We start from the raw sequence: 55,602 nt of genomic DNA, 5'->3' as shown, positions 1-55,602 counted from the left end.
GCGTGCCTGCGGTGGTGGGCGCCGCGGTCGGGGTCGCCATCGGGCTCCTTTCGCTCGTTCTCGTCATCGGCTGCCTGATCGCCGTGCCGTTCATGACGATCCGGCCGAAACCGGTGACGGCCAGCGCGCCGGCGCCACAGATCGTGGCCAGCCGCAACGACATCGATCGGCTCTTTGCTGCGCTTGCCGCTTTCCTGCTGCCCGTGGCCGTGGTGTTCCAGCTCAGGGTGCCGATGCCGAGCCACTGGCTGAACGTGAACCTCGCCGATCTCCTTGCCGTGTCGGCCTCTGCGGTGCTGGCGCTGACCTGGGGCTGGACGCGCCCGCTGATAAGCCCGGCCCGCTGGGTCGTGCCACCGCTCGCGCTTCTCTCCGCCGCCATCGGCCTGTCGCTCACGATCGGCTATGTCAACCACGGCTTCCTGTCGTGGGCCTTCGTCAATCGCACCATGGGCTGGTTCGTCATCCTGTCCTATTTCGGCGTCGGCTTCCTGCTGTGGGCGCACAGCGGCCGGGCGCGTCTCTTGCGCGCCGTCCATCTGGCCGTGAGCGCGGTCAGCATCGTCGCCGCACTTCAGATCGTGCTCTATCTCGCCGGCAGCTATACGGCACTCGTGCCGGCCGGCATCAATCTGGTGCGGCTCGAAGGCTATCTGGCGGACAGCAATGCCTTCGCCTTCCAGTGCGTCATCGCCTTCATCGCCTTCTTCTGCCTCAGGGCTATGGCCGCCGTCAGCGGGCACAGGATGGGCATTCACCTCGCACCCGCCGTTCTCGTTGCGGCCGTCGTGCTTGCCCAGTCGCGCACCGGCTGGGTCCTGATGGGCACCGCGGTCGTTCTCACCGCCTTCTGGATGCCGGCGGTGCGCCGGGAACTGGCCCTGTCGATCGTGACGGGGCTCGCTTTCATCGCGGCCATCCCTCTCGTCGAGATGATCGTCACGGCGGCCATGTCGCTGCTTGCGTCGACGGGCGGCGTAAGCGGTGCGGGCGGCGGGGGCGGCGACGCGGGAGGCGCGCTCGTGCAGACCTTCGCACAGGGCATGCAGCGCGGCTACGCCGACAGCGAGCGCTGGGAGACCGTCTGGCGCGGGCTCGAGCTGTGGCGGGAGGCGCCGGTCTTCGGCCATGGGCTCGGCGGCTTCATCCACGACCGTCTCGTGCAGGGCAAGTCGAGCCAGGTCATCCACAACGTTCCCGTCTGGGTGCTGGCGGAGATGGGGCTCGTCGGCTTCGTGATGTTCGCCGCGGCCCTGCTGCTCTTCGTCCGCGGCCTCGTCCTCCAGCGCACGGCGCCCGGCGCGGCGCTGCCCGTCAATGCGGCGCTCATCTGCCTCGCCGCCTTCTGCCTCGGCGGCCTGACGCAGGATTTTTTCTACCAGCGCCTGTTCTGGTTCGTGCTCGGGCTGATGGTGCCGCTGGCCTGCAGCGCTCCCCGCCAGCCGGCGGTCGGCGTTCCTGCTCCGAGGCCGACCTGACCGACCCTTTGCGGGATCAGGCCGGCCTGCGCGCTTGGCACAGGCTGCCCCTCTATGTAGTCTGATTGCGAATGGATCGCGCAGGCGGCCGCATGGCATGCAGCGCTTGACCGGGAAATTCCGACCGTGACGGTCATCGACGACCTCGGCGCCTTTGAAGGCGCATCGCCGGTTCCGCCCTTCGAGACGCGCCAGACGCGAGGGGCGGAGGCGCTGCGCGAAGGCACCGACTCGCATGGGCGGCCGCATCGGCGCGGGCCGCGCCGCCGTTTGCGCAACCGGGACGGCCGCGGGCCGGCCTATGCGGCGCTCGATCTCGGCACCAACAACTGCCGCCTCCTCGTGGCGGAACCGACGCGCGGCGGCTTTCGCGTGATCGATGCCTTCTCGCGCATCGTGCGCCTGGGGGAGGGGCTCGGCACGGCCAATGTCCTCGGCGAGCCGGCCATCGGCCGCGCCATCGAGGCGCTGAAGATCTGCCGGGCCAAGATGGAGGCGCGTGGCGTCACCCGCGCACGTCTCATCGCGACGGAAGCCTGCCGCTCAGCCAGCAACGGGCCTGCCTTCGTCACCCGTGTCGCCCGCGAAACAGGGCTGACCCTCGAGGTCGTCGACCGGCGGACCGAGGCCTTCCTCGCCGTGCGCGGCTGCGCCAGCCTGCTCGATCCGCAGGCGGACGGTGCCATCGTCTTCGACATTGGCGGCGGCTCGACTGAGATTGTCTGGGTATCGGGCTTTGCCGGCGGCCTCGACGAGGATCCCGGCAGCCACGTGCAAGCGTGGGAATCATTGCCGACCGGCGTCGTCACCCTGGCGGAGCGGCACGGCGGCATCGACGTGACGCGCGACATCTTCGAGGCCATGGTGGACGAGGTCTCCGGGTTGCTCGCCGGTTTCGCGGAGCGGGCGCACGGGGCGAGCCGCGGGCGCCACTTCCATCTGCTCGGCACCTCCGGCACGGTCACAACGATCGCCGGCGTCCACCTCGACCTGCCGCGTTACGACCGGCGCCGCGTCGACGGCCTGTGGATGGCCAATGTCGATGCTACCCGTGTCATCGAGCGGCTCATCGCCGCCGAATACGGCGAGCGCGCCGCCAATCCCTGCATCGGCCGCGAACGGGCCGACCTCGTGCTCGCCGGCTGCGCCATTCTCGAGGCCATCCGCCGCGCCTTCCCTTGCGAGCGGCTGCGAATCGCCGACAGAGGTTTGCGGGAAGGCATCCTCATGGGCCTGATGGGCGAGGATGGCGTCTGGCAGAAGGGTGCGGCACGGTGAGTGATGCGGGTTCCGGCGGCAAGTCCGGGCGCAAGGCAGGGGGCGCAAAGGCGGGCGGCGCGAAGGCCGGCGGCGGGCGCGAGGGCCCGCATGGCCTGAAGGTGCGCGTCAAGACGGCCGGCAAGCGCTCCGTCGCCTCCACACGCTGGCTGGAGCGCCAGCTCAACGACCCTTACGTCGCCCGCGCCAAGCGCGAGGGCTACCGCTCGCGCGCCGCCTACAAGCTCATCGAGATCGACGACAAGTACAAGCTCTTCAAGCCCGGCCAGCGCGTGGTCGACCTCGGGGCGGCTCCCGGCGGCTGGTCGCAGGTTGCGGCGCGCAAGGTGGGCGTCGAGGCCGGGCGCGGGCGCGTCGTCGGCATCGATCTGCTCGACATCGAGCCCATCCCGGGCGTCGTCTTCGAACAGCTCGACTTCCTGAGCCCCGAAGCGCCGGAACGGCTCGTCGCCATGCTCGGCGGGCCGGCCGATGTCGTCATGTCCGACATGGCGGCCAACGCCACCGGCCACAAGAAGACCGATCACCTCAAGATCATGGGCCTCGCCGAGACGGCGATCGACTTCGCCCGCCAGGTGCTGGCGCCGGGCGGGATCTTCCTCGCCAAGGTGCTGCAGGGTGGCACGGAGAGTTCCCTCCTTGCGGATCTGAAGCGCGACTTCGCCACCGTCCGCCATGTGAAGCCCGCTGCGAGCCGCGCCGATTCTGCCGAGCTCTACGTGCTAGCGACCGGCTTCAGGCGACGCGCGAAGGATGAACCGCAAGATTCTGAAGAGACTCGCTGATCGGCGCTGGTTGAATCAGTTTCTGAACAGCCTGAATCGATTGCTCAGGAAGTTGAATCGGTTTTTAAGGTGCGGCCCGATCTGCAATCGCGCGCGCGGCAAGCCGGCGCGAAGGGCCACATGGCCGGATCCTTTGTCGCGGGCGATAATCCGCGCTCCTCGACCGCTACGCCATCCTGGAACGTGACCGGCCTTGATGACCGTGACGTTCCGGCCGAGCTTATCGGGCGAATGGCGTTGCGGACGGCTGCACCCGCGGTTGCCGGTCGCGCGGTGATCGCGAGAACTTGTGCGCTGCCGTGGCCATCACAGACCCGTCGACGATTGCGTCCGGCACCGCATTGGTGTCTGACGGAGACGGCACGCAGGGGAGTGATGAATTGTGACAGGCGAAGTCGCGATCAGGCTCGGCGCCTTTGTCGCCGTCTTTGCGGCCATGGCGCTGTGGGAGGTGCTGGCGCCGCGCCGGCACGATCTCGCCGACCGGCCGGTGCGCTGGACGAACAACCTCGGCATCCTGCTCGTTGACGCGCTCGTCGTGCGCCTCGTCGCGCCAGCCTCAGCGGTCGGCATCGCGCTCGCCGTGGAGGCGAAGGGCTGGGGGCTGCTGCCGCTTCTCGGCGCGCCCTATTGGCTCGCCGTCCTCCTGAGCGTCGTGATTCTCGATCTCGTCATCTACGCGCAACATGTTGTCTTTCATCATGTTCCGCTGCTCTGGCGCCTGCACCGCATGCACCATGCCGATACGGTGATCGACGTGTCGTCGGGCGGGCGCTTCCATCCCGGCGAGATCCTCCTTTCGCTCGCCATCAAGGGTGTGGCCATCCTCGTCCTTGGCGCGCCGGCGGCGGCCGTGCTCGTCTTCGAGGTGCTACTCAATGCCACCTCCATGTTCAACCACGCCAACATCCGCATCCCGCCGAGGCTCGAGCCGATGCTGCGCTGGCTCGTGGTGACGCCGGACATGCACCGGGTGCACCATTCCATCCTGCGCCGCGAGACGGATAGCAACTTCGGCTTCAATCTGCCGTGGTGGGATAGGCTGTTCGGCACCTATCGCGCCGAGCCGGAAAAGGGGCACGAGGCCATGACACTCGGGCTCGATGAGTTCCGCGACCCGCGCGAGCGCTGGCTCGATCGCCTCGTCACCCAGCCCCTGCGCAACGGGGACCAGGGTTGAGCGCAGCGTCCTTGCTCCTGCCGGTTCCAGCCCTTATCCGGGCTGCAGCTTCGACGGGAGGGCGCTCATGAACCTGCTTTTCGACCTCGACGGCACCATCACCGACCCCAAGCCCGGTATCACCGGCGCCGTACGCTATGCGCTCGCGGCGCTCGGCAAGCCCGCGCCGGCCGAGGACGATCTCGCCTGGGTCATCGGCCCGCCGCTGCGCGACACGTTCCGGACCTTGCTCGGCGAGGCGCTGGTCGAGCCGGCGATCGGCCTCTACCGCGAGCAATACGGCGCGACCGGCTACAAGGACGCACTCGTCATCCCCGGCATGCCGGAGACGCTCGACAGGCTCGCCACGGACGGCTACCGCCTCTTCGTCGCCACCTCCAAACCGCACTTCTACGCGCGGCGCGTGCTCGCCCACTTCGGCCTCGACAGCCGCTTCATCACCATCCACGGCGCGGAGCTCGACGGTACGCACGATAACAAGGGCGAACTCATCAGCTACATTCTCGCGACCGAAGGGCTCACCGCGGCCGAGACGCTGATGATCGGCGACCGCGAGCACGACGTGCTCGGCGCCGCCCGCAATGGCGTGCCCTGCATCGGTGTCGCCTGGGGCTACGGCAGCCATGCCGAGCTGACCGAGGCGGGCGCGCGCCACATCTGCGCGGCGCCCGGCGATCTGCCGGACGCCATCGCCGGTCTCTTCGCGCCGGCCTGAGGCCTCAGCGGCCCGGCATGTTGTCCTGCACCGCCTCGGCCGTGATCTGCCGCGAGGTGCGCGCGTGCCCGGAAACCTCGGCCCCCGCATCGGGCGCGAGGCGCAGCCAGTAGGCGAGCGAGGTGAGGGAGACGAGCGTGACAATGAGGAAGGCCGGCGCGAAATCGCCGGCCGTCAGGCCGTCGGTGCCGCGCACGTAGCCGGTCGCCTCCAGCGCCAGCGCCCCGATGGCGACGCCCATGGAGAGCGAGATCTGCTGCGACACGCTGGCGAAGCTCGTGGCGAGGCTCATGTCGCGGCTCGTCACGTCCGCATAGCCGACGGCATTGATGCTGGTGAACTGCAGCGAGCGGAAGAACCCGCCGATGAGCAGCACCGTGATGATGACGACGTGCGGCGTCTCGGGCGTGAAGAGGCCCGTTGCCGCGAGGAAGGCGCAGGCGATCACGCAATTGACGACGAGCGTGCGGCGGAAGCCGAACATGCGCAGGATGCGGGCGGCGAGCGTCTTCATGAACATGGCGCCGGCCGCCGCGGCGAAGGTCAGGAGGCCCGACTGCAAGGCGTTGAGCCCGAACCCGAGCTGCAGCATCAGCGGCAGCAGAAAGGGCACGGCGCCAACGCCGATGCGGAACAGCGACCCGCCGACGACACCGGCCCGGAAGGTCGGAATGCGCAGGAGCGCGAGATCGAGCACCGGATGCGCCGCGCGCCTGGCGTGACGCCAGTAGAAGAAGAGCATGACCGCGCCGGCGATGACGAGCAGCACCGACACCTCCTCCGAGACGAGATGCCGCCCGCCGGTGGCGAAGCCCATCATGAGCGCCGAGAGCCCGATGGCGGTCATGGCGAAGCCGGCGAGATCGAGCGGCGGCACGTCCTCCTCGCGCACGTTCTCGATGAAGACGCTGGCGAGGACGATGCCGACGAGGCCGATGGGGATGTTAATGAAGAAGATCCAGCGCCAGTCGAAGAAGGTGGAGATGAAGCCGCCGAGCGGCGGGCCGACGACCGGGCCGATCATCGCCGGAATGGTGAGATAGGCGAGGGCCTGCACCATCTCGGCCTTCGGCACCGTACGCAGGATGACGAGGCGGCCGACCGGCACCATCATCGCCCCGCCCATGCCCTGGACGAAGCGGGCGAAGACGAACCATGCGAGCGAATTGGCGAGCGCGCAGAGCAGCGAGCCAGCCATGAAGATGAGGATGGCGGCGCGGAAGATGGTGCGCGCGCCGAAGCGGTCGGCCATCCAGCCGCTGACGGGAATGAAGACGGCGAGGCTGACGAGATAGGAGGTGAGGGCCAGCTTGAGCGCGATGGGATCGACGGCGAGGTCGCGGGCGATCACGGGCAGGCTCGTCGCCAGCACCGTCGAGTCCATGTTCTCCATGAACAGGGCGCAGGCGACGATCAGCGGGACGAGGACGTTGCGTGACACGGCAGGACCCATCGGGCGGGAGCAGCAGACCAACGGCCCGTTGCGGTGGGTGGTTCCTCTTAGCACAGCCCCCCAGCGCCGGTACCGCGACCACCGGGCAGGTCGCCGGCGACCTATGCAACCGCTGCAGGCAAGCGATCGCTCGCCGCGGTGCGGGCAAGCGGTAGAGCAGACGGCACACTTTTCACGCGGCACCGCAACATGCCACTCGACGCGCCGGCCACAGGCGTGTTACAGGCCGCTGCCAACTCAACGACGCAGCCCGAGCCCGATGAGTCCCGCAGCGGGCTGCCGAAACGGCCATGAAAGGGTTGGCGATGCCGGTCATCCGCGACGGTTCCTTCCGCGAAGCGCTCACCTTCGACGACGTCCTGCTGCAGCCGGGTCATTCGGATGTCCTGCCCAGCCAGGTCGCTGTCGGCACGCGGCTGACGCGCTCCATTTCCCTCAACCTGCCGATCCTCGCCTCGGCGATGGACACGGTGACCGAGGCGCGCATGGCTATCGCCATGGCGCAGAACGGCGGCATGGGCGTCATCCACCGCAACCTCACGCCCGAGCAGCAGGCGGACGAGGTGCGCCTCGTCAAGAAGTTCGAATCCGGCATGGTGGTGAACCCGGTCACCATCCACCCCGAGGCGACGCTCGCCGAGGCGCTGGCGCTGATGAAGAACCACGGCATCTCCGGCATTCCGGTGGTCGAGCGCGGGCCGGGCGGCCACAACGGCAAGCTCGTCGGCATCCTCACCAACCGCGACGTGCGCTTTGCCGACAATCCGAACCAGAAGGTCTCGGAGCTGATGACCAAGGACCGTCTCATCACGGTCCGCGAGGGCGTGAGCCAGGACGAGGCGCGGCGCCTGCTGCACCAGTTCCGCATCGAGAAGCTGCTCGTCGTCGACGATCACTACCGCTGCATCGGCCTCATCACCGTCAAGGATATGGAGAAGCAGGTCACCTATCCGAATGCCGCCAAGGACGACCAGGGCCGCCTGCGTGTCGCCGCCGCCACGACGACCGGCGAGGAAGGCTTCCTGCGCGCCGAGATGCTCATCGACGCCGGCGTCGATGTCGTCGTCGTCGACACCGCGCACGGCCATTCGCAGAAGGTGCTGGACGCCGTCACCCGCGTGAAGAAGCTCTCCAACGCCGTGCAGGTGGTAGCCGGCAATGTCGCGACCGCGGACGGCACCCGGGCACTGATCGACGCCGGCGCCGACGCCATCAAGGTCGGCATCGGCCCGGGGTCCATCTGCACCACACGCATCGTGGCCGGCGTCGGCGTGCCCCAGCTCACCGCCATCATGGACGCGGCGAGCGTCGCCGCGGCGCAGGACGTTCCGATCATCGCCGACGGCGGCATCAAGGCCTCGGGCGACCTCGCCAAGGCGCTCGCCGCCGGGGCCGAATGCGTCATGGTGGGCTCGCTCCTCGCCGGCACGGACGAGACGCCGGGCGAGGTCTTCCTCTGGCAGGGCCGCTCCTACAAGGCCTACCGCGGCATGGGCTCGGTCGGCGCCATGGCGCGCGGCTCGGCCGACCGCTACTTCCAGCAGGACATCAAGGACACGCTGAAGCTGGTGCCCGAGGGCGTCGAGGGGCAGGTGGCCTACAAGGGCCCGGTCTCGAGCGTGCTGCACCAGCTCTCCGGCGGCCTTCGGGCGGCGATGGGCTATGTCGGCGCGAAGGACCTTGCCGAGTTCCGCGAGAAGGCGACCTTCGTGCGCATCACCGGCGCGGGCCTGCGCGAGAGCCACGTGCACGACGTCACCATTACGCGCGAGAGCCCCAACTACTCGACGCGCGGCTGAGCGGCGGGGGCAGGGCCGTGCAGGACGATCCGCGTCGCCATATCGCCGCCGTCGGCGGGCTCGAGGTGCTCTTCGTCATGGCGACGGAGCAGGAATATGGCGTGCACCTCAGGGAGAAGATCGACCCGCTCGTCACCGGCGTCGGCCCGGTCGAGGCCGGCGTCGCCGTGGCGGCGGCGCTCGCCTCGCTCGCGCACCACGGGCTGCTGCCCGACCTCGTCTTCACTCTCGGCTCGGCCGGTTCGCGCACGCTCGACCATGCCGGCGTCTACCAGGTGGCGAGCGTCTCCTATCGCGACATGGACGTGTCCCCCCTCGGCTTCGAGAAGGGGCGCACGCCCTTCGTGGACGAGCCGGCGGTCATCCCCATCCCCCACCGCATCCCCGGCATTCCCGCGGCCAGCGTTTCCACCGGCGGCAACATCGTCTCGGGCGCCGGCTATGACGCCATCGCGGCCGATATGGTCGAGATGGAGACCTTCGCCGTACTGCGCGCCGCGCGGCGCTTCGGCCTGCCCATCGTTGGCCTGCGCGGCATCAGCGATGGCCGCTCCGAACTGACGAAATTCGAGGACTGGACGGAGTACCTCCATATCATCGACGAGCGCCTCGCCGCCGCGCTCGACATTTTCGCCGAGGCCGTGCGGGCCGGCACCTTCACGCTCGACAAGAAAGCGTCATGACGCCTGCCGCCCGTATCGCCGCCGCCATCGAGGTGCTCGCCGACATCGAGGCGCGCCGCCGCCCGGCCCCCGACGCGCTGAAGGACTGGGGCCTCGCCCGCCGCTTCGCCGGCTCGAAGGACAGGGCGGCCGTGGCGAGTCTCGTCTACGATGCCCTGCGCTGCCGCGCCTCCGCCGCCTTCCTCATGGGCGCCGACACGCCCCGTGCTGTCGTCATCGGCATGCTTGCCCGCCTGCGCAATCTCGATGCCGCGGCCATCGCCGGCCTGTTCTCCGGCGAGCGTCACGCGCCCGCGCCGCTGACGCAGGGGGAGGCGGCACGCCTTGTGGCCCCGCCCTCGCTCGCCGATGCGCCGGCGCATGTCGCCGGCGATTTCCCCGAATGGCTCGCGCCCTCTTTCGCCGCTGCCTTCGGCGAGGTTGCCGTCGATGAGATGCAGGCCATGGTGGCGCGTGCGCCGCTCGACATCCGCGTCAACACGCTCAAGGTGACGCGAGAAGCCCTCGCCGGCGAACTCGAACACTTCAGTCCGCTGCGAACGCCCCATTCCATCGACGGCCTGCGCTTCACAGTGGGCGAGGACGGCCGTGGTCCTTCGCTGCAGAGCGAGCCGAGCTTTCTCGACGGCCAGTTCGAGATCCAGGACGAGGGCTCGCAGCTCGCCGCGCGCCTCACCCTGGCGCAGCCCGGCGAGCGCGTCGTCGACCTCTGCGCCGGTGCCGGCGGCAAGACGCTGGCCCTTGCGGCCCTGATGCGGAACGGCGGCGCGCTGTTCGCGACCGATGTCGACACCCGCCGCCTCGTGCCGCTGCACGGGCGCGTCGCCCGCAGCGGCGCGAGCCATGTGGAGGTGCGCTCGCCCAAGGGACGTTACGACCCGGCGCGGCCTGACCCGCTTGCCGACCTTGCCGGCAGCATCGACTGCGTCGTCGTCGACGCTCCCTGCACCGGCACGGGCACGTGGCGGCGCAACCCGGACGCCAAGTGGCGCCTCAGGCCCGGCGCGCTCGCCGAGCGCGTGAAGGACCAGGCTGTCGTCCTCGATCGCGCCGCCCGGCTCGTCCGCCCGGGCGGGCGCATTGCCTACATCACCTGTTCGCTGCTGCCGGAGGAGAACGACGGCGCCGTCACCGCCTTCATGGGCCGGCACGCAGGCTTCGCCGTCGCCCCGGTTGCCGACGTGCTCGCCGCCGCCGGCCTTCCGTTGCTGCCGCATCGCGAAACGGCTACCGGCGGCATCCTGCTGACGCCGCGCGTGACCGGGACGGACGGCTTCTTCGTTACCGTGCTGCGGCGGTCGTGACCCTCCTGCGGGACTGCCCCGCCGCACGCGCATGTGTTATTCCCGGCCGCGCCCGTTGCGCCCGGCCCCCTGATCCATTAACGCCATGTCCATGACGGCTCCTCACGACACCTCCTCCGCCCCGACCGCCGATCACGACAAGATCCTGATCATCGATTTCGGCAGTCAGGTCACGCAGCTCATCGCGCGCCGCGTGCGCGAAATCGGCGTCTATTGCGAGATCGCGCCTTTCCAGTCCGCAGCGGAGGCCTTCGCTCGCATGCGGCCGAAGGGCGTCATCTTCTCCGGCGGGCCGGCTTCCGTGCCGGACGAAGGCTCGCCCCGGGCGCCTCAGGAGGTTTTCTCGGCCGGCATTCCGCTGCTCGGCATCTGCTACGGCCAGCAGACAATGGCGCACCAGCTCGGCGGGCGCGTCGAGGGCGGCCATGCCGCCGAGTTCGGCCGTGCCGATGTGGAGATCGTCGCTCCCTCGGCGCTGTTCGAGGGCATCTGGGACAAGGGCGGCCGCTATCCTGTGTGGATGAGCCACGGCGACCGGGTCACAGAGCTGCCGGCCGGCTTTTCCGTCAAGGCGACGTCCGAGAACGCGCCCTTCGCGGTCGCCTCGGACGAGGCGCGGCGCTTCTATTCGACGATGTTCCACCCCGAGGTGGTGCACACACCCGATGGCGGCAGGCTGCTGCGCAACTTCGTCGTCGACATCTGCGGCTGCACGCCCGACTGGACGATGGCCGCCTATCGGGCCGAGGCGATCGGGAAGATCCGCGCCCAGGTGGGCTCCGGCCGAGTCATCTGCGGTCTCTCGGGCGGCGTCGATTCCGCCGTCGCGGCGGTGCTGATCCACGAGGCGATCGGCGACCAGTTGACCTGCGTCTTCGTCGACCACGGCCTCCTGCGCCTCGGCGAGGCCGAGCGTGTGGTGACCCTCTTTCGCGACAGCTACAACATCCCGCTCGTGCATGTGGAGGCGGAGGAGCTCTTCCTGAAAGAGCTCGAGGGCGTCACCGACCCGGAGGTCAAGCGCAAGACCATCGGCCGCCTGTTCATCGACGTCTTCGAGGCTGAGGCCAAGAAGATCGGCGGGGCCGATTTCCTCGCCCAGGGCACACTCTATCCCGATGTGATCGAGAGCGTTTCCTTCACCGGCGGCCCGTCGGTGACCATCAAGAGCCATCACAATGTCGGCGGCCTGCCCGAGCGCATGAACATGAAGCTCGTGGAGCCGCTGCGCGAATTGTTCAAGGACGAGGTGAGGGCGCTCGGCCGCGAGCTCGGCCTGCCCGAAGGCTTCGTCGGCCGCCACCCCTTCCCGGGGCCGGGCCTCGCCATCCGCTGCCCCGGCGAGATCACGCGGGAGAAGCTCGCGATCCTGCGACAGGCCGACGCCATCTACCTCGAGGAGATCCGCCGCGCCGGCCTCTACGACGCCATCTGGCAGGCCTTCGCCGTGCTCCTGCCGGTGCGCACCGTGGGCGTGATGGGCGACTACCGCACCTACGACTACGTCTGCGCGCTGCGCGCCGTCACCTCCGTCGACGGCATGACGGCCGACTTCTACCCCTTCGATATGGCCTTCCTCGGCCGCGTCGCCACCCGCATCATCAACGAGGTGCGCGGCATCAACCGCGTCACCTACGACGTGACCTCGAAGCCGCCGGGAACAATCGAGTGGGAATGATTCAGGGCCCGCCCAGGGTATCCCGCAGTATCCGGCGATTTCGTCATGATATAATTAAATAGTATATAAACAGAACGGATTAACATCCGGCGTCTACCTTCGTGCTCCTGATCGACAGTGTTCTCGACGTGGCCGAGAAGCGCTTGATCAAGTGGCGGCCGAACGTGGTAGAAAGGCCGGCGTGACGGGGAGGGGCCTCTCCGAAAGATGGCCAATCTCGTCGACAGACAGCTAGCCGGTGACCTGACGGAAAACCAGATCACGGCCGGCTGTCAGCAAGGCGATATTCGTTGGAGCCTGCTCGATTGGTTGATTGATTTTACCCGCCCGTGCGGCGAGGAGTGCCGAGCAGCGTATTGTCACCGGAACAAGCGGCATTCGCCAACTGTCGTGGCGCTGAACGCAAAGCGCTCCGAGCACTGCTCCACATGATCAAAGACAGTTCGCTTGGCGGCAGGGCGGTCGGAAAACGACGGGCTGGTCCCGTTCAACACCGTCGAGACTGCGTGGTGTGATTGCCGACGGCGTGGCCGTCCTCCGCGCGACGGCAGGAGCGGGTTGTGCATCGGAGCCGGTCGAGAAAACGTCGCCCGAAACGCCCGCAACGATGATCGCGCGGGGCGCGGGCCACTGAACCGTCCGCCGCGGCGCGGAGAAACATGCGCGCCCTGTCGGTCCCCGCCACGAGCGGCCGGGACCGCTTCTGCCTTGCGTCAGCCTGCGAGCAAACCCTCGCGCGGCCCTTCGCGGTCCGGCGCTTTTTGCAGGGCTTCCTGCCTCAGGTCGATGCCCCGCTGCGCATGGGCGATGTAGGCGGCGTCTTCGCCGTAGCGGTTGAGCGCGATGCCGGCCCGGGCGCGCGCCAGGAAAGCAGCCTCCTCCACGGAGGCGGCCGGCGCGGCCGCTGCAACCTCCGGCGTTGCGGGGCGCGGTGGGGGTAAAGAGGACCGCTCGGGCTGCGCCGGCGCCGGCGTTCGGGATGCGACTTCCGGCACGAGGGCGGCGGCGAGCTGCGCCCCACGGGCGACGGCGACGATGTCTTGGGCAACCCTGTCGCGCGCCAGCTTGCCGTCCTTCTTCTCCTGCTTGCTGAGGACCTTCAGGCTGCTGCGCAGATAATGATCCTCGGCGCGTGGATCGGCGGCCCTGAGCGCGGCGAGGTGTTCCGGCTTCATGAGATGCGGGCCACGGCCAGCGAGGTTGAGATGGCCTGCGATGTCAATTGCCCCGTCCTTGATGACGCGGTGCATCGTTTTCTCGAAGATGGCCTTTTGAACCGGGCCGGAGGCGGCGAGGAGCCGCGTCCGCGGATCGTTGTCCATCCTCTCCTTCAGGCGAGTGCGCACATCGCCGGCCGTGCCCGCAAAGGACTGCGGGGGATAATCCTTGTGGAAGAGTTCCGTCAGTCGCATCACATCCGCAGGGAGAAGCCCCGTGCGGTGGCCCGACGTGAGGTCCGCCACACGTTTCGCGACCTTCTCCCGTCGGCTCAGCGCGTCGGCGGGGGCGGCCGGGTCTTCCTCCGCGAGCACCTGATCGATCAGGCCGTGCAGCTTGGCTACGACGGTGCGTCGCTGGGCATCTGCATAATGGCCGGCGAGGACGGCGAGCGCGCCGTCGGAGCCGGCGGTCCGCACCAGTTCATCCGGCGCGGACGCCTCGGCGGCGGCATGCGCCAATTCCGATGCGCCCTCTCCGCGGAAGCGCGCCTCCTTCTTCTCGTAGACGATCTTCTCCACCGCGGCGCCGACCGTCAGCGGCGCGCCGACGGCCGCGAGCAGGACGCCGACGAGGCCGGCGACGCCGGTGAGCGAGGCGATGCTGCCGGCCGCCATCAGGCTCTGCCCGGCCGCCATGCCCGCGCCATGGACGATGGAATGGTGCCTGTTGTAATAGCCGAGCCGCTTGAGCCCCTGGTCGACCGCCCGGAAGACTGCGGGGTCGAGGAGGTCGCGGACGCCCCGCAGTGCCAGCCTGTCTCCCTTCAACTGCCGGTGGCGCATCACGCCCGTCACGCATTTCGACGCGCCGACCGCGGCCATGGCGAGCTGCGAGGGCAGGAACGCGGCCGTCGCGGCCGTGCCGAGCACGGCCGCAGCGGTCGTGGCTCCTTGGCTTGCCGCCGAGCCGGCCGGTGCAGCGCCCTCGACGATGCCGGCTATCGAATCTGCCATCGACAGCACCATGCCGGCCGTCATGCCCGTCATCGCCGCCGCCGTTGGGATGCTGAAGTTGCGGTCGATCTTCTCGGAGGTGGCCGTCGATCTGTCCCGTGCATAGCGGGCGGCCTGATAGGCGAGGGTCGCGTTCGGCTGTTCGCCGTTTCCGCCGGCTTCCGGTCGCGCTGCCGCGGTCTTCCGCGCGAGGTCCATCACCGCTTCCGCAATGTCCTGGGGCGCCACGGTCCTGCCGGCGCAGGCGGAGAGAAGGCCCTGCGATTCCCTGAACATTCCCTTGATTCGCTCGACATCGGCCGGTGACGTGCCGGATCGCTCCAGCAGGTCGATGATCGCCTCCTCGCGCTCGTGCAGCTTCTGCAGCAGCAGGGGGAAATCCTGCCTGAAGCGCTCGAGGCACTCGTCGATGGTGCCCTTGGCGCCCACGGCGACGAAGGGCGTCGCGACGCCAAGGATGGCAAGCGTGGCGATGGCCTGCTGCAGCTGCGGCAGGGACATGCCGAGCAGCGAGGCGAAATCGTCGATCCCGTCGACCGACCGCAGATTCTCGTAGGCGGCGACGAAGGGGGCCTTGAACGCATTCCTGTCGCTGGCGTTTTCGATGCGGAAGGCCGGGCGTGAGGAAAACGGCAGAAGCTGTGAGAGGGATGGCACATCGGCCTCCTTTCAATCGACTCGTTGCAGGCTTGATGGTCCGAAGGTGGGTTCGGACAGCTTTTTCTGAGATGTTGTTGAATATATTTTAGATATTGTATTTTAATTTTTCTTTATAGGCGGCGTGTAGTCACGTTATTGTAATCTGTTTATAGAGGTAGCGGTAGATCGGCGGAAAACGCAAGTATAGCGCTCAATGAATGCTGTATTTCCGTGGCGGTCAGGGTGGGCGCGCCCGTCGTGTGGCGCTTGCCCGCTGTGGCTGGACCGGCAACGCCGTCCGCTCTCTGTCGACAGCCGGGCGTGAGTGTTTTATCTATAAAATCATGACACGAGAGCCTGAAGAGACGGTTGCGTCCAAGATCACCCGCATCCTCGCCGAGCGGATCGTATCGGGGGCGTTGGCGCCCGGGGAGAAGCTGCGGCAGGACCATATCGCTGCCGAGTTCGGCGCGAGCCACGTGCCTGTGCGGGAAGCCTTCCGCCGGCTGGAGGCGCAGGGGCTCGCCGTCAGTGAGCCGCGGCGCGGCGTGCGCGTCGCTGCCTTCGATCCTGCCGAGATGCGTGAGGTGGCCGAGATGCGCTCGGCCCTCGAGGCGCTGGCGCTGCGCCATGCCGTGCCGCATCTGACGCCGGCCATCCTCGCCGAGGCGGAACGGGCGGCTGACGCGGCGGATCGCTGCCGCGATATCCGTTCCTGGGAGGCGGCGAACCGTCGCTTTCACCGGCTCCTCCTTGCGCCTTGCGGCATGTCGCGGCTGCTGCGGACGATTGACGACCTGCATGCGGCGAGCGCGCGCTTTCTCTTCGGAGGCTCGGCGGCGGCGTGGGAGCCGCGCGTCGATGTCGAGCATCGGGCGATCCTCGCCGCCTTGCGCAGGGGGGACGCTGACGCCGCCTGCGCGACGCTCGCCCGCCACGTCAAGCGCATCGGTCCCCTGCCGCGGCGGGCGCGGGTGGAGCAGGGCGGATATCCCCTCTTCGGCTGACGGCTAGAGATCGGATTGCCATTTTATAGATCGTGTGGAATCCATTGATGACTGGATTCGCTATTTTATCTATAAAATGGAGTGGCCGATGCTCGAGACACCAACCGGAGAGGCCGAGGCGACGGCGCAGGCTGGCACCGGGCCGGCGGGTTTCTGGACATTGCAAAAGGCTGAGGCGCTCCACGGGCTGCCGTTCAACGATCTCATCCATCGCGCCCATGCGGTGCACCGGCGCCATTTCGACCCCAATGCCATCCAGCTCAGCCGTCTCCTGAGCATCAAGACGGGCGGCTGCCCGGAGGATTGCGGCTATTGCTCGCAGAGCGCCCGCTACGACACGGGCGTCAAGGCGACCCGGTTGATGGCGCTCGAGGAGGTCGTCGCCGCCGCCCGCCGCGCGAAGGCGGAGGGGGCGACGCGCTTCTGCATGGGGGCGGCCTGGCGCAGCCCGAAGCCGCGCGATCTCGCCCGTGTCGCCGCCATGGTCGAGGCGGTGAAGGCCCTCGGACTCGAAACCTGCGCCACGCTCGGCATGCTGACCGGGGAGGAAGCCGGGGCGTTGCGCGCCGCCGGGCTCGACTACTACAACCACAATGTCGACACCTCGCCCGGCTTCTACGGCGAGATCATTTCGACGCGCACCCTGGAAGACCGGCTCGCGACACTGGCCAACGCGCGCGAGGCGGGCCTCAAGCTGTGCTGCGGTGGCATTGTCGGCCTCGGAGAGACGCTCGACGACCGGCTCGCCATGCTGGTCCTGCTCGCCAATCTCGACCCCGCGCCCGAAAGCGTACCGCTCAACCTGTGGAACGAGGTGGCGGGCGTACCCGTCGCCGCGCGGGCGGAGCGGCCGGACGCCATCGCCTTCGCACGTCTCGTCGCGGTGGCGCGCATCATGATGCCGCAAAGCGTGCTGCGCCTGTCGGCCGGCCGGCAGTACATGAGCGACGAGGCGCAGGCCCTGTGCTTCTTCGCAGGGGCCAATTCGCTCTTCCTCGGCGAGACGCTGCTGACGACCCGCAACGCGAGCGAGGAGCGGGATGCGGCGCTCTTCGCACGCCTTGGCCTCACCGCGATGCCGGCCGGCGAGGGTGTCGATGCCGACGCATGAGGCGGCCCTTGCGGCGCTCGACCGGCGCGGGCGGCTGCGCGCGCTGGCGCCGCGCCGCGGCATCGACTTCACCTCCAACGACTATCTCGGCCTCGCCGAGAGCGAGGCGCTGCGCGAGGCTGCGGCCGCCGCGCTCGCGCGCGGCGTGCCGGCGGGGGCGGGCGGCTCGCGCCTGCTGCGCGGCAACCACGCCGAGCACGAGGCGCTGGAGGAGGAGGCGGCGGCCTTCTTCGGCGCCGAGAGCACGCTCTTCTTCGCCGGCGGCTTTGCCGCCAATGCCGCCCTCGTCGCCACCTTGCCGCGCCGCGGCGATCTCGTCGTCCACGATGCGCTGATCCACGCCAGCGTGCACGAGGGGCTCGTTGCCTCGCCGGCCGAGGCCGTCGCGGTGCCGCACAACGATGCCGATGCCGTCGCCGATGCGATCCGCCGCTTCAGGGCGGCGGGCGGGCGCGGCCGCGTGTGGATCGCCGCCGAGACGCTCTATGGCATGGACGGCGACGTCGCCCCGCTCGCGGACCTTGCGGCGATCGCCGACCGGCACGAGGCCATGCTGCTCCTCGACGAGGCCCATGCGACCGGCATCTGCGGGCCCGGCGGGCGGGGCCTCGCCGCCGCGCTCGAGGGGCAGGCGAATGTCGTAACGCTGCACACCTGCGGCAAGGCGGTCGGCGTCATGGGCGCGCTCGTCTGCCTGCCGCGCTCTTTGCGCGACTACATGATCAACCGCGCGCGCGGCTTCATCTATGCCACCGCTCCGTCGCCCCTCGTTGCCGCCATGGTGCGCGCGGCGCTCGGCCTCGCTTCTGCGGCCGACGACCGCCGGCAGCGCCTCGCAGCGCTCGTCGCTCACGCGCGAGCAGGTCTCGCCCGCTGCGGCCTGCCCGCGACGGCGACGCACATCCAGCCCGTCATCCTCGGCGCGGACCGCCGGGCGAGCGCCGTCGCGGCCGCCTTGCAGGAAGAGGGGTTCGACGTGCGTGCCATCCGCCCGCCGACGGTACCGCCCGGCACGGCGCGCCTGCGCATTGCGCTGACGCTGCACGTGGACGAGGCGGCGATCGGCGCGCTCATGGCGGCGCTCGGCCGCGCCATGAAGGGGAGGACGTCTTGAGCGGCTTCATCGTCACCGGCACCGATACCGGCATCGGCAAGACCGTCTTCTGCGCCGCGCTCGTCGGCGCGCTCGGCGGATTCTACTGGAAGCCAGTGCAGGCCGGCCTTGACGGAGAGACGGATTCGGAGACAGTGCGCCGCCTCTCCGGCCTGCAGGATAGCCATGTCCTGCTCGAGGCGTACCGTCTCGCCCTGCCGGCCTCGCCCCACCGCGCCGCGGAGGCGGAAGGCGTTGTGATCGATGTGGGATCGCGCCCCCCGACGCACACCATAGGGCGCGAGAGCACCATCGCTCCCTCGCCCCGCCGCAGGCGGGAGGAGGGGGATCCGGGCGCCCCCGGCTCAGTGGCCTCTTCGCGCGATCTGGGCGCGCTCACCCTGCCCGCCGTCGCCGGCCCGCTCGTCGTCGAGGGCGCCGGCGGGCCGATGGTTCCGCTGACGCGGGGCACGCTGTTCATCGATGTCTTCGCTGCCTGGGGCCTGCCGGTCATCCTCTGCGCCGCGACGCGCCTCGGCACCATCAACCACACGCTGCTCGCCCTCGAGGCCCTGAAGCGGCGGCACATTCCCGTCCACGGCGTCGCCTTCATCGGCGAGCCGAACGAGGACAGCGAGGCCATCATCGCCGAGTTCGGCGTCGTGCGTCGCCTCGGTCGCCTGCCGCTTCTGCCGCTGCTGACGCGGGAAACGCTCGCTTCGGCCTTCGCCGCCGGTTTCGATCCGGCCGACTTTCGGTGATGACCATGAATTATCGCACGACCTTCGCCGGCCCGTCTCCGGTCTGGCATCCCTTTACCCAGCACGCGCTCGCGCCCGAGCCGCCGCTCGTCCTGCGCGGTGAGGGCGCGTGGCTGACGACGGCGACGGGCGAGCGCATTCTCGACGCCATCTCCTCCTGGTGGGTCATCACCCACGGCCATTGCCATCCGCGCATCGTGGCGGCGATCCGCGAACAGGCCGGGGACCTCGACCAGGTCATCTTCGCCGGCCATACGCATCCGGCGGCCGAGGCGCTGGCGCGCCGGCTGGTGGCGCGGGCGCCGGAGGGGCTCGCCCATGTCTTCTTCTCCGACAGCGGCTCCACCGCCGTCGAGGTCGCGCTGAAGATGGCGGTCGGCTACTGGCGCAACATCGGCGAGCCGCGCAGCCGCATCCTCGCCCTCGAACACGGCTATCACGGCGACACCATCGGCACGATGTCGGCGGGCGCGCGCGGCATCTACAATGCCGCCTACGAGCCGCTGCTCTTCGAGGTCGCCCGCCTGCCGTTCCCGGCTGAGGGCCGCGAGGAGGCGACGCTCACTGCGCTCGAGGCCACGTGCCGGGAAGCGCCCTGCGCCGCGCTGCTCGTCGAGCCGCTCATCCTCGGCGCCGGCGGCATGCTGGTCTATCCGGCCTGGGTGCTCGCCGAGATGCGCCGCATCTGCGAGCGCCACGGCGTGCTCCTCATCGCCGACGAGGTGATGACCGGTTTCGGCCGCACGGGCCGGCTCTTCGCCTGCGAGCACGCCGCCATCGCGCCGGATATCCTGTGCTGCGCCAAGGGCCTCACCGGCGGCGCGCTACCGCTTGCCGTCACGCTCTGCCGCCGCGAGATCTTCGACGCCCATTATTCCGAGGACCGCCGACGCACCTTCTTCCATTCGAGCTCGTTCACGGCCAATCCCATCGCCTGCGCCGCGGCCAACGCCAATCTCGACATCTGGGACGCGGAGCCGGTCGGCGAGCGCATCGCCGCTCTGGGCGCCTTGCAAGAGGAGCGGCTGGCGCGCTTCCGCCACGATGCGCGCTTCGCCTGGGTGCGGCGCCTCGGCACCGTCGCGGCGCTCGACCTCACCGTCGACGATCCCGGTTATCTCGCCGGCATCGGCCCGCAGCTCGCGGCCTTCTTCCGCGAAAGGGGCCTCCTGCTGCGCCCGCTCGGCAACACCGTCTACGCCATGCCGCCCTATTGCGTGACCGCCGAGGACCTCGACCGCATCTACGCCGCCGTCGCTGCGGCGGCGGAGCGGTTCGGGCGGGCTTGATGGGCGGGACCCGCATCGCCGGCCTCGGCCATCATGCCCCGGCGCGCGTCGTGGCGAATGCCGAGATCGAGGCAAGGCTCGGTCTCGACGAGGGCTGGATCGCCCGGCGCACCGGCATCCGCGAGCGGCGCTGGGCGGCTGCGGACGAGGCGGTGAGCGACCTTGCCGTGCCGGCGGCGGCGATGGCGCTCGCCGAAGCAGGCATGGCGCCCGATGCCTTCGGCCTCGTCCTCCTCGCCACCAGCACACCCGACCACCTGTTGCCGCCGACCGCGCCGCTCGTCGCGCAGCGGCTCGGCCTCTCCTGCGGGGCGGTGGACCTCACGGGCGCCTGCGCCGGCTTCCTCTATGCCTTCGTGCTGGCGGAGGGGTTCGTGCGCGCGACGGGGCGGGCGGTGCTCGTGATCGCGGCCAACATCCTGTCCCGGCGCATCGATCCGGATGATCGCGTGACGGCGGCGCTCTTCGCCGATGCCGCCGGGGCGCTCGTCCTCGCGCCTGATGGGCGCCGCGAGGCCGGGCTTCTCGCCTCGGCGCTCGCGAGTGATGGCACCGGCTACGACCTCATCCAGATCCGCGCCGGCGGCAGCCGCCGTGCGCTGACGGCGGACACGCCCGCACGCGACGGCCGCATGGTGATGCGTGACGGGCGCGCCGTCTTCGCCGCGGCGGTGGAGATGATGGTCTCTTCCTGCCGGCAGGTGTTCGCGGAAGCGGCGATCGCGGCGGACGAAATCGCCTGTTTCGCGCCGCATCAGGCCAATGGCCGCATGATCGCGGCGGTGGCCGACAAGCTGGCGATCGGGCCGGAGCGAACGCTGTCCACCCTCGCCGAATTCGGCAACACGTCCGCGGCGACCATTCCCTTTTCCCTGTCCCAGGCAAAAGGCGCGCGCAGGCTCGGTCAAGGCGACCTGCTGCTCCTCGCCGCGGCGGGCGCGGGCCTTGCCGGGGGAGCGGCCATCTACCGCCTGTAGCAGGCGGATCAGGTCAGTGCTGCGCCGGCTCGGCGATGACCGCGTCGCGGTCGGGGTTGCTGCCTCTCGGAGCAGTGCTGATCGCAGCAGGCGCTGCGCACCAGAAGCGGCAGCTCCGCGCCGAGATGAGCGGCGAGCTCGACCGACAGCCGGTTGCGCCATTCCTCATTTGCTTTGATCGCGGGCTTGAAGGCATCATCTGCCGCCAACGAGGCTTCGCCGCTTCGGTTCCGGTCCGCAGGACCGGGATCGCTATCGCTCTGTATTCCCGAGCGCGTCATCCGCACCTGCGACGACGAATGCGTCGCGCGCCTCGCGCACGCTCGCCGTGATGCGGCGCGCCACGGCGGCGACGCGGCGCGTGTCGTGCGTGTCGGGATGGGCGATCAGCCAGTAGCTCCGCATGAAGCGGATGTGAGGCAGGAGCCGCTTGAGCTCGGGATATTGCATGGCGGCATAGTCGTGCAGGATGCCGACGCCGTGGCCGGCCCGCACCGCCTCCATCTGGCCGACGACGCTGCCGCATTCGAAGCGCCGGTGCATCAGCCGGCCGAGGGTCGCCGCATAGTCGAGCGCGCGGCTGTAGACGAAGTCCTCCACGTAGGTGACGAAGAGGTGGCCGGCGAGGTCCTCCTCGCGCGTGATGGCACCGCTGCGGGTGAGGTAGCTCTCCGCTGCATAGACGCTGAGCGTATAATCCGTGAGCTTCTTCACGATGACGCGGCCCTGCTTCGGCCGGTCGAGCGTGATGACAAGATCGGCCTCGCGCCGCGACAGGGAGAAGGTGCGCGGCAAAGGCACGAGCTGGATGACGAGGTCGGGATGTTCGGCGGCGAGCGCGCCGAGCGCGCGCGAGAGAAAATAGTTGCCGAGCCCGTCCGGGGCGCCGACACGCACGGTGCCGCCGATCGCCTCGGCGGTGCCGGACAGTTGCGCCTCCACCTTGAGGAACTCGGATTCGGCCCGCTCTGCCGCGGCCATCAGCGCCTCGCCCGCGGGCGTCAGGGCGCAGCCGTTGGTCTGGCGCTCGACAAGCTTCGTGGCGAGTTCCTCCTCGAGGGCCGTGAGCTGGCGCCCCACCGTGGCGTGGTTGAGCCCGAGGCGCCGGGCGGCGCCGAGGATCTGCCCGGTACGGGCCACGGCGAGAAAGATGCGGATGCGGTCCCAGTCCATCAGACGACTATAGTTTTTGCACATCAGAGCCGCAATATCGGCCATTGATGTGCAAATCTCTGGAAACGATAAGGGGGGCGGTTCAATCGGCCCGACGCTCCGGTCCGAGTCTTCTGGGAGGATCTGCCATGCCGACCGACATTCCCCATTTCATCGGCGGTCGCCGCGTTGCCGGCCGCAGCGGCCGCACCGCCGCCGTCTTCAATCCGGCCACGGGCGAAGAGACGGGCGTCGTGGCGCTCGCAAGCACGGACGAGGTGCGCGAGGCCGTCGCCGCGGCGAAGAAGGCCCTTCCCGAATGGGCTGGCACGACGCCGCTGCGCCGCGCGCGCATCCTCAACCGCTTCCTGCGCATCCTCGAGGAGCGCACGGACGAACTCGCCGCCGTCATCACCGCCGAGCACGGCAAGGTGCTGTCCGACGCCAGGGGCGAGATCCAGCGCGGCATGGAGGTGGTGGAATTCGCCACCGCGGCGCCGCAGCTCCTCAAGGGCGAAGTGACGGAGAACGTCGGCACGCGCGTCGACAGCCACTCGCTGCGCCAGCCGCTCGGCATCGTCGCCGGCATCACGCCCTTCAACTTCCCGGCCATGGTGCCGATGTGGATGTTTCCGGTGGCGCTCGCCTGCGGCAACTGCTTCATTCTGAAGCCGTCGGAGCGCGATCCCTCCGCCTCGCTGCTGCTCGCCGCCTGGCTGAAGGAGGCCGGCGTGCCGGACGGCGTCTTCAACGTCGTGCACGGCGACAAGGAGGCAGTCGACGCCATCCTCTTCGACCCCGACATCTCCGCCGTCAGCTTCGTCGGCTCCACCCCGATCGCCCGTTACATCTACGAGACGGCGGCGCGCACCGGCAAGCGCTGCCAGGCGCTGGGCGGCGCCAAGAACCACATGATCGTCATGCCCGACGCCGACATGGACCAGGCGGTCGACGCGCTCATGGGCGCCGCCTACGGCTCGGCCGGCGAGCGCTGCATGGCGATCTCGGTCGCGGTGCCGATCGGCGAGAAGACGGCGGATGCGCTCATCGCCAAGCTCGAGCCGCGCGTGCGCGCCCTCAAGATCGGCCCCGGCACCGATCCCGACGCCGAGATGGGCCCGCTCGTCACCAAGCAGCATCTCGAGCGCGTGCGCGGCTATGTCGATACCGGCGTGGCGGAAGGCGCAAAGCTCGTCGTCGACGGCCGTGGCTTCCGGATGCAGGGCTACGAGAACGGCTATTTCATCGGCGGCACGCTGTTCGACAACGTTACGACCGAAATGACGATCTACAAGGAGGAGATCTTCGGCCCCGTGCTCGCCGTCGCCCGCGCCGATTCCTACGAGACGGCCGCCCGCATGATCAACGAGCACGAGTTCGGCAACGGCACCGCCATCTTCACGCGTGACGGCGACGCCGCGCGCGAGTTCGCGCACCAGATCCAGGTGGGCATGATCGGCATCAACGTCCCGATCCCGGTGCCGATGGCCTTCCACTCCTTCGGCGGCTGGAAGGCGTCGCTCTTCGGCGACCACCACATGCACGGGCCGGAGGGCGTACGCTTCTATACGCGGCTGAAGACCATCACCAGCCGCTGGCCGACCGGCATCCGCGCCGGGGCCGACTTCGTCATGCCGACGATGCGCTGACGCGCCCCGGACCTGCCGCACCCGAAGGCCGCCGCCGGCTGCCCGGCGGCGGCCTCAATCGTGTGAAGTCAGGCGCCGAGGCGCTCGGCCGGGATGCTGAGCCGCATGACGAGGCCCTCGCGTGACCACTCGCGCGCCAGCGCGCCGCCCAGTTGCCGCACCGTCGAGCGCGCGAGCGAGCTGCCGAAGCCTTCCTCCGCCGGCGGATGCTGGATGGGCGGTCCGCCGTGCTCCCGCCAGAGGATCGTCACCCGGTCGCCATCCAGCGCCCAGCGGATCGTGACCCGTCCTGTCGGGCTGGAAAGGGCACCGTACTTGGCGGCGTTGGTCGCGAACTCGTGCATCAGAAGCGCGATGCCAGTGAGTGCCGGGCCGCCGATGGGCAGGTCGGTGCCGTCGAGCGCAAGGCGACCGGGCGCCGACGCCTCGCGATACGGTTCGAGGATGGCTTCGATGAGCGCCCTGAGCGTCGTGCTGCGCATGCCGTCGCCGGCTGCAGCATGCAGCGTCAGTTCGTGCGCCCGGGCGAGTGCGGCGAGTCGCTCGCGGATCGCGTCGGTCACCGTTTCCGCACCGGCCGCACGGCCGCTGAGGCTGACGATGCCGATCGCGAGGGCGAAGAGATTCTTGATCCGGTGGTTCATCTCCCGCAGCAACAATGCCTGCTGCTCCTCGGCCTGCCGCCGGTCCGTGATATTGCGGGCGATCTTCGAGGCCCCGATGATCCGTCCCGCGCCGTCATGAATGGGCGAGACGGTGAGCGAGACATCGACGAGCCTGCCGTCCTTGCAGCGACGCACGGTCTCGTAATGGTCGACGCGTTCGCCCCGGCGGATGCGTTCGAGAATGGAGGGCTCCTCGTCCGGCCGGTCGTCGGGGATCAGGATCATGACCGGTCGGCCGATGGCTTCGGCCGCCGTATAGCCATAGAGGCGCTCGGCGCCTCCGTTCCAGCTTGTCACGATGCCGTCGAGGTCGGTGCTGATGATGGCATCGTCACTCGACTCGACGATCAGGGCGAGCCGGCGGGCAGCTTCTTCGGCGTGCAGCCGTTCCGTCATATCGACGAGGACGTTGACGGCGCCGACGAGATGGCCCGATGCGTCGAAGAGCGGTGTCGGATAGGGGAGAAACGGCACCCTGGTGCCGTCCGGCCGTTCGGCCACCGCGTCGAGGCCGCGGATTGGTCGCTTTTCCTTGAGCGCCATGGCCATCGGGCATTCGTCGTGCGGCAATGGCGTTCCGTCGGGCCAGAAGAGCTTCCACGAGCCGCAGAACTCGCTCTTGCCCAGTTCCGGGCGGCAGCCCCAGAGGTTTACCGCCGCCTCGTTGTAGAAAGTGATCCGCCCCTGCGCGTCCGTCATGTAGATCGCGGCCGGCAGGAGGCTCAACAGCTCGTGCGAGCGCAGGGCCTCGTTATAGACCTGCTCCTGTTGCTGCCGGTGTTCCGTGATGTCGCGGAAGCAGTTGATCGCCCCCGTGATCGCGCCGGCGGCGTTGAACAGCGGGTTGATGTTGACGAGGGCCAGAATGCGCGTCCTGTCCGGCCGCTCGATCACGATCTCCGCGTTGCGAACAGGCGCGCCTGTCCGCAAGGTTTCCGCCATGGGGTGCTGCCCGTGGGGCAGGAGCGAGCCATCCGGACGATAAAGACGAACAGCACCGCCGAACCGCTCGTTCGGGTCGTTGAGTCTCGGCCTGCGACCCCACAGATCAGCGGCACCCTGGTTGTAGCGGACGATACGCCCTTCGTGGTCGCAGATGTAGAATGCGCCCGGGAAGAGGTCGAGCAGGCGCTCGATGTCCAGCCAACTGTCGGTGGGCTCGCGTTCCACTTGTGACAGCGGCAAAGAAGTAACGTCGGAGCTGCTCATCGGCAACCTATGCGATAGACACTGCGTGATGCCCGGCGGCCGACAATCTTGCTCCGTCGAAGTGCCATGGCCGCTAGTTGTTGGTGGTCACTCTCGGAAATGCAAGCATATTCGTCGCTGCGCTGCGAACGGCGGGGGGAAGACGGCGGTGGGGAGGGTCGTTCGCCGGCTTCAGGTGGTCAGCTTGTCCCATGCCGCCATGGCGCAGCCGGCCACGGAAAGCAGCGTCTCGCGCGATGCCCCGTCGCGCGCCCTGATGGACAGGCCGTGCTGCACGGTGGCATAGAAATTCGCGATGGCGGCGCAATCGGCATGGTTCGGGATCTCGCCGTCGGTGACCGCCCGCTCCAGCCGCTCCTCGAGGATGCGGACACCGTCCAGCCGACGCTTCTTTAGGTCGTCGCGGATGGCGGGGCTGGCGCATTCGGGTTGGGGCGCCCCGAGCACGATCAGGCAGCCGCGCGGTTCGGGCCCGCTCGTATAGGCAAGGGCGGTCGCTTCGAGCAGATGTGCCACCGCCTCCCGTGCGGTCGGCGCCTTGGCGATCTCTTCCCAGATGCCTTTGCCTTCGGTCTCGGCATAGAACGCAACCGCTTCGCGAAAGAGGCCTTCCTTGCTACCGAAAGCGGCGTAGAGGCTGGGCGGGTTCAGCCCCATGGCAGCGGTCAGATCCGCCATCGAGGCATTGTCGTAGCCCTTCTGCCAGAAGACCTCCATCGCCTGGCGAAGGGCCGCCGTGCGGTCGAAGCTGCGGGGGCGTCCACGCTGGGCCATCGGGCTCGTCACCATTTTATGTATCGATTGATAAAATAAAGTCCTTGACGGCTGGCGGCAAGCGCGTAGCTTTTGTGTATCGTTCGTTACACAAAGGATCAGCCATGGCCGTTCTTCAGGACAAAGTCGCGCTCGTCACCGGTGGCAGCCGCGGTATCGGTGCGGCGATCGCGCGCCGCCTCGCCGCCCGGGGGGCAGAGGTTGCGATCACCTATGCGCATGCGCAGGACAAGGCGGCACGCGTCGTCGCCGACATTGAAGCGGCCGGCGGCAAGGCGCGGGCAATCCGGGCCGACAACCGCGATCCCGGAGCGGTAACGGCGGCCGTCGACGCCGTCGCCGCCCCGAAGGGAAGGATCGATATCCTTGTCAACAACGCCGGCATCTTCGAGACGGGCGAGATTGTGGACCTGACGGCCGAGCACTTCAACCGCATGGTCGACGTCAACCTGCGTGCCGTCTTTCTGGCATCGAGCCGGGCGGCCCGGGCGATGGGAGAGGGCGGGCGCATCGTCACCATCGGCAGCACGCTCGCCGTGCGCGTTCCGTGGCCCGGCATCAGCCTCTACGCCATGACGAAGGCGGCGCTCGTCGGCTTGACGAAAGGCATGGCGCGGGATCTCGGCCCGCGGGGCATCACGGCCAATATCGTCCATCCCGGCTCCACCGACACCGACATGAACCCGGCCGACGGCGAGAGCGCCGATCTGCAGCGCGGCCTTATGGCCATCGCGCGCTATGGCCGACCGGAGGACGTCGCCGATCTCGTGGCTTGGCTCGTCGGGCCGACCGCGGCTTCCGTCACGGGCGCCGAATTCACGATCGACGGCGGCGCCAACGCCTGAGGCCTCAGGCCGGCGCCGCGTCGCGGCCGAAGGTAGCGCTCGCCGCCTCGCGGGCGTGGGCAGGCATCTCGTCGTCCTCGAACAGTTCCGGATGCGCCCGGGCGAGGCGGGGCAGGGAGTTCAGGATCTCGCGCAGGTGCAGGCGCATGGCATCGCCCGCCCGCTGCGCGTCGCGACAGGCGATCGCCCGGACGATCTCCGCGTGCTGGTCGATCAGCAGCGACATGGGCGAGGCTGCCGGCAGGCTGAGGTAGCGTACCCGGTCCATCTGCGCCTTCACGTCCTCGATGAACGGCCAGGCGCTCGCGCATTCCACCGCCTCGGCCAGGGTGCGGTGGAAGGCCTCGTCGTAGCGCAGGAAGAGGCGCTGGTCGTCGCTGGCCGCCGCCTCCTTCTGCAGCGCGATGAGTTCGCCGAGCCGGTCGAGTGCCTCGGGGGGCGCCACCGCGCAGGCTGTCGTCGCCACAGCCACCTCGACCGCCTCGCGCACGAATCGCGCATTGGCGACGTCCCTCATGGAGATTCTCACCACGAAGGTGCCGCGCTGCGGCAGGATGCGCACGAGCCCCGCCTCGCTCAGCTTGATGAAGGCCTCGCGTACCGGCTGGCGGCTGACCCCGAAGCGGGCGCCGATCTCCTGCTCCGACAAACGCTGCCCCGGCAGATATTCCAGCGTCACGATCGCCTGCCTGAGCAGGCGATAGATCTGCGGCGCGATGGCCGCCGCAGGATCGACTTCGTTTCTCACGCAGCTTTCCTCCCGGGCGTCTTGCATTTTGCTATAACCATACTACCATACCAGTTAAGCGAGCGGGATAGGCATAAGGCTCGTTCGCCGGGGAAACCTCTGGGAGATTGCTGATGTTCATCCATCGAGTCGTCCTGTCCGCCTGCGCGGGCCTTGCGGCGCTTGCCGCCGCCACCACCATGTCGAGCGCCGCGCTTGCGGCCAAGTATCAATTGAACATCAACACGGCGCTGACGACGGACGACCCCATCTACAAGGGGCTCGAGCGCTTGCGCGATCGTATGAAGGAGCGCAGCAACGGCGAGTTCGAGATCCGTATCTTCTCCGGCTCGCAGCTCGGCAAGGACGAGGACGTGCTCGAGCAGGCGCGCGCCGGCGCCAATGTCGCGGTCGTCGTCGACGGCGGCCGTCTCGCCGTCTTCGTGCCTGAATTCGGTGTCCTTGGCGGCCCCTTTCTCGCCAGCGGCTACGACGGCGTGCGCAAGGTCGTGACGTCGCCGCTCTTCGACGCATGGGCGCAGAAGCTGCGCAAGGCCTCCGGCCACGAGGTGCTGTCCTTCAACTGGTGGCAGGGTGAGCGGCATCTGCTCACCAACAAGCCGGTGTCGAAGCCGGCGGACCTCGCCGGCGTCCGCATGCGCACCCCCGGCGCGCCGGTCTGGATCGAGACCATCCGCGCGATGGGCGCGACGCCGACGCCCATGGCCTGGGCTGAGGTCTATCCGGCACTGCAGCAGCAGGCCATCGACGCCGTGGAGGCGCAGACGCCGGCCGCTTACGGCGCCCGTCTCTACGAGGTCACCAAGCACATGACCAAGACGGGCCACATCAATCTCATTACCGGCCTCGTCACCAGCGCCGGCTGGTTCGGCGGCCTGCCCGCCGACATGCAGACCGCGCTGAAGGAAGAGGCCCTGGCCGCCGGCGACTTCGCCTCCCGCACGACCGAGGAGGCCATCGGTACCTACGAGAAGGACATGGCCGCCAAGGGCGTGACGATCACCGAGATCGACGTTACCCCCTTCCGCGAGGCGACGGCGGACGTCTACGGCAAGCTCGGCTATGCTGAGCTGAAGAAGACCATCGACGAGATGTTGAAGTAATCACGACGGGCCGCCTTGCCAGGCCCCCGCCCGGGCCGCTGCTTTGGTGGCGGCCCGTTTCCATTCGGAGACGCTCCATGCGCTTCTTGCTCGCGCTGGAGGATGCGCTCGCCAAGCTCCTGCTCGGCGCGATCGTCCTCCTCGTCTTTCTGGCGGCCATGGCCCGCACTTTCGGCCATCCGCTGATCTGGTCCGTGGACCTCGCCCAGCTCTTCTTCGTCTGGCTCGCCATGCTCGGGGCCAACAAGGCGCTGCGCATCAAGGCGCATGTCGGCGTCGATTTCTTCGTGCGCAAGCTGCCCGTCAGGCTGCGCCACGGCCTCGAGATCCTCTTGGGGCTCATGACGCTCGCCTTCCTTCTCACCATGGCCTGGCAGGGCGCGCGTCTGACGATGCTCAACCTCGAGCGCGTCTATGGCGACAGCGGCATCTCCTACGGCTGGGTGACGGGCGCGGTACCGGCCGGTTGCCTGCTGCTCGCCCTCACGCTCACCGTCCACCTCGTGCGCAGCCTCGCCGGCGCCTTCACCGGCGGCTCCCTCGGCCCGAACCTCGTTTTCGCGCGGCCCGACGAGGACATGGCCGGCGCCAGCCACGCCGCGGAGTGACAGGCGATGCTGCTTCTCGGTGCGATCTTCTTCGTCCTGATGTTCGCCGGCCTGCCGATCGCTTTTGCCATCGGCATCGCGGGCTTCAGCTTCTTTCTCGGTGCCGGCTCGATCCCGGTGTCCATCGGCGTGCAGCAGGTGGCCACGGCCTCGCAGAGCTTCCCGCTGCTCGCGGTGCCCTTCTTCGTGCTCGCCGGCCACATGATGAACCGCACGGGCATCACGACCCGGCTCATCGCCTGCTCCAATGTGCTCGTCTCGTGGATGGCCGGCGGCCTCGCCCAGGTCTGCATCGTGCTGTCGACCCTGATGGGGGGCGTCTCCGGCTCGGCCGTCGCCGATGCCGCCATGGAGGCGCGCATCCTCGGGCCGGACATGATCCGGCGCGGCTATTCGCGCGGCTTCACCGGCGCGGTCATCGCCGTCGGCTCGCTGATCACGGCGACCATCCCGCCGAGCCTCGGCCTCATCCTCTATGGCTTCGTCGGCAACGTCTCCATCGGCAAGCTGTTCCTCGCCGGCGTCATCCCCGGCCTCGTCATGATGGCGGCGATGATGTTCACGGCCTGGCTCGTCGCCCGCAAGCGCGGCTACCAGGCGGAGGGCGCCGAACTGCCGACGGCGCGCGACGTATGGCGCGCGATCCGCGATGCCAAATGGGCGCTGCTCTTCCCCGTCATCCTGCTCGTCGCCATTCGCGGCGGTATCTTCACAGCCTCCGAGGTCGGGGCCTTCGCGGTTGTCTATGCCATGCTCGTCGGCGTGCTGCTGCACCGGGAGCTGACCTGGTCCGGCCTCGTCGAGGCGCTCGGCGAAGCAGTGCTCGACGTCGGCGTCATCATGCTCATCATCCTGATGTCGGGCATGGTCGGTTACGCCATCATCTTCGAACAGGCGCCGCAGACGATCGCTGCGGCGATGCTCGGGCTGACGCAGGAGCCGGTGCTCGTCATCCTGCTCATCCTCCTCTTCCTGTTCATCGCCGGGCTCTTCGTCGAATCGACCGTGCTCGTCCTCATGCTGACGCCGATCTTCGTGCCGCTCGTCACGCGGCTCGGGGTCGATCCCGTGCACTTCGGCATCCTGATGATGTCGGTCATCACCCTCGGCGGCATGACCCCGCCGGTAGGCGTCGCGATGTACACGGTCTGCGGCATCCTGCGCTGCCCGGTCGAGGAGTATTTCCGGGAATCGCTGCCGTTCCTCGCCGCGATCATCCTCGTCATCCTCGCGCTCGCCCTGCTGCCGGGCGTCGTCCTGTTCCTTCCCAATATCGTCGGCTGAGGCGCTCTCTCATGGAAGAAACGTTCCGATGGTTCGGTCCGGCGGACCCAGTGCGGCTGAACGAAATCCGGCAGACCGGCGCGCGTGGCATCGTCACGGCGTTGCACGACATCCCCTATGGCGAAGTCTGGCCCCTCGAGGCGATCATGGAACGCAGGCGCCTGATCGAGGCCGATCGGAGCCTCGGCCTGCGCTGGAGCGTCGTCGAGAGCCTGCCGGTGCACGAGAACATCAAGCTCGGGGAGGGGGATCTGCGTCCCCTCTTCGACAATTACCGCACCTCGCTGCGCAATCTCGCCGCCGCGGGCGTCACCACCGTCTGCTACAATTTTATGCCGCTGCTCGACTGGATGCGGACGGATCTTGCCTATCCCCAGCCTGGCGGCGCGCTCGCGCTTCGTTTCGACGCCCATCTCCATGCGGCCTTCGACTGCTTTATGCTGGAGCGGCCGGGTGCTGCGGCGGAGTTTTCGCCGGAGGTGCTGGCCCGCGCGAGGGCGTGGTTCGACGCCTCGACCGAGGCCGACCGACAGCGCCTGCTCGACACGATCATGGCCGGCCTGCCGGGCGCCTACACGCGCTACGACGTGCCGGGCCTGAAGGCCGTGCTCGCACGCTACGACGGCTTCGGCGTCGCGGACCTGCGCGCCAACCTTAAGCGCTTCCTCGAGGAGGTGGTGCCGACGGCGGAGGAGGCGGGCGTGCGCCTGTGTGTGCATCCGGACGATCCGCCGCGACCGCTCTTCGGCCTGCCGCGCATCGTCTCGAATGCAGAGGATCTTGCCTATATCGTCGCGGCCGCGCCATCGCCCGCGAATGGCATTACGCTGTGCACAGGCTCGCTCGGCGCCAGGGCCGATAATGATCTTCCGACGATCGCGCGCCGCTTCGCAGCCCACATCCATTTTGCACATCTGCGCAATGTGAAGCGCGACGCGGACAGCAGCTTCATGGAGAGCGAGCATCTCGACGGCGACGTCGACATGGTGGCCGTCATCGTCGCGCTGCATGCGGAAGAGCAGCGCCGCGCGCGGGAGGGCCGGGCGGATCGGCAGATACCCATGCGCCCCGACCATGGGCAGGTGCTGCTCGACGACGGTTCGCGCAAGACGCATCCGGGCTATCCGCTCGTCGGCCGGCTGCGGGGGCTCGCCGAACTGCGCGGCGTGATGAAGGCGGTGGCCGCGCTCACCTGAGCGGGCCTGACCGGCTTTCGCAGAATTCGGCAACGCGCCGGGGCCTTCGTCCCGGCGCGTTGTCGCTTCAAGCGGCCTCCCGCTCGCGCTGCTTGACGTCCGTGAGGATCTGCCCGGCCACCTGCCGGACGATGGCGGCGAGCGCCTCGAAATCCCTGCGGCGGGAGGAACTGCGTCGCCAGGCAAGGCCGATGGTGCGATAGGGCTCGGGATCGGCGAAGCGTACGAGCCGGATGCGGGCATCTTGCCCGACCTCCACGGGCACGGCGATCTCCGGCACGAGGGTCAGGCCATAGCCGTTGGCGACGAGTTGGACGATCGTCGCCAGGCTGGAAGCCCCGAACTGCTGTCGCTGCGTCGCTCCCGGCATGCCGCAGAAGGTCAACGCCTGCTCGCGCAGGCAATGCCCCTCCTCGAGGAGGAGGAGACGCTTGAGATCGAGCGTCTCCGGCTGAGGCCGCTGATGGGCCGGCATGTCCTCCGCCGCGGGCATGGCGAGCAGGAAATTGTCGTCGAACAGCGGCACGGCGTCGATATCCGGATGGTCGATGGGCAGCGACATCAGGACGACGTCCACCCGCCCGGCCACCAGCTCGTCGAGGAGCTGGGCCGTGAGCGTCTCGCGGATGTTGAGCGACAGCGCGGGATAGGCCTCGGTGATCTCGGGCAGGATGCGTGGCAGGACATAGGGCGCGATCGAGGGAATGATGCCGAGCTGCAGCGGCCCGGACAGCACCTCCTGACGGGTGCGCGCATATTCCATGAGATCGCGCGCTGCCACGAGGATCTCCCGGGCGCGCCGGGCCACCTCGTGGCCCATCTCCGTCAGCTGGACGTCGCCCCTACGCCGCTCGATGAGGACCGTGCCGAGCAAGGCCTCGAATTCCTGCATCTGCATCGATAGCGCCGGCTGGGTGACCGAGCATTCTTCCGCCGCGCGGCGGAAATGACGATGGCGGGACAGGGCCTCGAAATATCTGAGATGGCGCAGAGTGATCATGGCAATCAGTCTTTCTTATCAACTGAGTAAGGTAAAACAATTGGACCTGATACGGAACTATCCTCAATGTCGCGTTCAGAAACGTGAAAGGAGAGGTTCGATGTCGAAATCGACGATGACGACGGCCAGTGGCGCGCCTGTGGCGGACAACCAGAACAGCCTCAGCGCCGGACCCCGCGGCCCGCTCCTGATGCAGGATTTCCATCTTCTCGAGAAGCTGGCGCATCAGAACCGCGAACGCATTCCCGAGCGCACGGTCCACGCCAAGGGCTCGGGTGCCTACGGGACGCTGACCATTACCAACGACATCAGCCGCTACTCCCGCGCAAAGATCTTCTCGCAGATCGGCAAGCAGACAGAAGCCTTCCTCCGCTTCTCGACCGTGGCGGGCGAGCGCGGCGCCGCCGATGCCGAGCGGGACGTGCGCGGCTTTGCCCTGCGCTTCTACACGGAAGAGGGCAACTGGGACATCGTCGGCAACAACACGCCGGTCTTCTTCGTGCGCGACCCGCTGAAGTTCCCCGACTTCATCCATACCCAGAAGCGCCACCCCGTCACCAACCTGCGCTCGAACACCGCCATGTGGGACTTCTGGTCCCTGTCGCCGGAGAGTCTGCACCAGGTGACAATCCTGATGTCCGACCGCGGACTGCCGCAAAACTACCGGCAAATGCACGGCTTCGGCTCGCACACCTATTCCTTCGTCAATGCCGCGGGCGAGCGCTTCTGGGTGAAGTTCCACTTCAAGTCGATGCAAGGCATCGCGACCTGGACCAATGCCGAGGCCGAGCAGGTGATCGGCAAGGACCGTGAATCGGCCCAGCGGGACCTCTTTGAGTCGATCGAGAAGGGCAACTATCCACGCTGGCGCTTCTGTATCCAGGTGATGCCGGAGCTCGACGCCGAAAAGACGCCGTACAATCCCTTCGACCTCACCAAGGTGTGGCCGCACGCCGACTATCCGCTCATCGAGGTCGGCATCCTCGAGCTCAACCGCAACCCGCAGAACTACTTCGCGGAGGTCGAGCAGGCCGGCCTGACGCCCGCCAACGTGGTGCCGGGCGTCGGCTTCTCGCCCGACAAGATGCTGCAGGCGCGCATCTTCTCCTACGCGGATGCGCATCGCTACCGGCTCGGCATCAACCACCACCAGATCCCGGTGAACCAGCCGCGTTGCCCGGTGCACACCTACCACGCCGATGGCGCCATGCGCCTCGCAGGCCACGCCAATGCGAACGCCTATTACGAGCCGAACAGCTTCGGCGGCCCGGCCCAGAACCCGGACTATGCGGAGCCGCCGCTGAAGATCTCGGGCGATGCGGCGCGCTACGACCATCGCGCGGGCAACGATGACTACACCCAGCCCGGCAACCTCTTCCGCCTGATGCCCGCCGACGCGCAGGAGCGGCTGATGGACAACATCGCCGCCGCCATGGACGGCGTACCCGAGGAGATCGTGCGCCGGCAGATCGTGCACTTCCACCGGGCCGACCCGGCCTATGGCGCCGGCGTCGCCCGCCGCATGGGCGTCGACGTCGGCTCGCTTGCGACGGCCGCGGAATAGGCTGCCGCCGCCGATGGGCATCCACCTGCCGCGGGCGTGCTCGCGGCAGGGCCGCTCGAAGGCCTCCGTTCGCCGCCCGACGATGTGCATGACGACCTCCTCTGTGGCGCCTGCAGACGATCCTGCGCGGCGTGACGACGCATTTGACGCACGAACAGCCCGTTCGTTGCGGACGTCGGCAGATCCGGAAAGTCCACAATCAATAGTTATGCATAATGCTATATACAACCATAGGTGATTAGAACCAGAAACGGTCCCGGCATGCAAGAGGGCATTGTGCCGGTGCCGCGCAGCGACCGCCGGCCCTGCTTGCGCGGGGCTGGTGCCGCGCGCGCGGTGCCGGCTCTGCATGGAATAAGCGCACTTGCATCACCCTGCGGCATGAAGCACTGTGCGGCCCTCGTTGCTGTCGAGACGCTGGCATGACTCTGCTGATCATCGGCCTTGCGATCTTTTTCGCTGCCCATGTCTTCACGATGTATCGCGGTCTCCGCGCTGTCGCTGTCGCGAGGCTGGGCGAGGGGGGCTACAAGACGCTCTATTCGCTGGTGTCCCTGATCGGTCTCATGCTGATCGTCTGGGGCTTCGGGCGCTATCGGGCGGAGGGCTACATTCCCCTTTGGGACCCGCCACTGTGGGGGCGGCACCTGGCGCTGGCGTTGATGTGGCCCGTCTTCGTTCTGCTCGTCGCGGCCTATGCGCCCGGTGCGATCAAGCGCAAGGTCCGCCATCCCATGCTGGCGGCGGTGAAGATCTGGGCCTTCGCGCACCTTCTCGCCAACGGCGATCTCGGTTCCCTGCTCCTGTTCGGCTCTTTCCTCGTCTGGGCGGTGGTGGACCGCATCGCCGTGAAGCGGCGTCCCGGCAGCGATGCGGCCGTTCCGGTCGGCTCTCCCCGCAACGACGTGGTGGCGGTCGTCGCTGGTACTATCGTCTATGTTGCTTTTTTGTTCTGGCTGCATCCGCTATTGATCGGGGTACCGGTATTGCCGGCCTGAACGGGGAAAGGAATAAAGCATGTCGGTTGTGGGTGGCGTACGCCGGCTGACGGCGCCGGACATTCGCGCGCGCAAAGGCGGAGCGCCGGTCGTCGGGCTCACTGCCTACCATGCCCCCGGAGCGCGCCTTGCCGACGAGCATTGCGACTTCCTCCTGGTCGGCGATTCCCTCGGCATGGTCCTCTACGGCTACGACACGACCGTGCCCGTGACGCTCGACATGATGATCGCGCACGGTGCCGCCGTCGTGCGGGCTTCCCGCCATGCCCTCGTCGTCGTCGATCTCCCCTTCGGCTCCTACGAGGACGGCCCGCAGGCTGCCTTCCGGGCCGCCTCGCGTGTCATGAAGGAGACCGGCTGCGGTGCGGTGAAGCTGGAGGGCGGCTGCCACATGGCGGCGACCGTCGGCTATCTCGTGGAGCGCGGCATTCCCGTGATGGGACATGTCGGCCTGACGCCGCAGTCCATCAACAGCTTCGGCTCCTTCCGCCCGCGCGGGCGCGACGACGTGGAGAGCGAGGCGATCGCCGCCGATGCCGAAGCGGTCGTCTCTGCCGGCGCCTTCGCGCTGGTGGTGGAGGCCGTCCCGGTGCGTGTCGCGGCGGCCCTGACACGCGCCATGCCCGTGCCGACCATCGGCATCGGCGCCTCTGTCGTCTGCGATGGTCAGATCCTCGTTGCCGAGGACATGCTCGGTCTCATGCCGCGCGTGCCGAAGTTTGTCCGGCGCTATGCGGAGGTCGGGGCCATCGCTTCCGACGCCATCGCCCGCTATGCGCGCGACGTCCGCAACCGGGCCTTCCCCGGCGTCGAGAACACCTATGCTGAACCCGGCTTCGAGGCGCCGGACATCGCTCCTTCGGACGACGAGCCGAGCGCTGCAACGAAATAGCGATCCGCACGCGCATCCAAGACACGCCCGTACCCCACGGTCATCCTCGTACCGACTGGCGAAAGTGTGGGGAAAGCCGATGATGGCGCTGGCCTTGTCGTGGCTGGAGGACTGGCGTGCACTCGTGCCATTCGTGCTCGCGGCGGTTGTCGTCATGGGCAGTCCCGGCCCCTCGACGATCAGCCTCGCCGCGGTCGGCGCGGCCTTCGGATTCCGGAGGTCTCTCGGCTATGCCGCGGGCCTCGTGGCGGGCACGACGACGGTGCTCTTCGCCATCGCCCTCGGCATGGCCACGCTGCTGGGCGCCTTGCCCGGCGTTGTGCCAGTTCTCGCGGCGGCGGCCGGCCTCTATATCCTCTACCTTGCCTTCGACATCGCGACAGCGCCGCCGCTCGACCGCGGCGGCCGCGGTCGTGGCGAAGCAGCCGCGCCCTCCTTCATCGGCGGCTTCCTGCTGGCGCTCGCCAATCCCAAGGCCTGGCTCGCCATCACCGCCGTTTTCACCAGCACGAGCGTCGTGAGCAGCGCCGACTGGAAGGACGCAGCCATCAAGACGGCCGTCCTCGCGGCCATGATCGTCATTATCCATCTCGCCTGGTTGCTGGCGGGCACCGGTCTCTCCCGCCTCCTCCATGATCCGCTTGGGGCGCGGCTGACCAATGTCACGCTTGCCCTGCTGCTTGTCGCCTCCCTCATCGCGCCGCTACTGTGAGCGATGCTTCGGGGTGCGCCTTCAACCTTTCCGGCGCGATGTTCCAGGCAGGGGCGACGGAAGGGTGAGATCAGGCCAGCGGAGGCGGCCGCCGGCGGATCGGCTGCGACTTGACGATGGCGGTGCTCGTCTCGGCCTTGTCGGCGATGCGGTCGAGGATGCGGTCGAGTTCCTCGATGGAGCGCACGAAGAGACGGGCGATGAAGCAATCGTCGCCCGTCACCTTGTCGCATTCGCAGAAGGCCTCGGTCTCCTCGATGAGCTTCTGCACGACATGCAATCTACCTGGCATCGGGCGGATGCGGACGATCGCCTGCAACTGATAGCCGAGCGCCTGGGGGGCGATATCCACCGTATAGGCGCGCACCACGCCCCGTTCCTCCAGCCGCCGCAACCGCTCCGACACGCTCGGCGACGACAGGCCCACACGGGCTGCGAGCTCCTTGAGGGAGAGACGCGCATCCTCCACGAGGACGGCGAGGAGACGTCGGTCGATATCGTCCAGCATGGCGGCCTCATCGGCAGATTGAGCCTTCAGCCTTGCATAATTAGGAAGATTTGAAAACCTGCCTTCCAGAACGCATGGAATGCGCCCGGGCGCCGCATCATCATCGTCAGCGATGGCAATGGTACCGGCGGCAGCGGCCGCGGAGGACGGATCATGAGCGAGAGGTTGCGGGGCACGGCGGAGATGACGGCGGCGATGGTCATCTCCGGCACCATCGGCTGGTTCGTCGTCATGTCCGGCCGGCCTGTACTCGACGTGGTGTTCTGGCGCTGCGTCTTCGGGGCGGCGACGCTGCTCGTCGTCTGCGCGGCCATGGGCCTCCTGCGGGGAACATGGCCGCTTCGCATCCTCGGCCTTGCCGCGCTCGGGGGCGCGGCGATCGTGCTCAACTGGCTGCTGCTCTTCGCCGCCTATTCGCGGGCGTCCATAGGTGTCGCCACGGTGGTCTACAACACGCAGCCCTTCATGCTGGTGGGGCTCGGGGCGCTCCTTCTGCGCGAGCGGGTGACCGGCGCGCAGCTCGTCTGGCTCGCGCTCGCCTTCGCCGGCATGCTGCTGATCGTCGAGGGAAAACCCGCTGCGGCCACAGCCAGCGGCGATTATCTCGGCGGCATTCTCCTGGCGCTTGCCGCGGCCTTCTTCTATGCGCTCGCCGCCATCGTCGCGCGCAGGCTCGCCGGCACGCCGCCGCACCTCATCGCCCTCGTGCAGGTCTGCGTCGGCATCCTGATGCTGGCGCCCTTCGCCGATCTGGCGCATCCGCCGTCCGGCGCAAGGCAGTGGACGCTGCTCGCGACCGTCGGCATCGTGCACACTGGGCTCATGTACATCCTGCTCTACGGCGCTCTTCAGCGGCTGCCGACTCATCTCGCCGGGGCCCTGTCCTTCATCTATCCGATCGCCGCGGTGCTGGTCGATCTTCTGGTCTTCGGCCATCCCCTGCAGGGGCTGCAGATCGCCGGCGCCGTCGGCGTGCTTTTCGCCGCGGCGGCGATGAACCTCGGATGGTCGCTTCCCGGCCGTCCGCTCCGCCGGATCGCGCCGGCGCGAGCCTGCGATTGAACGCGCGGCGGCTCGGCCGGCGCGCGCTCGTCCATGGCGCTCGCCTTTGGCCGGTGACTGTGCTAGGCGACCGGCTGGATGAAATTTGCCCGCGCCTCGCGCGGGCCAGCGGTCTACGGGCTCGATGGCTGATATCTTTCACGAGATCGAAGAGGAACTGCGGCGCGACAAGGCGCTCGCCTTCTGGAAGAAGCACGGCACCAAGGTCATCGTCCTGGCGGTCGTGTTCGTCGCGGCCATTGGCGGCTGGCGATTCTACCAGCACCAGCAGCGCAGCCAGGCGGAGGCGACCGGCGCCCGCTACGAGCAGGCGCTCGAGCTTCTCGGTGCGAACCGGGGCGACGAGGCCGCGGCGCTGCTGCGCGAGATCGAGAACGACGGGTCGACCGGGTACCGCCTCGTGGCGCGCCTGCGCCTGGCGGCGGAGACCGCACGCTCGGATCCGGCCCGGGGCGTCGAGGCCTACGAGGCGATCGCGGCCGACGCGACCGTGCCGGCCGGCCTGCGCGATCTCGCGCGCCTGCGCGCCGTCGTCGCGGGCTTCGACCAGATGGACGCCCCGACCGTGACGGCGAAGCTCGAGCCGCTCGCCACGCCTGCCGCCGTGTGGCGCCACAGCGCGCGCGAACTCCTCGGCCTCGCGGCGCTCAAGGCCGGCGACTACGAGGCGGCGGGCCGCTGGTTCGATCAGATTGCCGCCGACCGCGAGGCGCCGCCGGCCTTGCGCCAGCGCGTCAACATCTATCTCGAACTCGTGCGCAGCGGCCCCGTCGGCAAGGCCGGCTGAGTTCACGAGGTACGAAGCCATGGCTGGCACAGTCGCCATCGTCGGCCGGCCCAACGTCGGCAAGTCGACGTTGTTCAACCGCCTCGTCGGCAAGAAGCTCGCGCTGGTCGACGACCGGCCGGGCGTTACGCGCGACCGGCGCGAGGGCGAGGCACGGCTCGGCGACCTCACCTTCAACATCGTCGACACGGCCGGCCTTGAGGAGGCGGACGAGGCCTCCCTCGCCGGGCGCATGCGTGCGCAGACCGAAGCGGCGATCGCCGATGCCGACGTCATCCTTTTCGTCGTTGACGTGCGGGCCGGCTTGACACCGACCGACCGCGCCTTCGCCGACGTGGTGCGCCGCTCCGGCAAGCCCGTGGTGCTGCTCGCCAACAAGGCGGAGGGTGGCAAGGGAATCGAGGGCGCCTATGAGGCCTTCGGCCTCGGCCTCGGCGATCCCGTGCCGATCTCGGCCGAGCACGGCGAGGGCCTTGGCGAGCTCTACGACGCGCTCGAGGCCCTGCTGCCGCGCGAGCCGGAGGAGGATGAGGACGAGGTTGAGGAGGTTGAGGAGGCCGACCGGCCCGTCCGCGTCGCCATCGTCGGCCGCCCCAATGCCGGCAAGTCCACCCTCGTCAACCGCATGCTGGGCGAGGAGCGGCTGCTCACCGGCCCGGAAGCCGGCATCACGCGCGACACCATCTCGCTCGACTGGGACTGGCGCGGCCGGCGGGTGAAGCTGTTCGACACCGCCGGCATGCGCAAGCGCGCCCGCGTCGAGGACAAGCTCGAGAAGCTATCCGTGGCCGACGGCCTGCGCGCCGTGCGCTTCGCCGACGTCGTCGTCGTGCTGCTCGATGCGACCATCCCCTTCGAGAAGCAGGACCTCACCATCGTCGACCTCGTCGAGCGCGAGGGCAGGGCGCTCGTCATCGGCCTCAACAAGTGGGACCTCGTCGCCGACCGGCCGGGCCTGCTGAAGGAATTGAAGGAAGAGGCCTCGCGCCTGCTCGCCCAGGTCAAGGGCGTGCCGGTCGTGCCGCTGTCCGGCCTCGCTGGCGAGGGTATCGATGTGCTGATGAAGGCGGTCTTCGCGGCGCACGACGTGTGGAACCGCCGCGTATCGACCGCTCAGCTCAACCGCTGGCTCGGCGACATGCTGGCGAGCCACCCGCCGCCGGCGGTGGCCGGCCGGCGCATCAAGATCCGCTACATGACCCAGGTGAAGGCGCGCCCGCCGCACTTTGCCATCTTCGGCAACCAACTGCAGGAACTGCCGAGGTCCTACACGCGCTATCTTGTCAACGGCCTGCGCGAGGCCTTCGACCTGCCGGGCGTGCCGATCCGCCTCTCACTACGCACGGGCAAGAACCCGTACGAGAAGGGCAGTCGGCAATAGGCAATCGGCAGTCGGATCAACGACTGCCTAATGCCTCGCCTTAGGCAGGCATCTGCGGCTTCAGCAGCCGATCCTCGCGAAAATCGTAGATGAGCCCGCTCTCCTGCCACTCCGGCAGCACCAGCTTGACGAGGTGCGGCGCGAAATCCTCCGGCGTGCGCAGGGTCTGCGGGTCCTCGCCCGGCATGGCCGCCCGGCGCATGGCCGTGCGCAGCGGGCCCGGATTGGCGAGCATTACCTTCACCGGCGTGCTGGCGGTTTCGGCCGCATAGGTCCGCGCCAGCATCTCGAGCGCCGCCTTCGAGACCGCATAGACGCCCCAATAGGCGGTGCCCTTGTGCGCCGCGCCGGAGGAGACGAACACCGCCCGGCCGGCATCGGAGGCACGCAGCAGCGGATCGAGCGAGCGGATGAGGCGCCAGTTGGCGGTGACGTTCACAGCCATCACGTCGTCCCACACCTTCGGCTCGATATGACCGAGTGGCGAGAGCGCGCCGAGCAGCCCGGCATTGGCGACGAGCACATCAAGCTTGCCCCAGCGCTCGTGGATGGCGGCGCCGAGCCGGTCGAGCGCATCGTAATCCTTGAGGTCGACCGGCACCAGAGTTGCCGAGCCGCCGAGGGCGCGGATCTCGTCGTCGAGGTCCTCGAGCGCACCGCTGGTACGGGCAAGGGCGATCACATGAGCGCCGGCGCGCGCCAGTTCGAGCGCGACGGCACGGCCGATGCCGCGCGAGGCGCCGGTGACGAGGGCGATGCGGTCGGCGAGGGGGCTGGACATGGACGATCCTGCAGTTGAGGCGCGAGTCTGATCTGGCCCGTCCCTAGCACCATTTGCGCCGCTGGGCGAGGCTGGGAACGCAGTTGTGGAGTTTGTGCAACACTGTTGCCTTCTCAGCTCGCCGGCCTGTGATTTGCCCAGTTTTGCCGCAATGCGGCAGCATCTGACCGGTGTACATGGCGGCAGGCGGAAACCGCAGCTTTGGCGGGGCAATCGTGCTGATATCAGCGAGCATCGATGGACGTGTCGGGTGGCGGCGCTTCGTGCGCGGCGCCGGTCTGGCGCTCGTTGTTGCCGTGGCAGTTGCCATGGTTGCCGGGCGGATGGCCCATGCACGCAATGCGGCCGAGCGCCTCGCCGCCACCTTCGCGGCGTCGAGCCTCAGCGAGCTTGCCGTCCTGTCGCTTGATGCGGCATCGGCCATCGACGGTCAGGCCGTGCCAGCCGGCGAGACCAAGACGCCTTGCCAGCCGGGCATCCTGCCGACAGCCGCGGTTGCGGTGCCGTTGCGAGGCTTTTCGGGGCTTGCTGCCTGCGAGCAGAGCCGCATGCCGCCGACGCACGAGATGCCGCCGCCGCTCGGCCCGCCGCGGCTTCTCGTCATCTGAACCATCTCCGTTTTCGTTCATGACGCCCCGAGGGCATCGCCCGCACGGCAGGATTAATCCGCCGGGCACGCGATGTCCCGGCGGTCGCGGCGGGTGCCTGGAGGCCAGCCTCGGGCCGTGCCGCTGCCGGCGGCGTCCGCCCCTCCCGAGGAAGAAGACATGTCCATGAATCGTCGCAATTTTCTCTCCATCGGTCTCAGCGCCGCCGCCTGTTCGCTCGCGGGCTTGCCGGCCGCGGCCATGACCGGCGTCGGGGCCTCCGCCCAGCAGGCGCCTGATAACCTTGCCGGCCCACCGCAGGATTTCGTCATCGACCCCATCTACATGCGCCAGATCGTGCCCTACGAGGGTCCCGGCCGCCCAGGCACGATCGTCGTGCGCACCAAGACGCGCTTCGTCTATCTCGTGCTGTCAAATGGTGAGGCGCTGCGCTACGGCTGCGGCATCGGCCGCGACGGCTTCTCCTGGTCGGGCGAGGCGACCGTGGCGCGCAAGGCCGTCTGGCCCGCCTGGTATCCGCCGCCCGAGATGCGCAAGCGCCAGCCGGAGCTGCCGGTGATGATGGCCGGCGGCATCAAGAACCCGCTCGGCGCCCGCGCACTCTACCTCTACCAGAATGGAGTCGACACACTCTACCGCATCCACGGCACGACCGAAGCCTGGACCATGGGCCAGGCGGTCTCCTCCGGCTGCGTGCGGCTGATGAACGACGATATCATCGACCTCCACCAGCGCGTGCCGACAGGAACACGGGTGATCGTGATCTGACCTGTAGTTGTGCGGTCGTCAGTTGCCTGAGACGCGGTCGGCTTGGAGCGTCCTGGCCGGGCTTGTCCCGGCCATCCACGCCCCGACGTTGCACAGGCCGGCGGGCGTGGATGCCCGCGACGAGCGCGGGCATGATGCAGAGAGGGCCGGCCTGAAGGTTTCAGGGCTGGCAAGAAAAAACCCGCCTTCTCACGAAGGCGGGTTTTTCATCGGAAGGACGCGGTGATTCAGCCCGCTTCGGCCAGCATCGAGAGCTGACGCGGCGCTTCACCGGAGATGTCGGTGAGCGGCGTCGGATAATCGCCGGTGAAGCAATGGTCGGTGAATTGCGGGCGCGCAGTGTCGCGGCCTTCGTAGCCGACGGCGCGGTAGATGCCGTCGACCGACAGGAAGGCGAGCGAGTCGGCACCGATATAAGCCCGCATTTCCTCCAGCGAATGGGTCGCTGCCAGCAGCTTGTCGCGCTCCGGCGTGTCGATGCCATAGTAGTCCGGATGGGCGATCGGCGGGCTCGCGATGCGGAAGTGCACCTCGGTCGCCCCGGCATCACGCATCATCTGCACGATCTTCACTGACGTGGTGCCACGCACGATGGAATCATCGACGAGCACGATGCGCCGGCCCGCCACCACGCCGCGGTTAGCCGAGTGCTTCATGCGCACACCGATCTCCCGCACCGACTGGGTCGGCTGGATGAAGGTGCGCCCGACGTAGTGGTTGCGGATGATGCCGAGCTCGTAGGGAATGTTGCAGGCCTGGGCATAACCGATGGCCGCCGGCACGCCAGAATCGGGCACCGGCACGACGACGTCGGCCGAGGCCGGCGCCTCGCGCGCCAGCTGTTCGCCCATGCGCTTGCGAACCTCGTAGACATTGCGCCCGTGCACGATGGAATCGGGCCGGGCGAAGTAGATGTACTCGAAGATGCAGGGGCGCATCGGCTGGTCCGGGAACGGCTTGATCGATTCGATGCCTTCTTCGGAGATGACGACGACCTCGCCGTTTTCGATGTCGCGCACGAATCTCGCGCCGATGATGTCGAGCGCGCAGGTTTCGGAGGCAAGGATGTAGCGCCCGTCGAGCTGCCCCAGCACCAGCGGTCGAATGCCGAGCGGGTCGCGGGCGCCGATGAGCTTCTTGTTGGTGAGCCCGACGAAGGAATAGGCTCCCTCTAGGCGCTGCAGCGCGTCGATGAACCGGTCGATGAAGCGTCCGCGGCGGCTGCGCGCGACGAGATGCAGGATAACTTCGGTGTCGCTGGTCGACTGGCAGATAGCGCCTTCCTGCACCAGCTGGCGGCGCAGGGTGAGCGCGTTGGTCAGATTGCCGTTATGTGCCACGGCGAAGCCGCCGCCGTGCAACTCGGCAAAGAGGGGCTGCACGTTGCGCAGCGCCGTCTCGCCCGTCGTCGCATAGCGCACGTGGCCGATGGCGGCCGCACCGGGCAGGCGGGCAATCACCGCCGCGTCGGAGAAGTTGTCGCCGACGAGACCGAGGCCCTTCTCCGCATGGAACTTGGCGCCGTCGTAGGAGACGATGCCGACCGCCTCCTGCCCGCGGTGCTGCAGTGCGTGCAGGCCGAGCGCAGTGACCGCCGCCGCGTCAGGATGTCCGAAAATGCCAAACACCCCGCACTCCTCGTGCAGGGTATCCCCGTCGAAGTCGCTGTCCATCATGTCGTCCACCGCATGCACGGTAGCCCGCCGACCATGGGATCATGGAAACGGGCGGTCACGCCTCATGTCGTGTCAAACCATTGTCGTTGCAATCCGCACTCGCGTCATGCCGCATGTGCGAAAAGCGCGGGTTGCCTCAGTTGTTTCCCCCCACGAGGGCGCGAATGCCCTGCCGGTCGCCCTGTTCGTAGCTGCCGGGCATCTGCTGGGTGCGCTGCTCCGGTACCGCTTCGGCCGGCGGTTCCCCGGTCTCGCCTTCGGGCTTCGGCCGCTTGAGACGTTGCAGGATGGCGGTTTCCGGATCATCCGGCAGAAGCGCCATCAGGCTGTTGCCGGTGGATTGCAGGATGCCGCGCGTTTTGGCGTCCCGCGCCCATTCCGGCTGCATCTCGGGTGTGACCAGCCAGTTGAAGAAGAGGAAGGCGACGGCGCAGATCAGGAAGCCACGGGCCGCGCCGAAGATGAAACCTAGCGAACGGTCGAGCGCGCCGATACGCGAATCGAGCACCAGGTCCGACAGCTGCACCGTGATGAAGGACACGATGATCAGCGTGACGAGGAAAATGGCCGCGATGGCCACGACAAGCGCGATGGTCGGGTTCGAGATGTGCTGCTTCACGTAGGGCAGCAGCGCCGGATGCAGCATCAGCGCGGCAATCGCCGCAGCGGCCCAGGACGCGATGGCGAGGACCTCGCGCGTGAACCCGCGCACGGTCGCCAGCAGGGCCGAGATGACGACGATGCCAAGAACGATGAGATCGAGAAGCGGAACTGGCATGAGCGCGCGCCGTTGAGCCTTGTGTTCGTTATGCCCTCGGCTCCGGTGCCGCTGGCCACGTTGCTGCCTCAGCGCGCTGTATAGCCCGCCGATGGGCTTTCGTCACCTGTCATGAACGAGCCGGGCATCCCTTTGCCGCGGCCCGGCCGCGACGTTGGCGACGAGATCCGCGATATGGGCCGTGCCGGTGAGGGCGAGCGACGCATCGCCCGCCTCGCGGATGGCCGCGGGCGTCACGGCGCGGCGGAAGCCGAGCTTGGCCGCCTCCTTGAGGCGCTGGGCAGCCTGGGCGACCGGTCTGACCGCGCCGGAAAGACCGATCTCACCGAAGAAGACGACTTCGGGCGGTAGCGGCCGGCCGGCGAGGGAGGAGACGAGGGCTGCCGCCGCAGCGAGGTCGGCCGCCGGCTCCGTGATTTTCAGCCCGCCCGCAACGCTCAGATAGACGTCGTGCATACCGAGCCTGAGGCCGCCGTGTGCCTCGAGCACGGCCAGCACCATGGCGAGACGGTTCTGCTCCCATCCCACCACCGCCCGTCGCGGCGTGCCGAGTGAGGTCGGGGCGACGAGCGCCTGGAACTCGACGAGGAGGGGGCGCGTGCCCTCCATGCCGGCGAAGACCGCCGCGCCGGGCGCCGCATGGTCGCGGCCGGCGAGGAAGAGGGCGGAGGGGTTGGGCACTTCGGCAAGGCCGCTGCCCGTCATCTCGAAGACGCCGATCTCGTCAGTGGGCCCAAAGCGGTTCTTGACGGCGCGCAGGATGCGGAAATGGTGGCCGCTGTCGCCCTCGAAGGAGACCACCGCATCCACCATGTGCTCGACCACGCGCGGGCCGGCGATCTGCCCGTCCTTGGTGACGTGACCGACGAGGATGACGCAGGTGCCGGTGGTCTTGGCGAAGCGGATAAGGGTCTGCGCGCTGCCGCGCACCTGCGTGACGGTGCCGGGCGCCGCATCGACGAGGCCGCTCCACATGGTCTGGATCGAATCGATGACCACGAGCCGCGGCGCCGGCCCCTGCGACAAAGTGGCGACGATGTCCTCGACATTGGTCTGCGAGGCGAGCTCCACCGGTGCGTCGGTGAGGCCGAGGCGGTCAGCCCTGAGGCGCACCTGGCCGATGGCCTCTTCCCCCGAGATGTAGGCGATGCGGTGGCCGGCCCGTGCCAGCGCGGCGCAGGCCTGGATCAGCAGGGTCGACTTGCCGATGCCGGGGTCGCCGCCGATGAGGATGACCGAGCCCTCGACGAAGCCGCCGCCCGTCACGCGGTCGAGTTCGCCGATGCCGCTCGCCGCGCGCGGTGCCTGTGCTTCGCTGCCGGTGAGTCCCTCGAGCGGGAAGACGCGTCCCTTTGCCCGTCCGCCGAGCCGCGCGCCCGGCACGGGCATGGACGGGGCGCTCGCCGTCTCCTCGGCGAGGCTGTTCCACGCCCCACACGCGTCGCACTTGCCCTGCCAGCGCTTATAGGAGGCGCCGCAGCTCTGGCAGATGAAGGAGGGCGCACGTCTGGCCATACGCTAGGACGCTGCCGGCAGGTAGCGACGGTAATACCGCTTGCCGAGGTCGGTCAGCATCTCGTAGCCGATGGTGCCGGCGCGCTTGCCGGCCTCGTCCACGGTGAGGCCGTTGCCGATGAGGATGACCTTGTCGCCGCGCCGGACGGCGCCCTCGGGCACGGCGCTGACATCGAGCGTGATCAGATCCATCGAGATGCGCCCGGCGAAGGGGCAGCGCACGCCGGCCACGAGCGCCTCGCCGCCGCTCTTGAGATTGGTGCCGCTCGCCGTGCGCAGATAGCCGTCGGCATAGCCCACCGACAACGTCGCGATGCGCCGCCGGCCCTGTGCCGTCCAGTGGCCATTATAGCCCACCGTTTCGCCATCCGGCGCCCAGCGCAGCTGTATGATGCGCGCCTCGAGCTGAACCACCGGGCGCATCGGGTTGGCGCGTTCGGGGGTCGGGTTGCCGCCGTAGAGCGCGTAGCCTGGCCGCACGAGGTCGAAATGCGGCGCCTGCGGCAGGAAGATGCCGGAGGAATTGGACAGCGAGGCTGGCACGCCGGCAAAGCGCTCGCGCACATGCGTGAAGGCGGCGATCTGCCGGGCATTGATCGGATGCTCCGGCTCCTCGGCCGAGACGAGATGGCTCATGACGAGGCTCGGCGTGAAGGCGCCGAGAAGCTCGGCGTCTTCGGCGAGCTGCAGCGCGGCCTCGGCCCTGAGGCCGAGACGGTTCATGCCCGTGTCGACATGGATGGCCGCCGGCAGCCGGCCCGCACCCGCCCGGCAGAAGGCTGCCCATTCCTCGACTTCCTCCTGCGAGCCGAGCACCGGCCGCAGGTCATGCGCCGGGTAGGCGGCGGCGGTGCCGGGCAGGAGGCCGTTGAGCACGTAGATCACGGCATCCGGCGCCGCCGCGCGCGTGCGCCGCGCCTCGACGAGATGGGCGACGAAGAAGGTGCGGCAACCGGCAGCGTAAAGCGCGGGGACCGCTTGATCGATGCCGATGCCGTAGGCGTCGGCCTTGACGACTGCCGCCGTCTCGGCTCCGCCCGCCTTGGCGGCCAGCATGCGCCAGTTGGCGACGAGGGCGCCGAGGTCGATGGTGAGGAGCCCGCCCGCCTCGTCTTCGCCGATGGCGGGGCGCGGCTCGTTCGGTTTGCTGGTCACGATGTCCGGAGCCTCATGTGGATCGGGCCTCAGGGCCGTTCAGAACTGCTCTGGCAGGCGGTCTTCCTGCGCGAGATTGCCGAAGCGCGTGACATCCGCCTGGAAGGACAGCTGCACGGTGCCAGTCGGGCCGTGGCGCTGCTTGCCGATGATGACCTCGGCCTTGCCATGGGCCTGGTCCATCTCGGCCTGCCACTTGAAATGTTCCTCGGTGCCGGGCTTCGGCTCCTTGTTCTTGAGGTAATATTCCTCGCGATAGACGAAGAGCACGACGTCGGCATCCTGCTCGATCGAGCCCGATTCGCGCAGGTCCGACAACTGCGGCCGCTTGTCGTCCCGGTTCTCGACCTGACGCGACAGCTGCGACAGGGCGATGATGGGCACGTGCAACTCCTTGGCGAGCGCCTTCATGCCCGTCGTGATCTCGGTCAGCTCCTGCACGCGGTTGTCGCCCTTCTTGGACGAGCCGGAGAGCAGCTGCAGGTAGTCGACCACGAGGAGGTCCAGCCCCCGCTGACGCTTCAGGCGCCGTGCCCGCGCTGCGAGCTGGGCGATGGACAGGCCGCCCGTCTGGTCGATGTAGAAGGGGATCGTCTGCATCTCCCGGGCGACGTCGCTGATCCGGTAGAACTCCTCCTCGCGGATGTCGCCGCGGCGGATCTTGTAGGATGGGATGCCGGACTGCTCGGCGATGATGCGGTTGGCCAGCTGCTCGGCCGACATTTCGAGCGAGAAGAAGCCGACGATGCCGCCGTCCACCGTCTTCACCGCGCCGTCCGGCTGCTTCTCGCCGCGGTAGGCCTTGGCGATGTTGAAGGCGACGTTGGTGGCGAGCGACGTCTTGCCCATGGCCGGGCGGCCGGCCAGGATGACAAGGTCCGACGGCTGCAGGCCGCCCATCATGCGATCGAGGTCGTGCAGGCCGGTGGCGAGCCCGGAGAGCTTGCCCTCGCGCTTGTAAGCCGCAGCGGCGACGTCGATGGCCGCGGTGAGCGCATCGGCGAAGCGCTGGAAGCCACCGTCGTAGCGGCCGGTTTCGGCAAGGCTGTAGAGCTTGCGTTCCGCGTCCTCTATCTGATCGCGGGGCGAGACATCGACCGGCGCATCATAGGCGACATTGACCATATCCTCGCCGATGCTGATGAGCTCGCGGCGGATGGCGAGGTCGTGGATCGTGCGGCCGTAGTCCTCGGCGTTGATGATGGTTGTCGCCTCGGCGGCGAGCCGCGCGAGATATTGCGATACGGTAAGGCCGCCGAGGTCGTGGTCGCCAAGGAAGGTCTTCAGCGTGATGGGGGTCGCGATCTTGCCTGCCTTGATGAGGCTCGATGTCACCTCGTAGATGCGCCGGTGCACCTCCTCGTGGAAATGGGCGGGCTCGAGAAAGTCCGAGACGCGAAAGAACGCTTCGTTGTTCACGAGAATCGCGCCGAGCAGCGCCTGCTCGGCGTCGATATTGTGCGGCGCAAGACGGTAGCGGGGCTCATCGGGGCCGTCGAGCCGCGCTGCGAGTGAATTCACGGTTGCCATCGGTCTTCGGTCATCGAGTCGCTGGACGATCAGACTAACACGTCGCCGCGTCCGTCGAAGCGGCGCGGGCGGGCGGCGGCGAAAACGCGGTGCACAGTCCAGCAAAGCGGGGACGACGTTGAGAAGTCGTTAACCTTTCGTTGACCGTGTCGCGCGGGTGACTCTGTCGCACGGAGGCAGGGCATTGCCCATGACGCCGGCGTGTCAATGCAGGTGCGGGGGCTCCCTCGTCATGGCCGGGCTTGTCCCGGCCATCCACGCCTTCGGGCTTGCAATCGTCAAAGGCGTGGATGCCCGCGACAACCGCGGGCATGACGGCAGGAAGGGACGGCACCGGGTTTCAGCGACCGTGGCCGTGGGGCTCCGCAGTCTCTTCCCCGTCCCTACTCCCCGGCGAGCCTCAGCGGGCTGCGCTGGCCCTCGCGCCGGCGCAGCGCGGCTTCCCGCTCGGCGATGTAGGTGCGCGTCAGCGGCACTGTGCCGATCTTCTTGGCGAGCTGGATCTGGAACACCATCATGCCGTCGTGGCGGAAGGACATCTCCGAGCCGGCGAGATAGAAATCCCACATCCGGGCGAAACGCTCGTCATAGAGCGCGACCGCCTCCTCCCGGCGGGCATGGAAGCGCTGGCGCCAGGCCTTTAGCGTCTCGGCATAGTGCAGACGCAGGATCTCGATGTCCGTCACCATGAGGCCGGCGCGCTCGATGGCCGGCAGCACCTCCGACAGAGCCGGGATGTAGCCGCCGGGGAAGATGTACTTGGCGATCCAGGAATTGGTCGCGCCGGGCTCCTCCATGCGGCCGATGGAATGCAGCAGCATGACGCCGTCGTCGTCGAGCAGACGCGCCGCCGTGTCGAAGAAGGTCTGGTAATAGGGCACGCCGACGTGCTCGAACATGCCGACCGAGACGATGCGGTCGAAGCGTTCGGCGACGGCGCGGTAATCTTGCAGCCGGAAACGCACCTTGTCGGCGAGGTTGCGCTCCTTGGCGCGGGCATTGGCGACGCCGAGTTGCTCCTCTGACAGGGTGATGCCGACGACGTCCGCTTCCGCATAGGCGCCGAGATAGAGACCCAGTCCGCCCCAGCCGCAGCCGATGTCGAGCACCTTGTGCCCCGGCTCGACGAGCAGCTTGGCCGCGATGTGCCGCTTCTTGGCGAGTTGCGCATCGTCGAGGCACTGGTCGGGCGTCTCGAAATAGGCGCAGGAATATTGTCTGTCGGCATCGAGGAAGAGGCTGTAGAGACGCCCGTCCAGGTCGTAGTGATGGGCGACGTTGCGCCGCGATCGCGGCATGCGGTTCCACTGCATGAAGCCGCGCAGCCACTTGCGCCAGCGCCGGACAAGGCGCACCGGCAGGGGCGGGCGCGCGAGGCGCAGGTTGATCATGCCGAGCGCGATCAGATCGGCGATGTCGCCCTTCTGCATCGTCAGGCGGCCGTTCATGTAGAGTTCGCCGAGGGCAAGGTCCGGATTGGCGATGAGCGCCGCCACGTCCCGCCGGCCCGCGATGCGGACGCTGAGGGGAGGGCCGCTGCCGTCGCCGACAACGAAGGGTGGCGTGTCCGCCACCTGCACTTCGAGGGTGCCTTGCCGGATGAGGCGCCCAAGCAACGGTCGCAGCAACCTGTCCATACCTGCACCTCCTCCCGGCCTCGCGGCCGTTGCACTGTGCTGGAACGACAGAAAAAGGTTAGGAACGGTTGCCCAGAAATGCAATGGGCGCCAATCACGGCGCCCATGAACTGCGAAGGTGGCTGAAGAAACGGGCTGAAACCGGCGGCTTCGTCCGCCGCCGGTCGCTGTTTCATGGGCTTTGTCTTGCCTCAGACTTGCTCTTCGCCGGCGGCGTCGGCCAGTGCCGCACCCACCTCGAGGCCGAGGTCGTCGAGGTTCGTCTCCTCACGGGTGAAGACGGCCTCGCCGCGCTGCTGGCGCTCGGCCTCCTCGGCGCTGCGGGCGACGTTGACGGTGATCGACACCTCGACCTCCGGGTGCAGCGCCACGGGCACGGTGTGCAGACCGAGCGTCTTGATCGGCGCGTTGAGCACGATCTGCTGGCGCGAGACGCTGAAGCCGCCGGCCGTCAGCACCTCGGCGATGTCGCGCGTGGCGACCGAGCCGTAGAGCACGCCCGTCTCGCCGGCCTGGCGCAGGACGACGAAGCTCTCGCCGTTGAGCTTCTCGGCGACCTTCTCGGCCTCGCTCTTGAGCTCGAGGTTGCGGGCCTCGAGCTGGGCGCGCTGCTGCTCGAAGCGGGCCTTGTTGGCGGTGGTGGCGCGCAGCGCCTTGCCCTGCGGCAGGAGGAAATTGCGGGCGAAACCGTCGCGCACGCGCACGACTTCGCCCATCTGGCCGAGCTTCGGCACGCGTTCGAGCAGGATGACTTCCATGGTGGTTCTCCTTACGTTTCAGGTTCGGTTCTGGCGATCGGGAGCGACGGACGGCGTGCCCGACGTGATCTGGTGTTCGGGCGGGCCGAAGAAGGCCGCCATGACGCCGACGACGGCGAGCACCGGCAGCGCCCAGATGAGGAAGATGACGACGACGAGATAGACGAGGCCGAGGATCAGCGGCCGTCCGGCCTTGCCCATCGTCCAGCGGTGGATGGCCGCGAGACCCTGCAGCGCGAAGGCAGCGGCGAGCGCGCCGGTGAGCGCCTGGGCGAGCACGCCGGCAAAGCCCGTCAGCATGACGCCGCCGGCGAGCGCAATGGCCAGCGCGAAAGGCGCCTGGCGCGGCAGCATCATCAGCGGCAGCGGCGGCCACGGCCGCGGCAGCCGGCCGGAGAGGCTCACCGCCTTGGCCGCGCCCCAGAGGTTGATGACGAGCATCGGCACGAAGGAGGCCGCGGCGGCGAGCGGCATCACGGCGACGATGGTGTCCACCGTCGCGACGGCCGAGAGGCCGCCGGGCAACTCGCCCGCGCCCTCGGCGGCGCCCTCGGCCCCGGCGCCGAGCTCCGCCCTCAGCACGGACTCGATGGCGCGGCGCATGGTCTCGACATAGGCCTCGTAGGACCAGCCGAGCGAGACGGCGCCGGCGAAGGTGACGAGCCCGGCGACCGCGGCCACCCACAGCAGCAGACGGCCGATGGGATACCATTCGGTGCGCCCGTCGCCCGTGGGGCGGCCGAGAAGGCCGAGATAGGCGAGCCACCAGGCGGGCAGGGCGACGCCGAGCGCGAAGGCCGGCGCGGCCGCCCAGCGCAGCGCGATGCCGATGGCGAGCGCGCCGACGGCGGCGGCGACGAGGCCGGCCCGGTGGTTCCAGCCGAGCGCGGCGATGATGACGGGAAGGGGGGCGACATAGGACAGCATCACCGCCAGCGGCGATCCGGTGATCACCACGGTGAAGAGGAGGGCCGATACGAGGCCGGCGCCTGCGCCTGTGACGAGAGTGCTCATCAATCGTCCTGCTGTCCCGCTGCCTTTCGCAGGGTTAGGGGCGGATCCGACGTCCGTCCCAGCAAACTCTCCACGAAGCGTGACGGGAGAGCGACGGGGTTTTCGGGTTCGCTTGCTGCGTCCGGGCGGGCGAGGCGTCCGCCCGGGGCTGTGCGCGGCACCCGGCGAGCCGGATGCCGCGTCCTCCGTCGCCTTACTTGATGACGTAGGGCAGGAGGCCCAGGAAGCGCGCGCGCTTGATGGCCTGGGCGAGCTCGCGCTGCTTCTTGGCCGAGACGGCCGTGATGCGCGAGGGCACGATCTTGCCGCGCTCGGAGATGTAGCGCGAGAGCAGGCGCGTGTCCTTGTAGTCGATCACCGGCGCGTTGGGGCCCGAGAACGGGCAGGTCTTGCGGCGGCGGAAGAAGGGGCGGCGGGGTGCGCTCGACATGGCTCAGTTCTCCTCGGACGCCGTTTCGTCTTCGCGGCGGTCGCGGCGCGGGCCGCGGTCACCACGATCGCCACGCGGGCCGCGGTCGAAACCGCCGTCGCGGTCGCGGCGCTCGTCGCGGTCGCGCTTCTGCATCATCGCGGAGGGGCCTTCCTCGTGCGCCTCGACCCGCAGGGTGAGGAAGCGCAGGATGTCCTCGTTGATGCGCATCTGGCGCTCCATCTCGGCCACGGCCGCGGCCGGGGCGTCGATGTTGACCAGCGTGAAATGCGCCTTGCGGTTCTTCTTGATGCGGTAGGCGAGCGACTTGATGCCCCAGTACTCGGTCTTGCCGACGGAGCCGCCGTTCGTCTCGACGATGCCCTTGAACTGTTCGACGAGGGCCTCGACCTGCTGTGCGGAAATATCCTGGCGTGCCAGGAAGACGTGCTCGTAGAGAGCCATTGAGTGGCCTTTCCTTTACAACCGACGTTCTCTCCGGCGCTGAGCCCTTCGAGCCCTGTCGCCAAGGCCCGAGCGCGCTGTTCGAAGGCGGAGACACGGGACGCCGGGGCGGATGCCCCTCACGGACCTCACCTCGGGATGAGATCCCGTCGGCAAGGCACCGCCGTCCGTTCAGCCCCCGGCCGGAGCGAACGTGAAGCGGGGCCTTTAAGGGATTTTGCGGGGGATGGCAAGGGGGAGCGCCGGCCTCACAGCGCCATCTCGCGATTTCAGGTAATCTGCCGTCGACTGGTGGGCCCCCGTGCTCAACTCACGCAGCCAGTGACGTCGCGAACTCTGGCAAGATGCTTTTGGCTTCGTCCGCCGGTGGGCCAACGGATCATCTGCAGCGCCATATCTTGATCAGGTCCTGTGTGCACTATTGTGCAAAATCAGATTGAAAATGGCTCGAATACATTCAATATCAATATTTCTAGATGGCTTGTAACGGTATTCTGTCCGATTCTTAAGCTGTTTGGGTGGCCGCATCCGTTTCGGAGTTTGAGGCCTTTGAGTAGCTCATCTTTCTGGTTTTTTCCAATTACGCCAACGGTCGCACATCTAGTAAGAAATATTTCCTCGCCCATTCGTCCTAGGCCGTAAACCCATAAACGGCTCTGGGTTCCCTGACGGTGGCGATTGTGATTCAAGCTCCTTTTCGGGAGCTTTGCGATGGGCCGCTACGATCTGACGGATTTCGAATGGGAGGCGATCCGGCCTCACCTTCCCAACAAGTCGCGGGGCGTGCCTCGCGTGGATGACCGGCGGGTTCTCAATGGCATCTTCTGGTGCCTGCGCTCGGGCGCGCCGTGGGCGGACATGCCGGCGCGCTACGGGCCGCCGACCACGATCTACAACCGCTTCAACCGATGGCGGAAGGCGGGCGTCTGGGATCGGCTCATGGACGCGATCACAAGGGCTTACGATG

Annotated in this window: 50 protein-coding genes and 3 pseudogenes (1 of these 53 only partly in view); 34 read left to right on the top strand and 19 right to left on the bottom strand. The window is 68.3% G+C overall.

What is annotated here, in order from left to right:
* From P2T65_RS13190 to P2T65_RS13170, 5 genes are all read left to right on the top strand, one after another.
* Positions 1 to 1,478 carry the 3' portion of a lysylphosphatidylglycerol synthase transmembrane domain-containing protein gene (locus P2T65_RS13190; RefSeq protein WP_276199938.1) on the top strand. Its footprint begins 778 nt before the window's first position, so 1,478 of the gene's 2,256 nt are visible here — the last part of the coding sequence; its start codon lies beyond the left edge, outside the window; its stop codon occupies positions 1,476 to 1,478.
* A gap of 270 nt (positions 1,479 to 1,748) precedes the next feature.
* Positions 1,749 to 2,756: a Ppx/GppA phosphatase family protein gene (locus P2T65_RS13185; RefSeq protein ID WP_245280571.1), complete on the top strand. Its 1,008-nt coding sequence runs from the start codon at positions 1,749 to 1,751 to the stop codon at positions 2,754 to 2,756.
* A gap of 95 nt (positions 2,757 to 2,851) precedes the next feature.
* Positions 2,852 to 3,541, top strand: a complete 690-nt coding sequence (locus P2T65_RS13180; protein WP_055460087.1) for an RlmE family RNA methyltransferase — start codon at positions 2,852 to 2,854, stop codon at positions 3,539 to 3,541.
* A gap of 382 nt (positions 3,542 to 3,923) precedes the next feature.
* Positions 3,924 to 4,721: a sterol desaturase family protein gene (locus P2T65_RS13175; RefSeq protein WP_245282552.1), complete on the top strand. Its 798-nt coding sequence runs from the start codon at positions 3,924 to 3,926 to the stop codon at positions 4,719 to 4,721.
* A gap of 67 nt (positions 4,722 to 4,788) precedes the next feature.
* Positions 4,789 to 5,436, top strand: coding sequence for an HAD-IA family hydrolase (locus P2T65_RS13170; protein ID WP_276199937.1), 648 nt, complete (start codon positions 4,789 to 4,791; stop codon positions 5,434 to 5,436).
* Positions 5,437 to 5,440: 4 nt separating this feature from the next.
* Here P2T65_RS13170 and P2T65_RS13165 read toward each other — a convergent pair whose 3' ends face one another.
* Positions 5,441 to 6,889 (bottom strand): DHA2 family efflux MFS transporter permease subunit, encoded by a 1,449-nt coding sequence (locus tag P2T65_RS13165; RefSeq protein WP_055459983.1) that lies wholly within the window; start codon positions 6,887 to 6,889, stop codon positions 5,441 to 5,443.
* A gap of 305 nt (positions 6,890 to 7,194) precedes the next feature.
* On the opposite strand from P2T65_RS13165, the gene guaB reads away from it, so the two are divergent.
* The 6 genes and pseudogenes from guaB to P2T65_RS13140 all read left to right on the top strand — a co-directional run bounded on the left by guaB (position 7,195) and on the right by P2T65_RS13140 (position 12,785).
* Complete coding sequence (gene guaB / locus P2T65_RS13160) at positions 7,195 to 8,688, top strand: IMP dehydrogenase (protein WP_071923654.1); 1,494 nt, start codon at positions 7,195 to 7,197, stop codon at positions 8,686 to 8,688.
* 17 nt (positions 8,689 to 8,705) lie between these two features.
* Positions 8,706 to 9,371: a 5'-methylthioadenosine/S-adenosylhomocysteine nucleosidase gene (locus P2T65_RS13155; RefSeq protein WP_071923655.1), complete on the top strand. Its 666-nt coding sequence runs from the start codon at positions 8,706 to 8,708 to the stop codon at positions 9,369 to 9,371.
* Positions 9,368 to 10,675 carry an RsmB/NOP family class I SAM-dependent RNA methyltransferase gene (locus P2T65_RS13150; RefSeq protein ID WP_276199936.1) on the top strand — a complete coding sequence of 436 codons (1,308 nt, stop codon included), beginning with the start codon at positions 9,368 to 9,370 and terminating at the stop codon, positions 10,673 to 10,675. The genes P2T65_RS13155 and P2T65_RS13150 overlap by 4 nt, the downstream gene beginning before the upstream one ends.
* 91 nt (positions 10,676 to 10,766) lie before the next feature.
* Positions 10,767 to 12,353 (top strand): glutamine-hydrolyzing GMP synthase, encoded by a 1,587-nt coding sequence (guaA, locus tag P2T65_RS13145; protein ID WP_276199935.1) that lies wholly within the window; start codon positions 10,767 to 10,769, stop codon positions 12,351 to 12,353.
* A gap of 92 nt (positions 12,354 to 12,445) precedes the next feature.
* A pseudogene (locus P2T65_RS21155) lies at positions 12,446 to 12,538 on the top strand (ABC transporter permease); the annotation flags it as partial.
* A 22-nt stretch (positions 12,539 to 12,560) separates the two neighbouring features.
* On the top strand, positions 12,561 to 12,785 hold the full coding sequence (locus P2T65_RS13140; protein ID WP_145979742.1) for a hypothetical protein: 225 nt from the start codon (positions 12,561 to 12,563) through the stop codon (positions 12,783 to 12,785).
* A 281-nt stretch (positions 12,786 to 13,066) separates the two neighbouring features.
* Here P2T65_RS13140 and P2T65_RS13135 read toward each other — a convergent pair whose 3' ends face one another.
* Positions 13,067 to 15,184, bottom strand: a complete 2,118-nt coding sequence (locus tag P2T65_RS13135) for a hypothetical protein (protein WP_071923657.1) — start codon at positions 15,182 to 15,184, stop codon at positions 13,067 to 13,069.
* 326 nt (positions 15,185 to 15,510) lie between these two features.
* Between P2T65_RS13135 and P2T65_RS13130 the strand changes: the two genes are divergently transcribed.
* The 7 genes and pseudogenes from P2T65_RS13130 to P2T65_RS13105 all read left to right on the top strand — a co-directional run bounded on the left by P2T65_RS13130 (position 15,511) and on the right by P2T65_RS13105 (position 21,404).
* Positions 15,511 to 16,173 carry a GntR family transcriptional regulator gene (locus tag P2T65_RS13130; protein ID WP_071923658.1) on the top strand — a complete coding sequence of 221 codons (663 nt, stop codon included), beginning with the start codon at positions 15,511 to 15,513 and terminating at the stop codon, positions 16,171 to 16,173.
* A gap of 88 nt (positions 16,174 to 16,261) precedes the next feature.
* Positions 16,262 to 17,284: a biotin synthase BioB gene (gene bioB, locus P2T65_RS13125; protein ID WP_276199934.1), complete on the top strand. Its 1,023-nt coding sequence runs from the start codon at positions 16,262 to 16,264 to the stop codon at positions 17,282 to 17,284.
* Positions 17,271 to 18,398, top strand: coding sequence for an 8-amino-7-oxononanoate synthase (locus P2T65_RS13120; protein ID WP_276199933.1), 1,128 nt, complete (start codon positions 17,271 to 17,273; stop codon positions 18,396 to 18,398). The genes bioB and P2T65_RS13120 overlap by 14 nt, the downstream gene beginning before the upstream one ends.
* Positions 18,395 to 18,652: pseudogene (gene bioD, locus P2T65_RS21150) on the top strand (ATP-dependent dethiobiotin synthetase BioD); the annotation flags it as partial. The gene P2T65_RS13120 and the pseudogene bioD (P2T65_RS21150), both read left to right, overlap by 4 nt.
* A gap of 108 nt (positions 18,653 to 18,760) precedes the next feature.
* Positions 18,761 to 19,138 (top strand): annotated as a pseudogene (bioD, locus tag P2T65_RS21145) (ATP-dependent dethiobiotin synthetase BioD); the annotation flags it as partial.
* A complete protein-coding gene (locus P2T65_RS13110; protein ID WP_276199931.1) occupies positions 19,138 to 20,427 on the top strand; it encodes an adenosylmethionine--8-amino-7-oxononanoate transaminase in 1,290 nt (429 codons plus the stop codon). The pseudogene bioD (P2T65_RS21145) and the gene P2T65_RS13110, both read left to right, overlap by 1 nt.
* Positions 20,427 to 21,404: a beta-ketoacyl-ACP synthase III gene (locus P2T65_RS13105; RefSeq protein ID WP_063185943.1), complete on the top strand. Its 978-nt coding sequence runs from the start codon at positions 20,427 to 20,429 to the stop codon at positions 21,402 to 21,404. The genes P2T65_RS13110 and P2T65_RS13105 overlap by 1 nt, the downstream gene beginning before the upstream one ends.
* A gap of 252 nt (positions 21,405 to 21,656) precedes the next feature.
* Here P2T65_RS13105 and P2T65_RS13100 read toward each other — a convergent pair whose 3' ends face one another.
* Positions 21,657 to 22,577, bottom strand: a complete 921-nt coding sequence (locus P2T65_RS13100) for a LysR family transcriptional regulator (RefSeq protein ID WP_055460534.1) — start codon at positions 22,575 to 22,577, stop codon at positions 21,657 to 21,659.
* A gap of 128 nt (positions 22,578 to 22,705) precedes the next feature.
* Here P2T65_RS13100 and P2T65_RS13095 point away from each other — a divergent pair, with 128 nt between their 5' ends.
* Complete coding sequence (locus P2T65_RS13095) at positions 22,706 to 24,205, top strand: CoA-acylating methylmalonate-semialdehyde dehydrogenase (protein WP_276199930.1); 1,500 nt, start codon at positions 22,706 to 22,708, stop codon at positions 24,203 to 24,205.
* A 68-nt stretch (positions 24,206 to 24,273) separates the two neighbouring features.
* Here P2T65_RS13095 and P2T65_RS13090 read toward each other — a convergent pair whose 3' ends face one another.
* Both P2T65_RS13090 and P2T65_RS13085 read right to left on the bottom strand, forming a co-directional pair.
* On the bottom strand, positions 24,274 to 26,079 hold the full coding sequence (locus P2T65_RS13090) for a PAS domain S-box protein (RefSeq protein WP_276199928.1): 1,806 nt from the start codon (positions 26,077 to 26,079) through the stop codon (positions 24,274 to 24,276).
* 171 nt (positions 26,080 to 26,250) lie between these two features.
* Positions 26,251 to 26,853, bottom strand: coding sequence for a TetR/AcrR family transcriptional regulator (locus P2T65_RS13085; protein WP_063186121.1), 603 nt, complete (start codon positions 26,851 to 26,853; stop codon positions 26,251 to 26,253).
* Between the two features lie 104 nt (positions 26,854 to 26,957).
* On the opposite strand from P2T65_RS13085, the gene P2T65_RS13080 reads away from it, so the two are divergent.
* Entirely contained in the window at positions 26,958 to 27,698 is a 741-nt protein-coding gene (locus tag P2T65_RS13080; protein WP_055460536.1) for an SDR family oxidoreductase, read from the top strand.
* 4 nt (positions 27,699 to 27,702) lie between these two features.
* On the opposite strand, the gene P2T65_RS13075 is transcribed toward P2T65_RS13080, so the two are convergent.
* A complete protein-coding gene (locus P2T65_RS13075; protein ID WP_055460537.1) occupies positions 27,703 to 28,473 on the bottom strand; it encodes a GntR family transcriptional regulator in 771 nt (256 codons plus the stop codon).
* Between the two features lie 86 nt (positions 28,474 to 28,559).
* Here P2T65_RS13075 and P2T65_RS13070 point away from each other — a divergent pair, with 86 nt between their 5' ends.
* From P2T65_RS13070 to uxuA, 4 genes are all read left to right on the top strand, one after another.
* Positions 28,560 to 29,549 carry a C4-dicarboxylate TRAP transporter substrate-binding protein gene (locus P2T65_RS13070; RefSeq protein WP_276199927.1) on the top strand — a complete coding sequence of 330 codons (990 nt, stop codon included), beginning with the start codon at positions 28,560 to 28,562 and terminating at the stop codon, positions 29,547 to 29,549.
* Between the two features lie 77 nt (positions 29,550 to 29,626).
* Positions 29,627 to 30,157 carry a TRAP transporter small permease gene (locus tag P2T65_RS13065; RefSeq protein ID WP_055460539.1) on the top strand — a complete coding sequence of 177 codons (531 nt, stop codon included), beginning with the start codon at positions 29,627 to 29,629 and terminating at the stop codon, positions 30,155 to 30,157.
* A 6-nt stretch (positions 30,158 to 30,163) separates the two neighbouring features.
* Positions 30,164 to 31,441, top strand: a complete 1,278-nt coding sequence (locus P2T65_RS13060) for a TRAP transporter large permease (RefSeq protein ID WP_055460540.1) — start codon at positions 30,164 to 30,166, stop codon at positions 31,439 to 31,441.
* 11 nt (positions 31,442 to 31,452) lie between these two features.
* On the top strand, positions 31,453 to 32,637 hold the full coding sequence (gene uxuA / locus P2T65_RS13055; protein ID WP_055460541.1) for a mannonate dehydratase: 1,185 nt from the start codon (positions 31,453 to 31,455) through the stop codon (positions 32,635 to 32,637).
* A gap of 67 nt (positions 32,638 to 32,704) precedes the next feature.
* On the opposite strand, the gene P2T65_RS13050 is transcribed toward uxuA, so the two are convergent.
* Entirely contained in the window at positions 32,705 to 33,637 is a 933-nt protein-coding gene (locus P2T65_RS13050; protein ID WP_276199926.1) for a hydrogen peroxide-inducible genes activator, read from the bottom strand.
* Positions 33,638 to 33,737: 100 nt separating this feature from the next.
* On the opposite strand from P2T65_RS13050, the gene P2T65_RS13045 reads away from it, so the two are divergent.
* The 4 genes from P2T65_RS13045 (at position 33,738) to P2T65_RS13030 (ending at position 37,803) form a co-directional block, all read left to right on the top strand.
* Entirely contained in the window at positions 33,738 to 35,201 is a 1,464-nt protein-coding gene (locus tag P2T65_RS13045) for a catalase (protein ID WP_055460543.1), read from the top strand.
* Between the two features lie 422 nt (positions 35,202 to 35,623).
* A complete protein-coding gene (locus P2T65_RS13040; protein ID WP_071923662.1) occupies positions 35,624 to 36,199 on the top strand; it encodes an NnrU family protein in 576 nt (191 codons plus the stop codon).
* 19 nt (positions 36,200 to 36,218) lie between these two features.
* Positions 36,219 to 37,091 (top strand): 3-methyl-2-oxobutanoate hydroxymethyltransferase, encoded by an 873-nt coding sequence (gene panB / locus P2T65_RS13035; protein ID WP_063185967.1) that lies wholly within the window; start codon positions 36,219 to 36,221, stop codon positions 37,089 to 37,091.
* A gap of 79 nt (positions 37,092 to 37,170) precedes the next feature.
* The gene (locus P2T65_RS13030; protein ID WP_071923663.1) at positions 37,171 to 37,803 is read left to right on the top strand and encodes a LysE family transporter; all 633 of its coding nucleotides are present in this window, start codon (positions 37,171 to 37,173) and stop codon (positions 37,801 to 37,803) included.
* A gap of 70 nt (positions 37,804 to 37,873) precedes the next feature.
* Here the strand turns inward: P2T65_RS13030 and P2T65_RS13025 are convergent, their stop codons facing one another.
* Entirely contained in the window at positions 37,874 to 38,311 is a 438-nt protein-coding gene (locus tag P2T65_RS13025; protein ID WP_055460547.1) for an Lrp/AsnC family transcriptional regulator, read from the bottom strand.
* A gap of 153 nt (positions 38,312 to 38,464) precedes the next feature.
* Here P2T65_RS13025 and P2T65_RS13020 point away from each other — a divergent pair, with 153 nt between their 5' ends.
* The 3 genes from P2T65_RS13020 to der all read left to right on the top strand — a co-directional run bounded on the left by P2T65_RS13020 (position 38,465) and on the right by der (position 41,541).
* Positions 38,465 to 39,373 carry a DMT family transporter gene (locus tag P2T65_RS13020; RefSeq protein WP_071923664.1) on the top strand — a complete coding sequence of 303 codons (909 nt, stop codon included), beginning with the start codon at positions 38,465 to 38,467 and terminating at the stop codon, positions 39,371 to 39,373.
* Between the two features lie 124 nt (positions 39,374 to 39,497).
* Entirely contained in the window at positions 39,498 to 40,160 is a 663-nt protein-coding gene (locus P2T65_RS13015; RefSeq protein ID WP_055460549.1) for a tetratricopeptide repeat protein, read from the top strand.
* Between the two features lie 19 nt (positions 40,161 to 40,179).
* Positions 40,180 to 41,541, top strand: coding sequence for a ribosome biogenesis GTPase Der (der, locus tag P2T65_RS13010; protein ID WP_055460550.1), 1,362 nt, complete (start codon positions 40,180 to 40,182; stop codon positions 41,539 to 41,541).
* Positions 41,542 to 41,581: 40 nt separating this feature from the next.
* Here the strand turns inward: der and P2T65_RS13005 are convergent, their stop codons facing one another.
* Positions 41,582 to 42,322 carry an SDR family NAD(P)-dependent oxidoreductase gene (locus P2T65_RS13005; RefSeq protein ID WP_055460551.1) on the bottom strand — a complete coding sequence of 247 codons (741 nt, stop codon included), beginning with the start codon at positions 42,320 to 42,322 and terminating at the stop codon, positions 41,582 to 41,584.
* Positions 42,323 to 42,498: 176 nt separating this feature from the next.
* Between P2T65_RS13005 and P2T65_RS13000 the strand changes: the two genes are divergently transcribed.
* Both P2T65_RS13000 and P2T65_RS12995 read left to right on the top strand, forming a co-directional pair.
* Positions 42,499 to 42,930 (top strand): hypothetical protein, encoded by a 432-nt coding sequence (locus tag P2T65_RS13000; protein WP_145979743.1) that lies wholly within the window; start codon positions 42,499 to 42,501, stop codon positions 42,928 to 42,930.
* A 159-nt stretch (positions 42,931 to 43,089) separates the two neighbouring features.
* Complete coding sequence (locus P2T65_RS12995) at positions 43,090 to 43,698, top strand: L,D-transpeptidase (RefSeq protein ID WP_055460553.1); 609 nt, start codon at positions 43,090 to 43,092, stop codon at positions 43,696 to 43,698.
* Positions 43,699 to 43,925: 227 nt separating this feature from the next.
* Here P2T65_RS12995 and purF read toward each other — a convergent pair whose 3' ends face one another.
* The 10 genes from purF to rpsF all read right to left on the bottom strand — a co-directional run bounded on the left by purF (position 43,926) and on the right by rpsF (position 54,635).
* On the bottom strand, positions 43,926 to 45,374 hold the full coding sequence (purF, locus tag P2T65_RS12990; protein WP_055460644.1) for an amidophosphoribosyltransferase: 1,449 nt from the start codon (positions 45,372 to 45,374) through the stop codon (positions 43,926 to 43,928).
* A gap of 136 nt (positions 45,375 to 45,510) precedes the next feature.
* Positions 45,511 to 46,152, bottom strand: coding sequence for a CvpA family protein (locus P2T65_RS12985; protein ID WP_055460554.1), 642 nt, complete (start codon positions 46,150 to 46,152; stop codon positions 45,511 to 45,513).
* Positions 46,153 to 46,254: 102 nt separating this feature from the next.
* A complete protein-coding gene (gene radA / locus P2T65_RS12980) occupies positions 46,255 to 47,667 on the bottom strand; it encodes a DNA repair protein RadA (RefSeq protein ID WP_276199925.1) in 1,413 nt (470 codons plus the stop codon).
* A 3-nt stretch (positions 47,668 to 47,670) separates the two neighbouring features.
* Positions 47,671 to 48,822, bottom strand: coding sequence for an alanine racemase (gene alr, locus P2T65_RS12975; RefSeq protein WP_276199924.1), 1,152 nt, complete (start codon positions 48,820 to 48,822; stop codon positions 47,671 to 47,673).
* 39 nt (positions 48,823 to 48,861) lie between these two features.
* The gene (locus P2T65_RS12970; RefSeq protein ID WP_055460556.1) at positions 48,862 to 50,352 is read right to left on the bottom strand and encodes a replicative DNA helicase; all 1,491 of its coding nucleotides are present in this window, start codon (positions 50,350 to 50,352) and stop codon (positions 48,862 to 48,864) included.
* A gap of 383 nt (positions 50,353 to 50,735) precedes the next feature.
* Entirely contained in the window at positions 50,736 to 51,989 is a 1,254-nt protein-coding gene (locus P2T65_RS12965; protein WP_055460557.1) for a cyclopropane-fatty-acyl-phospholipid synthase family protein, read from the bottom strand.
* A 191-nt stretch (positions 51,990 to 52,180) separates the two neighbouring features.
* Positions 52,181 to 52,747 carry a 50S ribosomal protein L9 gene (rplI, locus tag P2T65_RS12960; protein ID WP_055460558.1) on the bottom strand — a complete coding sequence of 189 codons (567 nt, stop codon included), beginning with the start codon at positions 52,745 to 52,747 and terminating at the stop codon, positions 52,181 to 52,183.
* Between the two features lie 18 nt (positions 52,748 to 52,765).
* Positions 52,766 to 53,761 carry a DUF2232 domain-containing protein gene (locus tag P2T65_RS12955; RefSeq protein WP_276199923.1) on the bottom strand — a complete coding sequence of 332 codons (996 nt, stop codon included), beginning with the start codon at positions 53,759 to 53,761 and terminating at the stop codon, positions 52,766 to 52,768.
* 193 nt (positions 53,762 to 53,954) lie between these two features.
* Positions 53,955 to 54,191, bottom strand: a complete 237-nt coding sequence (rpsR, locus tag P2T65_RS12950) for a 30S ribosomal protein S18 (RefSeq protein ID WP_019404164.1) — start codon at positions 54,189 to 54,191, stop codon at positions 53,955 to 53,957.
* A 3-nt stretch (positions 54,192 to 54,194) separates the two neighbouring features.
* On the bottom strand, positions 54,195 to 54,635 hold the full coding sequence (gene rpsF / locus P2T65_RS12945; RefSeq protein WP_055460560.1) for a 30S ribosomal protein S6: 441 nt from the start codon (positions 54,633 to 54,635) through the stop codon (positions 54,195 to 54,197).
* Between the two features lie 711 nt (positions 54,636 to 55,346).
* On the opposite strand from rpsF, the gene P2T65_RS12940 reads away from it, so the two are divergent.
* A partial coding sequence (locus P2T65_RS12940) for a transposase (RefSeq protein WP_276198947.1) occupies positions 55,347 to 55,602 on the top strand: 256 nt, incomplete at its 3' end.

Source organism: Chelatococcus sp. XZ-Ab1 (genome assembly GCF_029309855.1).
Taxonomy (GTDB): Bacteria; Pseudomonadota; Alphaproteobacteria; order Rhizobiales; family Beijerinckiaceae; genus Chelatococcus_A; species Chelatococcus_A sambhunathii.
This window is presented reverse-complemented; position numbering and strand designations above follow the sequence as displayed.

What these genes read in the sequence shown, in the direction of transcription:
- guaA (WP_276199935.1), top strand. Translation starts at nt 10,767, where the DNA reads ATGACGGCTCCTCACGACACCTCCTCCGCCCCGACCGCCGATCACGAC.
- P2T65_RS13060 (WP_055460540.1), top strand. Translation starts at nt 30,164, where the DNA reads ATGCTGCTTCTCGGTGCGATCTTCTTCGTCCTGATGTTCGCCGGCCTG.
- P2T65_RS12955 (WP_276199923.1), bottom strand. Translation starts at nt 53,761, where the DNA reads ATGAGCACTCTCGTCACAGGCGCAGGCGCCGGCCTCGTATCGGCCCTC.
- P2T65_RS13045 (WP_055460543.1), top strand. Translation starts at nt 33,738, where the DNA reads ATGTCGAAATCGACGATGACGACGGCCAGTGGCGCGCCTGTGGCGGAC.
- rpsF (WP_055460560.1), bottom strand. Translation starts at nt 54,635, where the DNA reads ATGGCTCTCTACGAGCACGTCTTCCTGGCACGCCAGGATATTTCCGCA.
- P2T65_RS13085 (WP_063186121.1), bottom strand. Translation starts at nt 26,853, where the DNA reads ATGGCCCAGCGTGGACGCCCCCGCAGCTTCGACCGCACGGCGGCCCTT.
- P2T65_RS13165 (WP_055459983.1), bottom strand. Translation starts at nt 6,889, where the DNA reads ATGGGTCCTGCCGTGTCACGCAACGTCCTCGTCCCGCTGATCGTCGCC.
- rpsR (WP_019404164.1), bottom strand. Translation starts at nt 54,191, where the DNA reads ATGTCGAGCGCACCCCGCCGCCCCTTCTTCCGCCGCCGCAAGACCTGC.
- radA (WP_276199925.1), bottom strand. Translation starts at nt 47,667, where the DNA reads ATGGCCAGACGTGCGCCCTCCTTCATCTGCCAGAGCTGCGGCGCCTCC.
- bioB (WP_276199934.1), top strand. Translation starts at nt 16,262, where the DNA reads ATGCTCGAGACACCAACCGGAGAGGCCGAGGCGACGGCGCAGGCTGGC.
- P2T65_RS13020 (WP_071923664.1), top strand. Translation starts at nt 38,465, where the DNA reads ATGAGCGAGAGGTTGCGGGGCACGGCGGAGATGACGGCGGCGATGGTC.
- P2T65_RS13040 (WP_071923662.1), top strand. Translation starts at nt 35,624, where the DNA reads ATGACTCTGCTGATCATCGGCCTTGCGATCTTTTTCGCTGCCCATGTC.
- P2T65_RS13005 (WP_055460551.1), bottom strand. Translation starts at nt 42,322, where the DNA reads ATGTCCAGCCCCCTCGCCGACCGCATCGCCCTCGTCACCGGCGCCTCG.
- rplI (WP_055460558.1), bottom strand. Translation starts at nt 52,747, where the DNA reads ATGGAAGTCATCCTGCTCGAACGCGTGCCGAAGCTCGGCCAGATGGGC.
- P2T65_RS12995 (WP_055460553.1), top strand. Translation starts at nt 43,090, where the DNA reads ATGTCCATGAATCGTCGCAATTTTCTCTCCATCGGTCTCAGCGCCGCC.
- P2T65_RS13170 (WP_276199937.1), top strand. Translation starts at nt 4,789, where the DNA reads ATGAACCTGCTTTTCGACCTCGACGGCACCATCACCGACCCCAAGCCC.
- P2T65_RS13130 (WP_071923658.1), top strand. Translation starts at nt 15,511, where the DNA reads ATGACACGAGAGCCTGAAGAGACGGTTGCGTCCAAGATCACCCGCATC.
- P2T65_RS13075 (WP_055460537.1), bottom strand. Translation starts at nt 28,473, where the DNA reads ATGCAAGACGCCCGGGAGGAAAGCTGCGTGAGAAACGAAGTCGATCCT.
- P2T65_RS13025 (WP_055460547.1), bottom strand. Translation starts at nt 38,311, where the DNA reads ATGCTGGACGATATCGACCGACGTCTCCTCGCCGTCCTCGTGGAGGAT.
- guaB (WP_071923654.1), top strand. Translation starts at nt 7,195, where the DNA reads ATGCCGGTCATCCGCGACGGTTCCTTCCGCGAAGCGCTCACCTTCGAC.
- P2T65_RS12965 (WP_055460557.1), bottom strand. Translation starts at nt 51,989, where the DNA reads ATGGACAGGTTGCTGCGACCGTTGCTTGGGCGCCTCATCCGGCAAGGC.
- purF (WP_055460644.1), bottom strand. Translation starts at nt 45,374, where the DNA reads ATGATGGACAGCGACTTCGACGGGGATACCCTGCACGAGGAGTGCGGG.
- P2T65_RS13100 (WP_055460534.1), bottom strand. Translation starts at nt 22,577, where the DNA reads ATGGACTGGGACCGCATCCGCATCTTTCTCGCCGTGGCCCGTACCGGG.
- P2T65_RS13150 (WP_276199936.1), top strand. Translation starts at nt 9,368, where the DNA reads ATGACGCCTGCCGCCCGTATCGCCGCCGCCATCGAGGTGCTCGCCGAC.
- uxuA (WP_055460541.1), top strand. Translation starts at nt 31,453, where the DNA reads ATGGAAGAAACGTTCCGATGGTTCGGTCCGGCGGACCCAGTGCGGCTG.
- panB (WP_063185967.1), top strand. Translation starts at nt 36,219, where the DNA reads ATGTCGGTTGTGGGTGGCGTACGCCGGCTGACGGCGCCGGACATTCGC.
- P2T65_RS13030 (WP_071923663.1), top strand. Translation starts at nt 37,171, where the DNA reads ATGATGGCGCTGGCCTTGTCGTGGCTGGAGGACTGGCGTGCACTCGTG.
- P2T65_RS13080 (WP_055460536.1), top strand. Translation starts at nt 26,958, where the DNA reads ATGGCCGTTCTTCAGGACAAAGTCGCGCTCGTCACCGGTGGCAGCCGC.
- P2T65_RS13105 (WP_063185943.1), top strand. Translation starts at nt 20,427, where the DNA reads ATGGGCGGGACCCGCATCGCCGGCCTCGGCCATCATGCCCCGGCGCGC.
- P2T65_RS13070 (WP_276199927.1), top strand. Translation starts at nt 28,560, where the DNA reads ATGTTCATCCATCGAGTCGTCCTGTCCGCCTGCGCGGGCCTTGCGGCG.
- P2T65_RS12985 (WP_055460554.1), bottom strand. Translation starts at nt 46,152, where the DNA reads ATGCCAGTTCCGCTTCTCGATCTCATCGTTCTTGGCATCGTCGTCATC.
- P2T65_RS13065 (WP_055460539.1), top strand. Translation starts at nt 29,627, where the DNA reads ATGCGCTTCTTGCTCGCGCTGGAGGATGCGCTCGCCAAGCTCCTGCTC.
- P2T65_RS12970 (WP_055460556.1), bottom strand. Translation starts at nt 50,352, where the DNA reads ATGGCAACCGTGAATTCACTCGCAGCGCGGCTCGACGGCCCCGATGAG.
- P2T65_RS13090 (WP_276199928.1), bottom strand. Translation starts at nt 26,079, where the DNA reads ATGAGCAGCTCCGACGTTACTTCTTTGCCGCTGTCACAAGTGGAACGC.
- P2T65_RS13110 (WP_276199931.1), top strand. Translation starts at nt 19,138, where the DNA reads ATGACCATGAATTATCGCACGACCTTCGCCGGCCCGTCTCCGGTCTGG.
- P2T65_RS13000 (WP_145979743.1), top strand. Translation starts at nt 42,499, where the DNA reads ATGGCGGCAGGCGGAAACCGCAGCTTTGGCGGGGCAATCGTGCTGATA.
- der (WP_055460550.1), top strand. Translation starts at nt 40,180, where the DNA reads ATGGCTGGCACAGTCGCCATCGTCGGCCGGCCCAACGTCGGCAAGTCG.
- P2T65_RS13095 (WP_276199930.1), top strand. Translation starts at nt 22,706, where the DNA reads ATGCCGACCGACATTCCCCATTTCATCGGCGGTCGCCGCGTTGCCGGC.
- P2T65_RS13015 (WP_055460549.1), top strand. Translation starts at nt 39,498, where the DNA reads ATGGCTGATATCTTTCACGAGATCGAAGAGGAACTGCGGCGCGACAAG.
- P2T65_RS13140 (WP_145979742.1), top strand. Translation starts at nt 12,561, where the DNA reads ATGGCCAATCTCGTCGACAGACAGCTAGCCGGTGACCTGACGGAAAAC.
- P2T65_RS13050 (WP_276199926.1), bottom strand. Translation starts at nt 33,637, where the DNA reads ATGATCACTCTGCGCCATCTCAGATATTTCGAGGCCCTGTCCCGCCAT.
- P2T65_RS13120 (WP_276199933.1), top strand. Translation starts at nt 17,271, where the DNA reads ATGCCGACGCATGAGGCGGCCCTTGCGGCGCTCGACCGGCGCGGGCGG.